The organism is Streptomyces sp. NPDC039609, from assembly GCF_055596705.1.
On record NZ_JBVIUJ010000021.1, the window covers coordinates 56685 to 106739 of the forward strand.

General features: G+C 69.6%; 41 protein-coding genes and 1 pseudogene. 23 read left to right on the forward strand and 19 right to left on the reverse strand.

Annotation, left to right across the window (positions count from 1 at the left end):
* Positions 1–557: 557 nt before the first annotated feature.
* Both ACZ561_RS38310 and ACZ561_RS38315 read right to left on the reverse strand, forming a co-directional pair.
* Entirely contained in the window at positions 558–1265 is a 708-nt protein-coding gene (locus ACZ561_RS38310; RefSeq protein WP_471004487.1) for a hypothetical protein, read from the reverse strand.
* A 118-nt stretch (positions 1266–1383) separates the two neighbouring features.
* Positions 1384–2307: a sigma-70 family RNA polymerase sigma factor gene (locus tag ACZ561_RS38315; protein ID WP_471004489.1), complete on the reverse strand. Its 924-nt coding sequence runs from the start codon at positions 2305–2307 to the stop codon at positions 1384–1386.
* 507 nt (positions 2308–2814) lie between these two features.
* Here ACZ561_RS38315 and ACZ561_RS38320 point away from each other — a divergent pair.
* The 14 genes from ACZ561_RS38320 (at position 2815) to ACZ561_RS38385 (ending at position 16544) form a co-directional block, all read left to right on the forward strand.
* Positions 2815–3234 (forward strand): hypothetical protein, encoded by a 420-nt coding sequence (locus ACZ561_RS38320; RefSeq protein WP_471004491.1) that lies wholly within the window; start codon positions 2815–2817, stop codon positions 3232–3234.
* Between the two features lie 100 nt (positions 3235–3334).
* Complete coding sequence (locus ACZ561_RS38325) at positions 3335–3631, forward strand: hypothetical protein (protein WP_471004493.1); 297 nt, start codon at positions 3335–3337, stop codon at positions 3629–3631.
* Complete coding sequence (locus tag ACZ561_RS38330; protein WP_471004495.1) at positions 3628–3945, forward strand: hypothetical protein; 318 nt, start codon at positions 3628–3630, stop codon at positions 3943–3945. The genes ACZ561_RS38325 and ACZ561_RS38330 overlap by 4 nt, the downstream gene beginning before the upstream one ends.
* Before the next feature lie 31 nt (positions 3946–3976).
* On the forward strand, positions 3977–5827 hold the full coding sequence (locus tag ACZ561_RS38335; RefSeq protein WP_471004497.1) for a hypothetical protein: 1851 nt from the start codon (positions 3977–3979) through the stop codon (positions 5825–5827).
* Positions 5828–5894: 67 nt separating this feature from the next.
* The gene (locus ACZ561_RS38340) at positions 5895–6341 is read left to right on the forward strand and encodes a hypothetical protein (protein ID WP_471004499.1); all 447 of its coding nucleotides are present in this window, start codon (positions 5895–5897) and stop codon (positions 6339–6341) included.
* A gap of 4 nt (positions 6342–6345) precedes the next feature.
* On the forward strand, positions 6346–6567 hold the full coding sequence (locus ACZ561_RS38345) for a hypothetical protein (protein WP_471004501.1): 222 nt from the start codon (positions 6346–6348) through the stop codon (positions 6565–6567).
* A gap of 489 nt (positions 6568–7056) precedes the next feature.
* Positions 7057–9123, forward strand: coding sequence for a hypothetical protein (locus ACZ561_RS38350; RefSeq protein ID WP_471004503.1), 2067 nt, complete (start codon positions 7057–7059; stop codon positions 9121–9123).
* Between the two features lie 3 nt (positions 9124–9126).
* Complete coding sequence (locus ACZ561_RS38355) at positions 9127–9540, forward strand: hypothetical protein (protein ID WP_471004505.1); 414 nt, start codon at positions 9127–9129, stop codon at positions 9538–9540.
* Between the two features lie 60 nt (positions 9541–9600).
* Complete coding sequence (locus ACZ561_RS38360; RefSeq protein WP_471004507.1) at positions 9601–10443, forward strand: hypothetical protein; 843 nt, start codon at positions 9601–9603, stop codon at positions 10441–10443.
* Entirely contained in the window at positions 10440–11816 is a 1377-nt protein-coding gene (locus ACZ561_RS38365) for an ATP-binding protein (RefSeq protein ID WP_471004508.1), read from the forward strand. The genes ACZ561_RS38360 and ACZ561_RS38365 overlap by 4 nt, the downstream gene beginning before the upstream one ends.
* Before the next feature lie 117 nt (positions 11817–11933).
* A complete protein-coding gene (locus ACZ561_RS38370) occupies positions 11934–12446 on the forward strand; it encodes a hypothetical protein (RefSeq protein WP_471004510.1) in 513 nt (170 codons plus the stop codon).
* Positions 12443–12772, forward strand: a complete 330-nt coding sequence (locus ACZ561_RS38375; RefSeq protein WP_471004512.1) for a hypothetical protein — start codon at positions 12443–12445, stop codon at positions 12770–12772. The genes ACZ561_RS38370 and ACZ561_RS38375 overlap by 4 nt, the downstream gene beginning before the upstream one ends.
* Positions 12773–14493: 1721 nt before the next feature.
* A complete protein-coding gene (locus ACZ561_RS38380; RefSeq protein WP_471004514.1) occupies positions 14494–15639 on the forward strand; it encodes a ParA family protein in 1146 nt (381 codons plus the stop codon).
* On the forward strand, positions 15636–16544 hold the full coding sequence (locus ACZ561_RS38385) for a hypothetical protein (protein ID WP_471004516.1): 909 nt from the start codon (positions 15636–15638) through the stop codon (positions 16542–16544). The genes ACZ561_RS38380 and ACZ561_RS38385 overlap by 4 nt, the downstream gene beginning before the upstream one ends.
* A gap of 122 nt (positions 16545–16666) precedes the next feature.
* Here the strand turns inward: ACZ561_RS38385 and ACZ561_RS38390 are convergent, their stop codons facing one another.
* Entirely contained in the window at positions 16667–17374 is a 708-nt protein-coding gene (locus ACZ561_RS38390) for a hypothetical protein (protein ID WP_471004518.1), read from the reverse strand.
* A gap of 172 nt (positions 17375–17546) precedes the next feature.
* Here ACZ561_RS38390 and ACZ561_RS38395 point away from each other — a divergent pair, with 172 nt between their 5' ends.
* The gene (locus ACZ561_RS38395; RefSeq protein ID WP_471004520.1) at positions 17547–32681 is read left to right on the forward strand and encodes a hypothetical protein; all 15135 of its coding nucleotides are present in this window, start codon (positions 17547–17549) and stop codon (positions 32679–32681) included.
* Positions 32682–32723: 42 nt separating this feature from the next.
* On the opposite strand, the gene ACZ561_RS38400 is transcribed toward ACZ561_RS38395, so the two are convergent.
* Entirely contained in the window at positions 32724–33218 is a 495-nt protein-coding gene (locus ACZ561_RS38400; RefSeq protein WP_471004521.1) for a hypothetical protein, read from the reverse strand.
* A 95-nt stretch (positions 33219–33313) separates the two neighbouring features.
* Here ACZ561_RS38400 and ACZ561_RS38405 point away from each other — a divergent pair, with 95 nt between their 5' ends.
* The gene (locus ACZ561_RS38405) at positions 33314–33487 is read left to right on the forward strand and encodes a hypothetical protein (protein WP_471004523.1); all 174 of its coding nucleotides are present in this window, start codon (positions 33314–33316) and stop codon (positions 33485–33487) included.
* Between the two features lie 29 nt (positions 33488–33516).
* Here the strand turns inward: ACZ561_RS38405 and ACZ561_RS38410 are convergent, their stop codons facing one another.
* Positions 33517–33705 (reverse strand): hypothetical protein, encoded by a 189-nt coding sequence (locus ACZ561_RS38410; protein ID WP_471004525.1) that lies wholly within the window; start codon positions 33703–33705, stop codon positions 33517–33519.
* A 468-nt stretch (positions 33706–34173) separates the two neighbouring features.
* Here ACZ561_RS38410 and ACZ561_RS38415 point away from each other — a divergent pair.
* Positions 34174–34245: pseudogene (locus tag ACZ561_RS38415) on the forward strand (DUF6104 family protein); the annotation flags it as partial.
* 123 nt (positions 34246–34368) lie between these two features.
* Here ACZ561_RS38415 and ACZ561_RS38420 read toward each other — a convergent pair.
* The 4 genes from ACZ561_RS38420 to ACZ561_RS38435 form a co-directional block, all read right to left on the reverse strand.
* Positions 34369–35448, reverse strand: a complete 1080-nt coding sequence (locus ACZ561_RS38420; protein WP_471004527.1) for a sigma-70 family RNA polymerase sigma factor — start codon at positions 35446–35448, stop codon at positions 34369–34371.
* On the reverse strand, positions 35441–35671 hold the full coding sequence (locus ACZ561_RS38425; RefSeq protein WP_471004528.1) for a hypothetical protein: 231 nt from the start codon (positions 35669–35671) through the stop codon (positions 35441–35443). Before ACZ561_RS38425 ends, ACZ561_RS38420 begins: the two co-directional genes overlap by 8 nt.
* Positions 35672–37189: 1518 nt before the next feature.
* A complete protein-coding gene (locus ACZ561_RS38430) occupies positions 37190–37324 on the reverse strand; it encodes a hypothetical protein (protein WP_471004530.1) in 135 nt (44 codons plus the stop codon).
* A 102-nt stretch (positions 37325–37426) separates the two neighbouring features.
* On the reverse strand, positions 37427–37918 hold the full coding sequence (locus ACZ561_RS38435; protein ID WP_471004532.1) for a hypothetical protein: 492 nt from the start codon (positions 37916–37918) through the stop codon (positions 37427–37429).
* A 220-nt stretch (positions 37919–38138) separates the two neighbouring features.
* Between ACZ561_RS38435 and ACZ561_RS38440 the strand changes: the two genes are divergently transcribed.
* The 3 genes from ACZ561_RS38440 to ACZ561_RS38450 all read left to right on the forward strand — a co-directional run bounded on the left by ACZ561_RS38440 (position 38139) and on the right by ACZ561_RS38450 (position 39544).
* Positions 38139–38498, forward strand: a complete 360-nt coding sequence (locus ACZ561_RS38440; RefSeq protein ID WP_471004534.1) for a hypothetical protein — start codon at positions 38139–38141, stop codon at positions 38496–38498.
* A gap of 11 nt (positions 38499–38509) precedes the next feature.
* Complete coding sequence (locus tag ACZ561_RS38445) at positions 38510–38890, forward strand: DUF6233 domain-containing protein (protein WP_471004535.1); 381 nt, start codon at positions 38510–38512, stop codon at positions 38888–38890.
* 168 nt (positions 38891–39058) lie between these two features.
* Positions 39059–39544, forward strand: coding sequence for a hypothetical protein (locus tag ACZ561_RS38450; RefSeq protein WP_471004537.1), 486 nt, complete (start codon positions 39059–39061; stop codon positions 39542–39544).
* Positions 39545–39574: 30 nt separating this feature from the next.
* Here the strand turns inward: ACZ561_RS38450 and ku are convergent, their stop codons facing one another.
* The 5 genes from ku to ACZ561_RS38475 form a co-directional block, all read right to left on the reverse strand.
* Positions 39575–40525, reverse strand: a complete 951-nt coding sequence (gene ku, locus ACZ561_RS38455) for a non-homologous end joining protein Ku (RefSeq protein ID WP_471004539.1) — start codon at positions 40523–40525, stop codon at positions 39575–39577.
* Between the two features lie 118 nt (positions 40526–40643).
* A complete protein-coding gene (lexA, locus tag ACZ561_RS38460; protein ID WP_471004541.1) occupies positions 40644–41330 on the reverse strand; it encodes a transcriptional repressor LexA in 687 nt (228 codons plus the stop codon).
* 410 nt (positions 41331–41740) lie between these two features.
* Positions 41741–41893, reverse strand: coding sequence for a hypothetical protein (locus ACZ561_RS38465; protein ID WP_471004543.1), 153 nt, complete (start codon positions 41891–41893; stop codon positions 41741–41743).
* A gap of 577 nt (positions 41894–42470) precedes the next feature.
* Complete coding sequence (locus ACZ561_RS38470; protein WP_471004545.1) at positions 42471–42617, reverse strand: hypothetical protein; 147 nt, start codon at positions 42615–42617, stop codon at positions 42471–42473.
* Positions 42618–43175: 558 nt separating this feature from the next.
* On the reverse strand, positions 43176–43616 hold the full coding sequence (locus ACZ561_RS38475; RefSeq protein ID WP_471004547.1) for a hypothetical protein: 441 nt from the start codon (positions 43614–43616) through the stop codon (positions 43176–43178).
* Positions 43617–43800: 184 nt separating this feature from the next.
* Here ACZ561_RS38475 and ACZ561_RS38480 point away from each other — a divergent pair, with 184 nt between their 5' ends.
* Positions 43801–44043: a hypothetical protein gene (locus tag ACZ561_RS38480; protein WP_471004549.1), complete on the forward strand. Its 243-nt coding sequence runs from the start codon at positions 43801–43803 to the stop codon at positions 44041–44043.
* A gap of 13 nt (positions 44044–44056) precedes the next feature.
* On the opposite strand, the gene ACZ561_RS38485 is transcribed toward ACZ561_RS38480, so the two are convergent.
* The 4 genes from ACZ561_RS38485 to ACZ561_RS38500 form a co-directional block, all read right to left on the reverse strand.
* Positions 44057–45487, reverse strand: a complete 1431-nt coding sequence (locus ACZ561_RS38485; protein ID WP_471004551.1) for a 3'-5' exonuclease — start codon at positions 45485–45487, stop codon at positions 44057–44059.
* Positions 45484–45612, reverse strand: a complete 129-nt coding sequence (locus ACZ561_RS38490) for a hypothetical protein (RefSeq protein ID WP_471004553.1) — start codon at positions 45610–45612, stop codon at positions 45484–45486. The genes ACZ561_RS38485 and ACZ561_RS38490 overlap by 4 nt, the downstream gene beginning before the upstream one ends.
* Complete coding sequence (locus tag ACZ561_RS38495) at positions 45609–46010, reverse strand: hypothetical protein (RefSeq protein ID WP_471004555.1); 402 nt, start codon at positions 46008–46010, stop codon at positions 45609–45611. The genes ACZ561_RS38490 and ACZ561_RS38495 overlap by 4 nt, the downstream gene beginning before the upstream one ends.
* A 216-nt stretch (positions 46011–46226) precedes the next feature.
* Positions 46227–47300: a hypothetical protein gene (locus tag ACZ561_RS38500; RefSeq protein WP_471004557.1), complete on the reverse strand. Its 1074-nt coding sequence runs from the start codon at positions 47298–47300 to the stop codon at positions 46227–46229.
* Positions 47301–47679: 379 nt separating this feature from the next.
* Here ACZ561_RS38500 and ACZ561_RS38505 point away from each other — a divergent pair, with 379 nt between their 5' ends.
* Both ACZ561_RS38505 and ACZ561_RS38510 read left to right on the forward strand, forming a co-directional pair.
* On the forward strand, positions 47680–47853 hold the full coding sequence (locus tag ACZ561_RS38505) for a hypothetical protein (protein ID WP_471004559.1): 174 nt from the start codon (positions 47680–47682) through the stop codon (positions 47851–47853).
* Between the two features lie 2 nt (positions 47854–47855).
* Complete coding sequence (locus tag ACZ561_RS38510) at positions 47856–48920, forward strand: hypothetical protein (protein ID WP_471004561.1); 1065 nt, start codon at positions 47856–47858, stop codon at positions 48918–48920.
* Positions 48921–49676: 756 nt separating this feature from the next.
* Here ACZ561_RS38510 and ACZ561_RS38515 read toward each other — a convergent pair.
* Positions 49677–50055, reverse strand: a 379-nt coding sequence (locus ACZ561_RS38515) for a tetratricopeptide repeat protein (protein ID WP_471004563.1), incomplete at its 5' end; no start/stop codon positions are given.

Genomic DNA, 50055 nt, shown 5'->3' on the forward strand with positions numbered 1-50055 from the left:
GTGCTTGCTGCCCGGCGTTACCGCCGACGTGCGACTCAGGATCAGTGGCTTTCTCAGGGCCTGTACAGAGTCGCGAGCATGTGAGCCGTCACCTGTTCCCGCAGGTGGCGGCTCAGCTCGTTTATGGAGCTCGTGAGGTCATGACGACCATCCTGGCGCTCAGTCCCCGGTTTCGGAAACTGAGGCTCTGCTGGCAGCGGCTGGCGCCCATGACGAGCGCGCCTTGACTGATCGAACGCAGCTGCTGACTCGCCAGCCTTGGGACCACGTTCCCTCGGAAGTACGAGTTGGGGGCGCCAGTGATCGGCGTGTCGGCGTGACCCGAAAGTGTCTCGCGGTTGGATGCGCGTAGCCTGCTGTCCAGCACAGGCACCTCCAGTTCAGGTGCTTGATCGCGGCTCGGGCTTCCACACACCGATGCTGCGACCGGCAGGCCTCCATACGGGGGCCTGCTCGCGTTCTGCGGAGACATCTTCCTCCCTCCCTTGCTCGTTGAGGCGCGCTCGTGAATTTTGGGTGTGTCGGCGAGCGCACGGTGTCCACGAGGTGTGCTTGCGTCAGAACTGGTTGAGGCTCACATACGCGGCGGTTGCATCGTCCGACCGCTTGAACCTAGGCCACCGTTCGCCGGCCGGGTCGCCGAGTTCGGCTTCGCGGGTGTGGGCGATCAGGGAGGCAGGCCCCTCAGTTCGCAGGAGGTCGAGCAGCTCGCTCCAGGTGAGGGTGCCGAACGAATCGACCAGGCGGCTCGCGCCGTCTGTCAGCAGCGCGGCCTGCTGCACCTTGACGAGGTCAACTGTGCCGGTGATGGCCTCGTCTGCAGCGTCTGGGTTAGTGGCCGCGACCCAGTACCCGCCAGGTGTGTTGCGGAGGCGCCGCTGGACGGACACCAGTTCCGACACACGTGCCGCGTGCTCTGGCGTTCCGGTCGGCCCTTGTAGGGCTGCCTGCATCTCCTCGGCTGCCACTTCCTCTACTCGTTTGTCGGTGACGGTCTCGATGCCGTCGGTGCCGAGATCGAGCACAAGCACGTTGTCGGAGAGCACCAAGTAGTCGAGTACGTTGCCGCGTTCCCGGATCATCACGACGGTGGAGGCCGGGACGGCCTCCTGGTCGAGTGCGCAGGAGCCACGGTGGAGTTCGTTCACTTCACCGATGGAGATCCGTAGGGCATCACGCAGAGAAACTTCGACATCGCCGATGAGGCTGATCAGGCGAGAGCCGAGCTGACGTACGAACCATGGGGTGCCGTGAACGCACCCCATGGGGAGGTCCTTCGGTGCAGATAGGCCGTCCAGCACGACGACCCCAGTGGGGCTGACGTGGACCGAGTCCTCGTTTGCTGGGCCCACACCTTGGGTCGATGCCAAAGATACCTGCACGTCAGGACCCTTCCGGGCGATAGAACGGTGTGATGCGCTTGCTTTCGGTGATCTCCAGCGTCTCGGGGTCGAAGCGGCTGGAGATCAAAGTTGAGAATCGCTTTGCCTTGAGCTCGCGGTGCACGCCGGCCAGCTCCTGGTTGAGCCAGTGGACAACGCCGCCGGAACCGCGGGCATGGATGCCAGCGATGTAGAGGAAGGTCCCCTGGCCGTCGGGGCGCGGGAGACGACCGAAGTACGCGACGTCCTCTGTCTCGCCGCGGTCCATCGGTGAGCGGTAGATCTCGCCAGTGCTGCGGTCGGCCAGGTACCAGCCCTTGTCATCCTTGTCGAACCGGAGGTGGGGGTCACTCTCGAGGATCTGCTCGATGAGGGGAGAGAGTCGAGGACCGCAGATGACTACCAGGTTGTTGCGGTTGAGCCGGACGTTTCCGCCCAGCGGGATCCGCTCGAAGGTGATCTCCAGTCCGACCTCTTCGGCGAGTTCCCGCAGGTGCTCGTAGGTCTGGACGTCTTCGGTGGCAATCACGGGGCCTTGAACGGGCTTCTCGCGCCCGTCCTTGAGTCGGCCATCCTCCAGCTTCTCGGCCAGTGCCACGATGACCTTGCCGGAGCCGAGGAAGAGGCGTTCGGGCGGAGCCCCCTTCGTGAGCTGACTGACCCGTCCCTTGCTGATGCCAAGTTCTGCCGCGAGCTGGGTGCTGTTGAGCTCGCCTACCCGCAGGGTCTCGTTCATCGCTGAGTTCCGTACGGCCTGGAACTCGTTCCCGTAGTCCTGCACTCGGCTGACGAGGCCGTGGGCCGCTTTGGCCCGCTCCAGAGGGTCGGACAACTCCTTCAGCCGGGACAACGTGCTGTCGAAAGCTGCGTCGAGCTGACCTTGCAACGGCGGCAGTTCGGCCATGTCGAGCCGTTCCTGTTCCATGCGTGCCTCCTTTCCTGGGTCATGTTTACCGCACTAAACGCCACTTGTTCAAGGTGGTTGACCCGGTACGGAGCGTCGTTCTATGGTTTCACTGCACGGTCGGTTTAGCTCGCTAAAACGATCTGTTGCGTCAGCTATACCTGCACCTCAGGTGCCTACTGCGGCGACGTTGGACTGCCTCGGAGCTGTACCGAGCCCGGCGTACCGAAGCGAAGAACTCAACAGTGGACTTGAATTTCGGGCCGCGGCGCCCCTGCCGTCACAACGACGAGATGACCCCCTCACCTGCGGATTTCTGCGGTGAGGTCTTGAGCGGGGGGCTGGCCGCACGGCAGCCCGAGAGCGGATCTGATCAGGGCCCCAGGGGTGGGGCAGGGGGTCGTTCCCCATCCGCTTACTGCGTCGACCCTCCGGGGTACGGCGCGACCCCCGACACAGGCGGTGCAACGCCTGTACGTGCCGGGGGCCTGCACGGACCAACCACCAACTCGAAGGAGCTTGATCCGCATGACCAGTATGACGACCAACGCCGCCCCGCTCCGCCCCGAGGCCGTCATCGACGGCGTCGACGAGCTGACTGCGGTGGCGTGGCACGCCTACTCCGAGACCCAGGGCCTCGCCCGCATGGGCGTCGCGACGGCCTTGACGGTGTCCGCGCATGACAAGGTCACCGTCACGCTGACCTTCGGCGCCGAGTCCGCCCATCTGCTGCCCGGTCTCGTCGCGAAGATGACGAACACCGCCATCACCCGCACCGCCACCGGCTTCACGGTCGCGGGGAGCGTCTTCCACAGCAACGTGCACGTCCGCGCCACCGTCGGCTACGCCGTTATCAGCGTCGCCGATGCCGAGGCCCTGGTCGCGAGCGTCGACACCGACCTTGACGACCAGGTCGCCACCGGCGAGTGCCCGGAGCGTGCCGCATGAGCGAGCAGAGCGAGGAGCTCTCGCGCAAGGTCGCCGAGGTGAACAAGCAGTCCCGCACCCAGTCCGGCAAGAACGGCTTCGTCCCGACGGAGGTCACGCTGTGATCCGCAAGATTCTGCGCAGGATCCCGTTCCGCTTTGTCCTCACGTCTACCCGGGACGAGTGGTGGGACGAGCTGGAAGAGCAGGAGCACAAGCTGTTCGGGCAGAGCAGGCACATCGAGCAACTTGAGGCCGCGCTCATGGCCGTCACCGCCGAGCGGGACGACGCGAGGGCCGACCTTGTCACCCTCGACAAGGCGGCGGCCGACGGAACCCTCCGTATCGTCCCGCAGTCAACGGGCGGATCGGGGGACACGGCGCCGGCGGAGACCGTCTCCCACTCGAGGCAGGGATGAGCCGCAGCACTCTGGACCGCCGCCGCCCTCGGGCGGCGGCGGTCCTGCGCACCCCGGTCCTTCGGGCGCGGGTCCTGCTTGCCGTCGCCTACATCGCGCCGCTCTACGCCCTCTCCGAGATCACCGGGGCCGTGGGCGACGGCTGGCGGCAGATGGACATCCATCTTCAACGGATGGATCGCAAACTCACCCGCGCCGAGCTCGCTTGCGACGAAGCCGGGGACTACCAGTTCACCCGGCTCGTCGCCCGACTCATCGCCGCCATCACGATCGCGGTCGACCACATGACGGACCGTCTCACTGCCCGGATCTGACGGGGCAGCACCAATCAGGAAGGAGGGCACTGTGGCGGCCCGAACGCCTACTCGCAAGACGCCCACCCGCAAGACGCCCGCGCGGAAGCCTCCCGCGCAGCGCCGCGCCCCCACCGCCCTGGAGCAGAAGGCGCCCGTACCTCCGGTCCCGGACATGCGAGACGAGGCGAACGCGATCCTCGCGGACAGCCGAGACCGGGCCGCCGACATCGAAGCCCTGGCCCTGGAGCTCCTGGACGACGCCCGTCGCACGGCGGCCGCTGAGTCCGCCGAGTTCCGTCAGGGGGCGGAGGCCCGGGCCGAGCAGATCCGTCGGGCGGCCGCCGAGTCTGCCCGACAGGTCCTGGCCGAGGCGATCGAAGAGACCGGGGACCGGCTTCGGCGGGCCCAGGCGGACGCGGACACGATCCGAACCGCCGCTGGAACCGAGGCGGAGACGAACCTCGAGGATGCACGAGCCGCCGCCGAAGCCGAGTCCGCCGAGATTCTGCGGCAGGCCGAGGAACAGGTGCAGGAAGTCCTCAGCGAGGTTGAGGACCGCGCCGCCGAACTGGCCGCGATCCGCAAGGTCGCAGTGGAGGCTGCCTACCGCAGCTCTCTGGACGACGCGGCGAAGATCAGGGGCGCCGCCCAGGAACAGGCGAACCAGGCGGAGGCAGCCCTCGCGGCCGCCGAGGCAGAGGTCGACCTCATCCGCCGGCGCGCTCGCCTCGAACTCGACGAAGAGCTGGCAGCACGTCGGGCCAAGCTCGACGGCGAGTTCGACGCGTACCGCGAGGGGATCGAGGCGAAGTTCGCCGCGCTGGGCCAGGAGCACGCCCTCTTCCGACAGGCCCGGATCGAGGAACTGAACCGGGAGCTGGAGGCGCTGAGGGCCAAGGCCGCCAGCGATGCCCGGAGCATCACGAGCCGGGCGGCCACCGAAGCCCAGGCCGTGAAGACCGCGGCCGAGCGTCAGGCGGCCGGGATCACCAGCCGGGCGGATGAGGTCAAGGCCCGGGCCGATGAACTCCTGGCCGATGCTGCGGCCGCCACTCAGCGGACGGAGAGGCGGCGGGACTGGAGCCAGAAGATCTGGAAGTCGGCCCCGTGGGTCGCGCTCGCCGCCGGCGTCGGACTCGCCGCCAGCGGCGAGTTCGCCCTCGCCAAACTCGTCGGCTTCCACGAACTCGTGGCACCGCTCTTCCCGCTCAGCGTCGACATCTACGCCGTCGTCGCCTTCAAGAGGAAGAAGGACGTCGGGCCCGCGCTGTCGATCATGGCGGCGTCGAACCTGGCGTACCACCTCGCCGACCGGGCGGGTGTCCACGACCCGTCCAACGAGCACGGCGACCTGATCGTGCTCGGACTGACCGCTCTGGTCGTCCTCACCTTCGTGGCCATCATCTGGCGGGTTCACCACCTGCTGGACGAGAAGCACAAGGAGACGGGTGGCACCGCCGACCGTATGGCGGACGAGCACACGGGCCGTACGGGGCAGAACGGCGGCGCCCGTACGGCCGACCCTACGGAGCCGGACGGTACGGCCCGTACGGCGACCCGTACGGAGCCGGGCCGTACGGACTGTACGGAATCCCGTACGGCGTCGGACCGTCCGGGCCGTACGGAACCCCGTACGGGGCTTGTCCGTACGGGCCGTACGGACAAGCCCCGTACGGCCCGTACGGCGAAGGCCCGTACGGGCAGCCCGAATCCCGCCCGTACGGACGACGAGTGCGTGACCGAGCTGAGCGGCCTGCCCCGTACGGCCGACGGGTTCGTCACTGTCAACTCCGCCCGTACGGCACTCGGCTGCAACCGCGACCGGGCTGTACGGCTGCTCGACAAGGCGGAGCTGCTGAGCCCGGCCGACCGAGCCAAGCACCTGACGCCGACGCGCTGATGCGTACGGCACGGCGGGCCCCGTCCGGGGCCCGCCCTCTCCCCCGCGTACCCCCTGAGAGGACGTCATGACCGACCCGAACCGTTGGACCCCCGAACACCTGAGGTCGGCCGCCAACCGGAAGATCCACCTGCAACAGCGTCAGGCGCAGATCCAGCCGCTCGTCGACTCCCTGCGTCAGCTGGCCCGGGAGTTGGAGGCCGAGCTCAAGGAGGAGCGGATCGAGGGCGACTTTCCCGGGCAGCACCTGATCCGGGCCTCGCGGACGGTCCGCCCGCTGCACAGGGCGGCCGACGACCTGGAGAAGTCCCTGACCGACCTGGTGGCGTTCAACAGGCGCTTCATGCTCTACGAGGAGCTTCCGGACAGGCGGGAGGCCAAGCGCGAGCGAAAGGCCCTGGCCAAGAGGCGGGCGCAGGCGATCGAGCCCCCTTCCGCGAGCGAGGGCAAGCCCGCCGGCCGCGGGACGTCCGAGTACGGCGACGTTTTCGACGGCCTGCGGAAGGGCGCCTGACCTCGTGCCCGCACAGACCAAGGAGGAGCGCCGGGCGATCAACCGCCTGGACCACTTCGAGCGGCGGCAGGCGGCGCGGGCCGAACGTGGCCCGCGCGGCCTGGCCGAGTCGTGGATCGAGCGGGCCCGGTCGATCGCTGCGGACCGCGAGAGGGAGGGCGACGCGGAGGCGTGGAACGACCTCTCTCGCACCATCGCCCAATGGGTCTCGCGCTACAGCGAGTGATGACCCGCGTCAATCAATCCACCGTTCAAGCCAGGCCGTGACCGCCCCGCGCGCGCATTATGCGGACGCGCGGGCGCGCTCGCGCGCGGACACGCGCGCGCGTACGCGAGGCGGTCACGTTCTGTCAACCCTGTGAGAGGGATCATGAGTGACGAGTCGGGCCGACTGCTTCCGTTCCGGCCCAAGAAGGGGGCATCACCGCCCTCGCCGCCGCCCCCGCCGGGGCCGCCTCCCCTGCCACCTCCTCCGTCCCTGCCGGGGCCGCCCCCGGCCCCCGCTGTACCGCCCCCGGCACCAGCTGCTCCCTCGGCGCCGAAGGTCCCACCCGCAACCCCGCCGACGGCTCCGGCCGTTCCGGCACTCGTCCTTCCTCCTCCGGCCGTTCCGCCTCCCCCAGTAGTCGCCCTGCCCACCGTGCCCGCGAGGGCTGTGCCGGCCGCGCTGCGGTCCGAAGGCGCGGCGCCCGCAGGCAGCGAAGGGGCCCGGAGCATGATGGCGGTCGCCCTCGGTACCGCCGTCGCCGCTGTGCGCGGCATGCACCACTGGCTCGACGACCGACGGCAGAAGTTCCAAGAGTTGGCGCCCGTACGGCACGCCGCAGCGAAAGCGAAGGCCGAGAAGATCAAGGCGAGTGCCGAGCAGAAAGCGGCGCTCCAGAAGATCTACGCCGACATCGCCCAGGTCCGCGCCAAGGGGCGCGACGGATCACCGGGCTCCACCTCCAGCGGCAAGGGGAGTGGGAAGTCCGGGGCCGGGACCTTAGGCGGGGCCTCCGGCTCGAAGAGCGGTGGCGGCCAGAACGGCGGGGGCCCCAAGAGCTCGACCGGCGCCCAGTCCGGTGGCCCAACTCCGAAGAAGCCCGGCGGGAAGAAGCCGGATGGCGCCCAGGCGTCAGGGAAGTCGCCGGCGGGCGCGTCGGGGCCGAAGCCGGGCAAGGGCCAGAGTCCGAAGGGCTCGGATGGGAAGTCGCAGGGCAAGGACAAGCCCTCCAGCGGGGGCAAGTCACCCAAGGACGGCCGATCTTCGAGCGCCAGCGGCTCCACCCCCGCCCTGGAACGGGCTCGCGGCCGCCAGGAGCGGGCTGCGGCCCGGCAGGGCGCCGCGAACCAGCGACGCGGTGACCGGCAGGCCGCCCGGCTGGAGAACAAGGCCAAAGACAATGACGCGGCGCGTGAGCGGGCGAACGGGGCCAAGGATGCCCGGCAGGCAGCGAAGGACCGCGTCCGCGTCGCCCGCATCGAGGCTCAGGGGGCGAGGAAGGCGGCGGCACACGAGGCCAAGGCCGAGGCCCGGCAGAAGCGCCGGGCGGACCGCGCGGAGGGCAAACGGCGGAAGAAGGAAGCCGCGGCCGCTGCACCGGATCGCGTCACTCTCCCGAAGGCTGCGGCTGAGACCGCCGAGCGACGGCTCACCGAGCGTCGCAAAAGCATCAAGCCGATCGTGAGCAAGACCGACTCCGCTGCAGCGACCGGCGGCACCTCGGGCCCCGAGGCCGACCCCGTCAAGAGGCCGAAGACTCCAGGGGCAGGCGGCAGCCCGCCGACCGGCACGGCCGGTCCCAACCCCGATACCTCGCGGCCGAAGGTCAGCCTGACGAAGCCACCGAAGCCACCGAATCCACCGAAGCCACCGAATCCACCGAAGAAGGCTGCGGATGCGGCGTCCGCGGGGGCTTCGCGGCCGAAGGCCAACCTGACCAAGCCGCCTAAGGCTCCCAAGGCCTCCCCCGGGGCGTCGCGGCCGAAGGTCGACCTGACCAGGCCGCCGAAGCCGCCGAAGACCTCCCCCGGGACCTCCGGATGGCGGCCCTGGCGGAAGAAGCCGAAACAGGGGGCCCGGACCACCGGCTCGACGGGAGCGGCAGGGCAGCGGCCCGGCTCGAAATCCCGCCGCAACCGCGCCAGTCAGCCCCCTCCCCCGCCACCCATGCCGGGCACGGACGGCACCTGGCTGCGGCCGCCGCCGGGGATGACCGCGACCTACACCGTCGAGCTCACCCGGTACCCGGCCAAGCCCAGGACACCCCCGCGTACCCGGCTTGCGCTCCCGGCAGCCCCGCCGGCCGCGAGCACCACCAAGACCGCCGGGACGAGCAGCCCGGTACCCCCATCAAGGAAGGAGGCACGCCCGATGGGCGGAGCCACCGTTGCGCAGAGGGTCGAGAGCGTGCAGCACGCCGCAGACGACGCCGAACTCACGATCTACGACGTCATCGAGGCCGATGAGGCCATGGCCGAGGAGATCCTCGCCGGAGCCGAGCACGCCCGCATCGTCGCCGAGCGCTGCGAGAAGTTGGTGAGCAGCCTCGAAGGCCTCTACGCCGAGCTGGACGGCAGGAAGGTCCCCGGCCTGCTCATGGGCTGGTGCGCCCGACTGATCGAGCAGGCGCAGGTCGTGGAGACGAAGGCTGAAGCCCTCGCCGAGGGCCTGCCCCGGGCCTCGGAGACCATCGCCAACGCCGGGCAGACGGCCGCCGACTACGACAAGAACGCCGCGGACACCACCGCCGACATGGGCCACGCCGCCCCGGCCGAAGCGCCCTACCACCAGGAGTAGCCCATGGACCTCGAACACATCGGTGACAGGGTCGCCGACGTCATCTCCGACGGCGTCACCTACACGATCATCACGACCCGGCTCGGTCTCGCCTCGGCCGCGATGCTCTCCCTCAACCAGGCCGTGAAGGGCGCCTTCGACTACATCGAAAAGGGCGCCAAGGCAGTCGACGCGCTCGCCGAGACGGCCGCCAGCCTCGACGTCGACACCACCGTCACCTCCGCGCACCACGACGCGGCCGCCATCATGCGCGGCCTCCTCGACGACGCCGAATCGTTGGCCGCGGAGGCCGCAGAGATGGCTTCCGCCTTCCAGAACGCCGCCGACGACCACCAGGCCGACTACGGCCCGGTGAACGAGTCGATGGCGGCCAAGCAGGGCTCGATCGCGGACCGCACGTACTACGCCAACCGATAGCCCTTCGCGGGGCGGCCCGGCACCGGCCGCCCCGCCCTTCTCCGACAGGAGGTATCCCCCATGCTCGCTCGTGTGCGAGCCTCCGCCGGCCGCATCGCCACCGTCGCCGGAGCAGCCGTCCTCACTGGCGGCCTGGCCACCGACACCGTCATCCTCCCCGGCATCGTGACCACCGTCGCCGCCCTCGGCCTGGGCCTTGCCACCAACTTCACAATCCGGCGGGCTCCGGAGGGCATGAGGGCCGTCTGCACCTCGCTCTACGGCGCCCCGCACACCGGTTGCGCCGCCCTGCTCATCGCCGAGGGCGGCGCGCCGGACACTCCACTGTCGATCACGGTGCAGGCGGGGTGTGTGGTGCTCTGGACTGCCGCCACCTGGTGGCTCCGGCCCGGACAGCTCGCCCGTGCCTTCGCCGACGTGGCCCAGGCCCAGGCACTCGCCGAAACGGGCGAAGCGACGGCCGAGGAGTCCGACGTTGTTGCCGTCGTCGAAGACGTGCACGCCACCCCGGAAGCCCGCTGGTGGGCCCAGCAGTTCGCCGTCGACGGCGGCATCGCTCCCGGCACCGTCCTGCTGCAACACAACCAGCTCAGCGACCACTGCGTCGCCGCCATCATCGGCTCCGCCAAGCGCGGCAGGCCCGTCCCCGAAATCGACAAGGCCCGCCTGTCGGCCCACCTCGACCTTCCCCAGGAACTGATCGCGGTCGAACCCGTCCCCGGCCGCGGCGCCGGCGTATGCCTCCTCATCGTTGGGCAGCGCCCCAAGCCGCCCGAGGCGCCGGAGGAATCGACGGAAAGCGACAAGGCGATCTGGGCCGAGATCGCAAAGTCCGCGATGCCAGGCGTCGAGCTCCTCGAAGCCAACACCTACGAAATCCGGAAGGAACTGACCGAGCCGTGAAGGACGTACGGGAATTCGTCCTCAAGACGCCCCCAGGTGGTGTGAAGGGCTACGACCACGATGCCCTGTGCGACCTCCTGGAGGTCGACGACCGGTCCCGAGTCATCTTCGAGCAGGGCGTCGGCCGAAGAGGCATCGTCCGGATCTACCCCGAGAACCCCCTGCTGGCCATGAGGGAAATCGCGGTGGACGACCTCCTGATGGACGACGGGGGTCGCATCACCCTCGGCACCTACTTCGACGGGGTGCCGCTGAAGTTCCGCCTCTTCGACCCGAAGACCGGCAACGCGCAGCGCGGCGCCATCTTCGGCACCACCGGCGCCGGGAAGTCCCGCCTCGTCCAGGCCATCCTCGTGGCCTGCAAGCGGTCAGGGATCGTCGTCCACCTGGCCGACCTAAAGTCCGGCCAGTCCGTCCCCGAGGCCGCCGGCCACGTCGCCACCCGCGTCACCACGCAGTACGAGACGATCCTCATGCTCCGAGGCCTCGTCGCAGAAGCCGAACGGCGCATGAAGGCGTACGCCGAACTCGGCCGCTCAGGCTTCGTGATGGACGCCCCCGACCCGCTCGTGTACGGGATCGTCGACGAGGCCAACCGCCTGCTCGAGAAGACGGCGCCCTTCCGTAAGGAGGCCGCCTACCTCATCAAAGAGCTCGGCCGGACAGGCCGGTCCGTGGGCGTCGGCATCATCATCGCCGCCCAGGCCAGTCACCTTGACGAGCTCGGCGGGTCCGACACCCTGCGCGGCATGCTCAAGGAGGGTGAAGTCATCCTGCTGCGCTGGTCGTCCAGCATGATGCAGCAGCTCGTTGGCGACGGCCTGGTCCCCCGTGGGGAAGCCCTCCAGCCCATCCCGAAGATCATCGGCCGCATCCAGAGGATCCGCCGCTACAACGAGCAGGCCACCGAGGACAACGACGACGTCAACAGCCAGGGCATGCTCTACCACCTGACCGGCCCCCGGCCGACGAGCATGGGCCGCACCTTCATGGTCGGGTCCATCGCCCCGTGCACCGGCTACGACCCTCTGATCCTCGACCTCTACGGCGACAGCCTGCCGCCCGGCACCGCGATCGACCTGGAGGCCTACGTCACGCAGAAGGAAGCGGAAGCCGCCGGCATGGGCGGCGGGGCACCAGGAGTTCCGGTTCCGGAAGTCCCACCCACAGAACCCAAGCTGATGACGACGGCCGACCGGATCCTTGCCCTCCTGCCGCCCGAAGGCCTGGGGGAGGTCGACCTCCTGACCGCCCTCAACCAGGACGGCGGCCGCGAGGTCAAGCGCGGCACCCTGCGCACGACGATCAGTGTCCTTCGGAACGACGGCAAGATCGCCCGCCCCGACGGCAGCGGCCTCCTCGTCCGCGCCTGACCCACACATCCCACTGCCAGGGCCCCGGAAGCACGCTCCGGGGCCCTGGCAGTGATGCCCGAAGCCCGCCCTCCCTCAGGGCCCTCGCACCTGCCTTCCAGCCCAAGGAGAACGACCGTGACCTTCAGCGACCCCAGCTGGCCCCTGCACCCCCTCACCGAGGCCGAGGCCGAGGCCCACGCCAAGGAGATCTTTCGCGCCGCCCTCGGAGTGCCTGTGCTGCCGACGTCGCACCGCGATGACACCCCGCTCCCCGCGTTCGGCCCCACCCCGCCCGTCGCCCAGCCCGGGCGGCCGCCCATGTCCCAGAAAGCCACCGACGCCAGCGCCCTCATGCTCACCGGCAGCGTCGCCGTCCTCTCCACCTGCGGCGGTACTTCGCTCGTTCTCTACATGCTCGGGCAGGTCGACCCGATCACGCTTGCCGTCGGGGCCGCCGGCCCCGTCGCCCTCGTTCTCGCCGTCGGTTCGCTGCTGCGCTCCGTCGGCCGAGCGAAGCAGGACATGCACACCGAGCACCATCACCACTACAGCGGTGCCGCCGTCGTCCAGGACCACAGCACGACCCGCACTACCACCAAGGGGCTCGTCGCCCGCACCACCAACATCCGCAAGGGGGATCAGCGATGACCGAGCGCCAGACTGTCTTATCCCTCGTCCTCAAGGCCCACGGCGCCAACTGCGGCTGCCTGGGGGTCTGTGGCATCAAGCACGGCGGCCGATGCGGCAAGGCCGACCACCCGGGCAGGGGCAGGCTGACCGCAGCCCCGTACCCCCTGCGCTCGACCGACAGCGAGAACACCAGCGCCCCCCTTGACCAGCTGGTTCCCTGGTGCGGCTCCTGCTGGAACAGGGCCAAGGCCATTGAGGTCCAGCGCGCAGCCGAGCAGCGGCGCGAGGAGCTTGAGGCGAATCAGATCGGTCTCTTCGACCTCAATGACGGAGTCGTTGCGTGAGTGTGGACCCCGGGCTCCTCGCCGCAGTCGGCGGCTAACCACCGGTCCCGCCGGGCCTGCCAGCCGCTGACAGGCACGGGACCCATCCGCTCGCGTAGAGCGCTGAAAACACGAAGGCGGGCTCCCATCTGCGGATGGGGCCCGCCTTTTTGCGTTGGTTCAGGTGCTCCCGTGGCAGCGGCCGCACCAGCGGTCAGGGGGATGTGTAAGACCTTGCGTGGCCGGGCCGTGACTACAACCCTCGGCTCGCACGTACTAGAGCACGAAAGCGTTCCGTCTCGTACGGGCTCCCGTCCGGGCCGCCGAGCCTAAAGGCAGCGACTTCTGCGTAGCCGTCCTCAGGGCGCACGCAGAGTCGCCCGTCATAGCGGACGCTGTTTTCCGCTAGGTGAGTGAGATCCAGCGTTGCCGTAGTTTGGCCAGCCTTCAGTACCTGGCTGCTCACCTCGAGGTCTTGCTGTGTGCGGTAGGCGAGGGTCAGGTCGCGAGGCAGGCTGCGCTCCAGCTTGATTTCGGCAGAGTCGATCCACCAGCGGTCTCGGGGCTCAAAGGCCGTCGGACCATGTGCGACCTCAAGGGTGACGGACATGGGACCGACACGGCATGGGACTCCAGATCGAGGGGAGAAGGTCCATACGTCATAGCAATCGCTCTGCTCGTCAGCCTTCTTCCCCACGAGGGACCACAGCCCAGTTGGGGGGCTCAGGAACCGCCAGAAGTATGAGGTCAGGGCCTCGTACGGTCGGCGCCGAGGCCGCAGGCCTAGGCCCTCCGCCAGTACCGCTGCCTCGGACAGTATTTGAGTTGCCATCACATAGGCGTCCTCGGATGCACTGCGGGTGCCCTTCATCTGCAGGCGTGCGTCCTGATCCTCCGGGGTCCTTCCGCTCCGCGCGTCCAGTGCTGCTGTCAGAGCCAGCGCTTCGAGCAATGGGAGCGAGAGCTTGGCCGATTGCTCGCGTCCAAGGGCGAGCGCTACGAGAAGGAGGTGCCGCTCCGCTACAGCCTCCTGTAGTGCGCTACGGGAGGCGGCCGACGCTTCGGTGAACGCCGCACGGGCTCGTTCGAGGTCTCCAGTTCGGCGATCATGGACGCTGTCGCATCCGGCCTGGATGAGGAACTTGCTGCCGATTCCCAACGCGACTCTGTACGGCTGTTCCCTCAAATCTGACAGGCCGCTCTCGATCGCAGCCAGGCGTGCCTCCAGATTCGCTTCGTTCTTCGCAAGAGCATCAAAGAGCTCGAGCGCCAGCTCTCCGCTTCCCGGACCAGCCAGGGCGGAGACAAGCGCCTTCGCTCCGTGACGCAGTGCGAAGGTCGCTACTACGTTGACCGGATCCGGGCCATCCGAATGAGTAGGTTGCACACAGCAAGCGTGCGAGTGTGCTCAATCAGCGGCAACCGCTGCGGCGTGCCGCCGTAAGTGCCTTCGAGGTGGGGCGAGCCCAGTCGCCTGCCCAGCGCAGGCCGCCTGCGAGACCGGCGAATCCGTCACGTTCATCTGGCCCGGGGAGCGACGGCCGCCTCTCGCCGTGCCTACGTGATCCACCACGAAGCCTCCACGGGCCCAACTGCGGCCTGTGGGGGCTTCGTTGCGTTTCGGTACCTGCCGCCGGTGGCTCGCCGCCCTTCCGGGCCCGTGTGCATCCGCCCGAATGGAACGACTTTTCGTTCGCAGGCAATCGACTGAGCGGCGCTGATCACCTGGTAATTTGCTCGCCATGACCAGCCCCAGCGCCAACGAAGCGCGCGAGAAACTGCTCGTGAACCTGACGCCCGAGCTACGCCGTGACCTCCGTATTCGCGCCGCCGAGCACGGCCTGAACATGCAGGACGCCGCAGCCTCGGCATTGAACCTCTGGTACGACTCTCCGGTCAGCCCCGATGTCGAGACCCGCGGAGCCAGGTCCTGGGGCGTGTTCATCCCCGCCGGCGGCCCCGAACGCTTCGCCAGAGAATGCGACTCCCGCAGCGTCACCAAGGTCCAGGGCATGGCGCAAGCCATCACGAACTGGATCGCAGCCCACCCCTCCCCTCAGGAGCGCCGGGTATCCCAGCCCGTCAAGCGGATCCTCGTCGGCAATCAGAAGGGCGGGGTTGGTAAGACATTCGTGGCCTCCGGGCTCGCCCAGGCATTTGCTGAGATGGGCCTGAGGTGTCTCCTGGTCGACTACGACCCCCAGGCCCACCTGACAACCCGCCTGCAGATTCCTGGCCTGCCCGATGGGGCTGACAGCCTCCTCACCCATATGCTCGGTGAAGGACAGAAGCACCTGGCCCGCTCACTGGTGGCTCTCCCGCACGAGCGATTCGGCGGTCGACTCCACGTCCTGCCTGCAAGCCGTGACGCGTTCCTGATGGACGCCAAACTCGCGCTTCTCCAGGTCGGCCGTGACACCTGCCTGCAACGCGCACTGGCTCCGCTTGAGGACAACTACGACGTCATCGTCCTTGACGGCCCCCCGAACCTCGGCCTGGCCATAGACCTCGCCATCAACTACGTCCAGCGCCGACCGGGCGAGCTGATGGACCACTCGGGCATCCTCATGCCGGTCTGGTCCGACCGGTCGTCCTTCGACGCCTACGACATGCTGAACTCGCAGATCGAGACCCACAGCAAGATGACCGGCGCAGTGGTCGACCAGCTTGGCTTCGTCGTGAACGCTTACGACTCCCGCAAGGGCGTCGTCACTCGCGGCTTCTATGACGGGTGGAACGAACTCTCCACCCCCGGCGTGCTAGCCACTCTCAAGGACGCAATCGAGGGCCGCGAAGCATCGGACTACCAGATCCCGCTTCTGGAGCACGCGCCAGACTCAGGCCAGGCCGCCGTGATGCGGGCGCTTGCGAAGGAGCTCGCAGCGTGAGCAAGAAGGTCCCGGCACCCATCCCCGTTATCGGTGGCGCACAAGACTCCTCCCGCGAGGATGCGCTGCGGAAGTGGGAGGAAGATCAGGCGAAACTGCGGCAGGCAGCGGCGGTACCCGCCCCGGCCGCCGCCCCCAGTGTTCTCGCTGCGCCGACAGCGACAGCTTCGGCAGAGGTGGTCCCAGCCGATCAGTCGGGCCTGGTGTCGCTCGACATCCGCCGTCGCGAGACGCCGGGCTACTTGCCGATGCCCGAGTTCGAGGAACCTGACACCCAGGAACCATCGGAACGGTTGGAGTACTACAGCCGCGGGATCATCGCCGCCCAGTACGCAGCTCGCGCCAACCATGAGCGTGCCGAGCAGCAGAAACTGATCGCGCTCGGTCTGCGCCTCCAGGCCATCAAGCAAGAGGAACTCCATAAGATCGCCGGCTTCGAGACCTTCGGTCACCTCGTCGACTCGCGCTTTGGTTTCAAGAAGCACTACGCGAACAACATCCTGCGCGTGCTTGGTGTGGCTCAAGCGCTGGAGGATCTCACCACGCAGGAGCTGAAGGAGCGGCCGCTCCGGATTCTGGTCCCGGTCCTCGACGACCATGGTGCCGAAGCCGTGCGCAAGACATGGGTGGAGGCAAGTCGCCACGGCAACATCACGGAGAACTCGCTGAGGGACGCGGCGAACTTTCTCGGATTCGCGCCGCCGAAGGACATCACCGAGCAGAACGCGCCGCTTAAGGTCGCGGCCTCCCGGAACGATGCGGGGCAGATGGTGCGGGAGTCGCAAGCGGCCGTTCAGCGTTTGCGCAGCATGGCGGAGAAGGATCGCGATCGGGCACGCAAGGAGGCCGAGGGCCTGATGCAGGCGATGGCCGACCTCGTGAAAGAGCTCTCAGAGGGGGAGTAGGGCTTGAAGGTGGTGACCATTGGTCACCACCTTGACGTCCCAGTGACGAGAAGGTGGTGACCAATGGTCACCACCTTCTCGTCACTGGGGGCGCGGGGCGGCTGTCGCTGGGGTAGCTGCCGTTAGCTCCTGTCGGGGGGTTCAGGCCGCTCCCCGTCGACGACCCTGTCGACAGCGGCGCGAATCAGGTCGCCCGTGGTGACTACCTGGACGCGGAGCCTGTTTCGGGTCTCTAGTGCGAACTTGGGTGCGGAGGGCCGCCCGGCGGCCGCGAGGAGCGCGAGCTCGGCCGGGATGTCGTTGCGTTCGGCTTCGCGTAGGGCGACGTCGATGCCGTCACTCCATCGGTCTGCCCAGTCCTGGAGGGCTTCGACCGCGTCCTTGCTGGTCCAGTAGGACGCGCGGCGAACGGTGTCGCCGAGGGTGTGGGGCAGGTTCACCGTGAGGCGGTGGGTGTATCCGCCTCCGCCTATGGGCTGGCTGGGTGGGGTGCCCCAGCGGCGCCCGGGGGCCTCAACCTCGCCCTCGGGTGGCTCCGGCCATTCGCGTTCCAGGCCCCGGGCTCGCAGCTCCTCGCGGACGGCTCGGGTGACGATGTCGTCTCTGGTGCCGCCGAACTCGCCGATCCGCCGCATCCTCGCGGCCTCCACCCGGATCTCGCGCCGGACGGCGGCGGCTGCGCGTCGCGGCATTCCGGGCTCGAGTCGCTCCTGCCGGCGCTCGGCGATCCACGACTCCTCGCGGTCCCGCTCGTCCTTGGCGCGCTTGTTGAGTCGTGCCAGGGAATCCTCGGTCACCGCCACGTGGAACTTCATTCGCACCATCGCCATGGAGGAAATGTAGCCAGATAACGCCAAGCGGTCCGGCAGGGGAGGGCGGCGGCTCGGGTAGGCGGTAATTGATCGTGGTTTGGTGACCTTGATCGGTAGGGTCCGTTGGATACGGGGTGGCGCGCGCCCTCACCGGCGCCGCGCCAAATGCGGTGCAACGGGGAGGTCGCGCATGGGGGAGCGGTTCTCGACGCCGGGGGATGTGCGCGAGCACTGGCTCGACGGAGCCGATGGCTACCGGGTCTCCGAAACGAAAGCCGAGGCCGACCAGCGCCGCGCGTCCGCGCGGTCGCGGGCCAACCGGGCCCTCGACGAAGAACTGGTCGGGGAAGCCCTCGTCATCGCGCGCGTGGAGCGGTCGACCGTGCCCACGCCCGATCAGTACCGATGGGGCGTCTTCCATGCCGGGACCGCGCTGCCTGTCCTGATGATGGAGTCCAGCCAGGGCGCCGACCAGACCCGGACCCTCGCTCAGGCGATCGACGCGTGGCGAGACCCCGAGAGCGGGCAGCCCTTCGACTGGGACAGTGACGGCCTGTCCGACCGGCTCCGGTCGCCCTACGGGCGCGGGATGCTCGACCAGGCCCGCGGCCGCGAGCCGGGGCAGCGCTGGGAGGAGCCGCCGCCGGCCGAGACGGAGGAGTGGGAGACCGACGACGGGCAGACCTACGCCTACGGCAACGTCGACCGGGAGCTCCGCGTCTTCGCACCCAGCGGCCTGCTGATCGCACGCGCGGCCAGCCGCTTCGACGTGAACACCAAGAAGGACGCGTGGATCGGCGAGACCCGCGACGGGCGACGCCTGGCCGGGAAGTGGGAGCGTCACTTCGTCGAGCACGCGGTACAGCAGCACCTGATCGCGCAACGCGAGCCCGCCGACCGTGACGACCTGTGGATCCACTACACCGCCGACCGCGCAATGGTCCACGGCAGCGACCGGAACGACACCGACCTCAAGAAGGTCATGCGGTCGGCCGGGTTCACCTGGTCGGGGAATGCCCGGGCCTACGTCACCGCGGGCACGACCCGGCCGGTGGCCCGGGCCCAGGGCGTCGACCGGCTGGCCCGCGCGCTGTACGAGGAGGGCCGGGCGGTCGAGATCCGGGCGGATGAGGACCGGCTCCGCGGCATCCTCGCCCCCGCCGCCGCCGGCCCTGCCGCCAGCGCGGCCGCGACGGGGCCCGCTTCTGCTCCCGCACCGGCGCCGGAGCCTGTCGTCCCGGTCCTGGAACCAGCGGACCTGACGGACGAACTGCTCGCTGCGGAGCTGACCCGGCTGAACCGCGAGCGGGACGCGGCCGTGCCCGGCGGAACGCGCCGCCGCCGCCTCGACGAGGAACTGGCCCCCCTGGCCGGGGAACACCGCAAGCGGGTCGTCGCCTCGTACCGGGACCGGCCCGACCCCGCAGGGATGACCGAGGAAGAGCTCACCGTCGAGAGGGATCAGCTCACGCAGATCATGCGCATCCCCTCCTACGGGCCCGACCCGGTGCGGGAGGCACAGCAGGAGAGGTCTGATCTGCTGGCGGCCGAGCAGGGCCGCCGTCTCGCGGCCGAGCTCGAATCGCGGCTGCCGGTCCTTCAGATGACGGACGACGACCTCCGTGCCGAGGGCGAGATCCTGGCCAAGGGCCGCTACGACGTCCCCGCGGGTGCTGCGCGCGATGCCTTCGATGTCCGCCGCGAGGCGGTCGGCTGGGAGATCGCCGAGCGGCACCTGCGGATCTGGGAGCCCGCCCAGGTCCCTGTCGGTGAACTCGACGACATCGAGCTGACCGAGGCGATCGAGACCCTGCGCAAGGAGCGGCTGTACGACAGTGGCTTCGCCGGCCACTACGCCTCGAAGCAGCGCATCGAGCACGCCCACGAAGCGCGCCTGCACGTCCTGCGGGCCGAGCAGAAGCAGCGCGACACGACCGCCTTCGAGACGCTGCTCAAGTCCGACGGCCGGATCCGGCTGGAGAGCCGCTCCTACACCGCTGGCGTGCGCGACGACGACGTCCGGGTGTTCATCGACGGCCGTCGGTATGGCGACCTCACCGAGGGTTACCCCGGCTGGAAGGTCTCGGTCCTGCTCGGCCGCGGCGTCAAGAAGGAGACGCTCTGGCGCACGGAGGCGCTGAGCTGGCTGGTCGAGCAGTACGAGGCCTCGCCCGAGACCCGCGACACCCGCACCTGGGGCCCGGTGGTCGATGTCGAGCTGCCGCCCTCCTTCGTCGAGCACCTGATCACCCGCAACAGCGAGTACACCGGCACGGACGCGGCGGAGAAGTACCTGCTGGACCGCATGGTCGACTCCCCGCGCAGCCAGTCGTGGGACGAGACCGGCAAGAAGATGATGGTCCACGCCCTGGACCTGCCGGAGCGCACCCTGCCGGTGCTGGAACGGATGGGCCGCCGCCTGGTGGCCCAGCTCGACGAGGAACTGGACTCCGACGACCGCAAGACCAAGGAGCGGGCCAAGCGGTCGCGCCCCAACGTGCTGCGCGGCCTGGACGACATCCGCGAGACAATGCAGGCACGCGGCCTTGAGCCGCTGACGGACGCGGCCGCGCCGCAGGACGGGGAGACGAACGGTGAGCGAGTACGCGCAGATGGCCCGACGTCACTGGACGACGTACCGGCCCCGGGAACTGGCCCAGATGCCGGACCCGGAGAGGTTCTTCGAGGAGCTGGCGGTGGCGGTGCAGCAGCGGATCGCGGAGCTGATGCAGGAGCGGATGAGCGAGCCGATGGGGGAGACGGATCACGAGCGGCGGGCGGGGAAGCTGAAGGCCGCGCAGCAGATGGCGAAGGAACAGGCCCTGCGGGAGATCGTGCTGGTGGAGCCGGAGGAGGAGAGCCGGGACGCGGAGCTGCCCCGGTAGCGGTCCGTTTCCGTCCCGCCTCGCAGGAGGACCTGGCGCCGGCGGGGGAGCGGGCCAAGGCGCATGCGAACCTGGCCGCCGTCCGTACGCTCAAGGAGGTCCAGGCCGCCGAGCGCCCGGCCACAGCTGAGGAACAGCAGATCCTTGCCCGCTGGTCCGGGTGGGGCTCGGTGCCCGATGTCTTCGCCGCCCGCCCGCAGCAGGACGATCCCGTCTTCGGCCCGGGAGGGGAGCGGGAAGGCGGATACGCAGCGGCCGCCGCCCGCTGGGAGGCGCTCGCCGAGGTCCGCGACCCGCTGCGTGACCTCCTGGACGATGCCGAGTGGCGCGCGGCCGCCGCCTCCACGCTCTCCGCCCACTACACGCCGCCCGAGGTCACCGCTGCCCTGTGGCAGGCCCTGGCCGACCTCGGGTTCGACGGCGGGGAGGTCCTGGAGCCCGGCTCCGGCGCGGGCGTCACCTTTGGCACCGCCCCCGACACGGCCCGGCTGACCGGTGTCGAGATCGACCCCACCAGCGCCGCGATCTCCCGTCTCCTCGCGCCCGGCGTCACGGTGCTGAACGAGTCCTTCGCCGACACCATCGCCCCCGACGGCAGCTTCGACGCGGTGGTCGGCAACGTGCCCTTCGCCCGCCTGACCCTGTTCGACCCCAAGCACAACCGGTCCCGGCACCGGATCCACAACCACTTCCTGGTGAAGTCGGTGGCCCTGACCCGGCCCGGTGGCGTGGTCGCCCTGATCACCTCCCGGCACACGATGGACGCCGAGCGGGACGCGGCCCGGCGCGAGCTCTTCGAGAGCGCCGACCTGCTGGGCGCGGTCCGCCTGCCAAACAAGGCCTTCGCCCGCTCCGCGGGCACGGACGTCGTCACCGACATCCTGATCCTGCGCCGTCGCGCCGAGGGCGAGACGCCCGGCGACGCGGGCTGGGTGACCTCCACCCGCCGCGACCTCGACGGCAACACCCTGCCCGTCTCCGACTACTTCACCGCCCACCCCGAGCACGTGCTCGGCACGCTCACATCCCGCATGGGCGCGCACGGCCCGGAGGTCGCCGTCGACGGCGACCCGGACGTGGCCGTGGCCCTGAACAACGCCCTGCGGCAGATCACCGACAAGGCCGTCCTGGACCGGCGCTGGTACCAGCCGCACCCCGACGGACCGCACCGGCCCCATCTGCGGCTGCGGCCGGCCGCGTCCATCACGGACTTCACCGGCCGCCTGTCGGCCGACGCCGACGGCAAGCTGTGGCAGGCCAACAGCAACGGCGACCCCATCGCCATCGACCTGCCCGACGCCGAGCACGCCCAGCTCACCGCGCTCATCGAGCTCAAGGACCTGGTGCGCGGGCTCAACGACCTCGACCGCCGCGGCACCGACACCGGCCTGGCCGACGCGCAGCGCCGCACGACGAAGGCCGCGTACGAGCGCTACGTCGGCGAGTACGGGGCTCTGACCCGGCCCCGGCAGCAGCAGAACGCCACGATCAAGGCCGACGACGGCAGCGAGCGCAGTCGGCTGACGGGCTACGGCTACTTCCTCAACGACCCCTCTGCATACGAGGTCCTGGCGCTGGAGTGGTGGGAGGCGGACACCGGCACCGTTCACGTCTCCCAGGTCCTCGACCGCGCCCCGGCCACCCGCCGAAGCGTGCTGGGACAGCACACCGACGACCCGCAGCAGGCCCTGACCGCGGTCGTCGCCGAGCGCGGCTACGTCGACCTCGACCACATCGCCTGGATGCTCCAGGTCGAACCGGCAGAGGCCCGCCGGCTCCTGGCCCGCTCGGTGTTCACCGACCCGCTGACCGGCGACCTGGTCCACAGCCCCGACTACCTCTCCGGCGACATCCGCACCAAGCTCGCCATCGCCCGGCAGGCCTCCCGCCGCGACCGGGCGTACGAGACCAACGTCGCCGAGCTCGAACGCGTCCAGCCCCGCGACCTTCTGCCCGGCCAGTTCGCCATCCGCCTGGGCGCGGCCTGGATCCCCGACGACATGGTCCAGGACTTCTTCCGGGGCTATCTGGGCGACGCCCACCTGACGATCCAGCACTCCGGCGGCGGGAACTGGCACATCCTCAAGGGCCGCAACCTTGCCGAGGAGGACGAGCTCCGCCACAGCGCGGGCGGCCTGTCCGCCCTCGCGATGGTGGCCAAGGTCCTGGGCGGCGGCGCCATGACCGGGCGGCCGGCGGACGACGAGGAAGCCGCCCGGGCCGTCCGGGTGAAGGCGGACGAGTTCCGCGACGCCTTCGAGGCCTGGGTCCTGGACGACTCGCTGCGCGCCGCGCGGATCGCCGAGGTCTACAACCAGCGGATGAACGCCCGGGCGGTGCGCGACTTCACCGGCTCCGCCCCCTCCCTGGCCGGACTCGATCCCGAGTTCACGCCGTACGACCACCAGCTCGCGGCCGCCGCGCGCATGGCGCACGAGCGCTGCCTGGTCCTCGCGCACGAGGTCGGCGCGGGCAAGACCGCGACCATGACCATCGGCATGATGGCCATGCGCAACACCGGGCAGATCAACAAGCCCATGGTCACGGTGCCGAACTACCTGGTCGAGCAGTGGGAGAGCACCGTCCGCGGCCTCTTCCCGACCGCCCGCATCCTGGCCCTGACCAGTGCCGACCTGGAGGACGGCAAGCGGGACCGGATGCTGGAGTACATCCGCAGCAACGACTTCGACCTGATCATCACCTCCCACAGCCTCTTCGACTCGATCCCGCTCTCCCCGGAGTTCCACGAGCTCTACAACAACGACGAAGCCCGCCTGCTGCGCGAGCAGATCGTCCGTGAGCGTAAGCGGGACGGGAAGTCGGTCAGCCTCAAGCAGCTCGAAGAGCGAGGCAAGCAGTTCGAGGAGGAGCTCAAGGCCCGCGCGGCCGCCGTCCGCACCCCCGGGCAGATCTACCTGGACGACCTGGGGATCGACTTCTTCGCGGTCGACGAGTTCCACGAGTACAAGAACCTGGCCGTCCGCTCGAAGATCCCCGGCGCCCGCGTGAAGGGCTCGGGCAAGGCCCAGCACCTCCACGGGGTCCTGGAGTGGGCCCGGATGAACAAGGCCACCGGCCCCATCGGCGTGCTGGCCACCGGCACCCCGCTGTCCAACGCGATCGGCGAGCTCCACACCGTGGTGCGGATGGCCAACCCCGACCTGCTGCGGGACCTCGACGCCGAGACCTTCGACGCCTGGGCCTCGATGTACGGCAAGCTGGTCGAGCGGATGGAGATGACCACCGACGGCAAGGGCTTCAAGTCCGTCGAGCGGTTCGCGTCCTTCCACAACGTCTCCGGCCTGGTGCGGCAGCTGTGGCACCCGCTCGTCGACTTCAAGAGCGCCGAAGAGCTCGGCCTGGACCTGCCCGCCCTCAAGGGCGGCGAGCCGGAACTCATGCTCGTGCCGGCCACCGGCGACCAGCTCCAGCGAATGCAGGAGCTCGGCGAGCGCTACGAGGCCTTCCACAAGGGAGGCGTCGACAAGAGCGTCGACAACCCCCTGGCGATCAACAACGACGCCCGCGTCGTCGCCATGGACTCCCGGCTGATCGAGGGCGACGCCGAGCCCAGCGACAAGCTCGTCGCCCTCGCGGACCGCATCATCGCCAAGTACGAGGAGACCAAGGACAACCGCTACACCTACAGCACCACCGACAAGCGCCCGCACCCGGTCGCGGGCGCGCTCCAGTTCGTCTTCCTCAACAACGGCACCCCCGGCGGCAACAACCGCGGCGACTTCAACGCGTACCAGGAGCTCAAGGACCTCCTCGTCGCGCGCGGTATGCCCGCCGAGAAGGTCGCCTTCATCCACGACGCCGACCGGGCCGACCAGCGCATCAAGCTCCAGCACAACGCCAACCACGGCGGCATCAACGTCCTGGTCGGCTCCACCATGCGCATGGGCAAGGGCCTGAACGCGCAGAACCGCGCCGTCTCGCTGTACCACGTGGACCCGGACTGGCGGCCCTCCGACATGGCCCAGCGCGACGGCCGCATCGTCCGCAACGGCAACCAGAACCCCGAGGTCGAGATCGTCTGGATGGCGACCGAGGGCACCTTCGACTCCCGCATGTACGGGCTGCTGGCCACCAAGGCCAAGGGCTTCAACCAGCTCTACAAGGCCCGCGTGGACGCCACGAACGACGAGATCATGGAGGTCGACGACGCCAACCTTCCCTACGAGGAAGCCATGGCGATCATCTCCGGCAACCCGTACCTGATCGAGCAGGAAGAGCTCCGCAAGCAGCTGCGGACCCTCGAACTCGACCAGCGCAACCGGGCCACCCAGCGCGCCATCCTCGGCAGTCGCCTCCAGGAACTTCGCCGCGACATCGAGACCCTGTCCTACGACATACCGCGGCGGGCCCGTGCGCTGCCGCTACTCGAACCTGTCCTCGGCGACGACTTCCGCATCACCCTCGACGGGGCCGCGTACACCAAGCACAAGGACGCGGCCGTGCCGCTGATGCGGCTGCTGATCGGCGTCGGCCAGAGCCTGCCGGCCAACAGCTACGGGACCACCCGGGACGTGAGGCTGGGACGGCTCGGCGGCCTCGACCTGGTTGCCGTGGGCTACCGCGAGGACGACGGCACCGTCTTCGTTCGTCTCCACCTCGACGGCCTGCCCAGCATCGTCCAGCGCTCCACCCTGGCCGAACTCGCCGACCTCAAGGGCGAGACGGTCCTGCGCCGCCTGGTGAAGACCATCACCGAGGCCCCCGAGCGGCAGACCGAGGACCAAGGAAACCTGGCGGCCAAGCGCACCACCCGCGACCAGCTCCTCATCGACCGCGAGCGGCTGCGCGGCCAGGTCCAGGGCCTCGGCCCTGCGCGCGAACGCAAGAGCCTGGTGGACAGCCTGGTCGCCGCGCAGGCCACCCTCAACAAGATCAGCAAGCCTGCCGATGACGAACCCGCCTCCGTCACGACCAGCCGCCGCGAGGCCACCGAGCACCGAGACGACCTGCAACGGCGCCTCGACCGCCTCGCCGCCGAACCCGCCCCCGAAGCCTCCAGCGAAGCGGGCGCGGTCCTGCGCGACATGGACGACGTCGGCCCCCGACGCGACCCCGCCACCTACAGCCCCGTCCTGGCCGAGGCGGAGGCCGCCCTCCTGCGCGCCCACCTCGCCGTTCACGGCCACGACCCCGAGGTCGCCGCCCGCCTCGCAGCCCTCGGCGCCATCGCGGAACTGCCGCTGCCCGAACCCGCCCCCGGCCCGCCGCCCGCCCCGGAACGCACGCAGACGCCGCAGACGGCCGTGGACACCGGTTCCAGCCGGAAGGAGCCCACGGCCGAGGAGCAGCCCGAGGAGCGGCCCCCGGCCCCCGAAAACCCGGCCGAGGAGACCGCACCGGCTCCGCCGCTGGCCGAGGACTCCGGCACGGCCGAGGACGCGCCCGAGCCGGACGCCGACCCGGTCGGGACGGCCAACCTCTTCGACGAGTTCGGGCTGCCCCGGCCCGAGCGCGTCCCGGCCCCGGCCCCCCAGGACGACCCCGCACCCGAAGAACCGCAAGAGGAAGCCGACGGCGTCCCCGACGGGCAGATGACGGTGGACGATGTGGCACCTGCTGCCGATCCCGCCTCGGACGACCGGCACGAACGGCTCACCAGCGCGGACGGACAGCTCACCTTCACCCTGCTCCGGGCCCCGACCCAGGCCGTGCGGCCCCAGATCGTGGAGGGATACCAGCGGCGCCACGACGAGCTCGCCGCCGCCGTGGAGACCCGTAACACCCAGAGCACCCAGACCCGCGAAGAACGCGACCAGGAGCTGGCGAAGTGGCAGCGCGGCTACAAGGCCGCCAACGGCCTGGAGCTGTGGCGGCCCACCCCGTCCCTGCGCCTGACACCACGCACAGACACCCCGGGCCTGACGCCCGCGGAGTACGGCCTCGGCTCCTGGGTGACCTGGCAGGACACCGGAACCAGCACCCAGGTCACCGGACAGGTCACCTCACCCGGCGCGACCAAGGACACCTGGTTCGTCAGCACCGAACGCACTGCCGTGACCGGCGAGTACCACGTGCTCTCCCGCACGGGGAAGAAGTCGACGGGCTACCGCTACAGCATCAACGGCGCGACGACCGACCTGCGGCCCGCCGCCGGGCCGCCCGAACCAGTGCCGTTCGAGAGCCTGCCGGCCGTCGACTCGATCCCCGCCCGCCCCATCGACTCGTACGCCGACCACGTGCCCAAGAAGGGCATGGCCATGGTGCGCGAGCCGGTGCCCGTCCTCGTCGGCCCCGACGAAGTCCGCGCCGCCGAAGTCGTCTTCCCAGTCACCGCCGACCGCATCCCCTTCGTCGTCAAGGTCGACCAACACGAAGCCTCCGGCACCCTGCTGTACGCGCTGCGCGTGGAGGTCGACGGCCAGACCGTTGCCGAACTGTGGAAGGAGGAGACCCGCGCGGCCGCCGTGGACGCGGCAGTCCGCGCGGCCCGCCGGGCCAGCGAGCTCGGCGACAAACCCCTCCACGCCCGCGGCCGCAACCACCGGCTCGACGTCGCCGAGGACGGCGTCTGCGCCCGCTGCAACCGGCAGTTCGACGGCGACACCGGGGAACAGAAGCTGTACCGGGTCGACGAGGGAGAGGCGACGTGCTCCACGCACATCGCCCTGTCCCTCGACATCTCGGCCCGGGAAGTGGAGAACCTGGGCACCTACCGCCGCGTCTGGGCGGCCCGCACCGCCCCCGAGCCGCAGACCGACACCGTCCCCGCTCCGGCCGAGGAGTCGCCGGCGCCCGACCTCGCCCCGGAAGAGCCCCGCCTCGTCGACCGCGCCACGGTCGGGCCCGGCGACCTGGTCACGCTCACCCTGGACGTGCCCGGCGTCGTCGACACCAACGACCGGGAGGTCCCCGGCGCCGTCCGCGTCACCGGCACCCTCAACCCGGCCTACCGCGACTACCACTCCAGCGCCGTCCTGCTTGACTCCGTCATCCACGACGCCGAGGGCAACGAGGTGGCCACCGGAGCGGACGTCACCGTGCGGCTCCTGCCCTCCCAGATCGAGCTCACCCCGGCCGGACACCGCGCGGACCTGCGACCCGAAACCCGCACCGCCGGTCAGCTCCGCCCCGGCGACCTCATCGCCGAGGGCGGCACCCGCGGGGAGGTCGTCACCGAGATCCGCTACACCAACAACCCCCGCGGGGCCTCCGGCTTCTCCAGTCGCGACGTCGCCACCGGCACGGTCAACCAGTTCTCCCTGGCCAGCAGCTACACGGTCCTGGCCGTGCCGCGCGAGCGCCGCCGGCCGCAGGACGTGGCCGAGGTGTTCGGCAGGCACCAAGGCGCCGCCGACGTGGCCGCGCAGACCCGGCAGACCGACGAGCGGCACACTGCCCTGGAACAGGAAGCCGCCCGGATGTGGCCGGACGGCGACGGGCCACAAGCCGAACTCCGCGCGCTGCGCCGGGCCGTCGCCGCGATCGACCCCGAGGCCTCGGGCAGGGAGGCCTACCGCGCCAACGCCGCGGCGACGGCCGCCGCGGCCGAGGCCGCCACCGTGCTGTTCGACGCGGTCGACGACACCGTCCGCTACCGAGGGCTCGGTGAACCGCTGCACGGCCTGCGCCAGCACCTCGACGTGCAGATGCACCGGCTGAACGCGGACGTGGCCCACCTTGAGCAGCGGGCGCAAGCACGCGCCGCCGCCAACGACGCCGCCCCGGGCTCCACGCAAGACGGGTCTTCGCCGTCGACCGCGAGCGACCAGGAAGGGCCCATGTCCACCACTCCCCAGAGCCCGGAGTCAGAGCAGCTCGGCCTCTTCGGGGGCCCGGTGCAGGACGTGGCGGAGCCGGGTGCGGCTCCGGAAGGGACTCCCGTTCCCAGTGACGAGCTGCTCGCGCAGCTGGCGATGACCTGGGTGACCGGCGCAGCGGGCATCCGGTACTCCCTGTCCGGGGGCATCGTCCCGGGTGAGCCGCAGACGGTCGAGTTCTCCATCGTCCGCGCGTTCCGCGGCGTGACGGGCGTAGTTGACTTCAGAGGCACGCGCGACGAGTGCCTGGCGTACATCGAGACGGAGGCGGCCGTACGGTCGGCTGCCCAGGCTGTAGACGAGAATCGTGAGCAGCAGGCGGCGGCGCTGGCCTGGTTGCGCGATGCGGGCCTTGAGGCGCCCGCTGCGGAAGGGCAACGGGGCCTCCCGGCTCCAAACACCACCCCCGGCCCGCAGGAAGGCCCCACCCCTGGTGCACCGCTGGCTGCCCTGGAAGTAACGCCGCCGGACCTCGACGTCCCGGTTCTCGGCCCCGCCGAGCCCTTCGCCGACGACACCGACGTCCTGGCAGGCATCGCCCAGCTGCACGAGGCCTACGAGCGGTGGGCGCGGCTTCCGGGCGTGCAGCGCTACCTCGACGACGACCGGCAACGCCGGGGTGAAGCCCTGGTACCCCCGACGAACCCCGTCGGCGAGCTCCACGAGGCCTACGCCCGCGCCCGGGGCGCGCTGGAGGCAGGCAACGACATCACCAGCCCTGAGATGGTCCTGGACCGCCTCTACGCCGTCGCCGCGTGGGGTCGAGCCCTGGAGCCCGCCGTCGGCGAGGAACTGGCCGCCCCGCTCAGCGAGCTGAGTTCGGTGGCGCACGGACTTGCCGCGCGCTCGCAGGCGACGATCCAGGCCTTCGCCGAAGCCGCGAACGAGCTGACCGAGGCCGAGACCACCACCACTGCGCAGATCGCGCCGGAGACAGCACCCGCTCCCGCGCCGGAAGGGTCGGCCCCGGCCGAGGACACCGAGGCCTCGCCGGCCGAGCGTGAGGCAGATCCGGACACTGCTCGCGGCGCCGATCCTGCACCACAGGACACCACCACGGACGGAGACGCGGAGGAGGAGGGGCAGCTCGGCCTCTTCGGCGCTGAGGACGGACCCGCCGCTCCCGCACCGACCCTGCGGCCCACCGCGGGCTCAGCGAAACCAGCCGCGCCGCCCGGAGACGGCGTGTACCCGTCCGACGCCCCCATCGGCGTGTACGGCCATGCCGACCGTGGCGACTGCGACCGCTGCGGCACCACCGACACGGGCCGCTACACCGTGGTGTGGAGCTGGAACGGCTCCGGGGAGGAGTACGGCGATATGGCCGCCGAGTGCGGCCCCTGCGTTGAGGAGACCCTCGGCCTGAGCGCCACCCAGGCCACGCACCTGGCCGACACCGCGGAGTCCCGGCGGGATGGCCGCCGCGTCCAGCCGCGCCCGCACCGAGCAGACCCCCGCCATGACGTCGTCTACCGGCACACCGGACGCAACGAGTGGACGTCCGTCCACCTGCCCACCGGCAAGCGGTACCGAACGGCGAAGGAATCCGAGAGCGGCTACCGCGGCTATGTGCTCCGCGACCTCGACGGCGTCTCCTACGGTGTGGGGCCGGGCATCGACGTGGCGACCGATGTGGCGGAGCGGGCCGCGCTGGGCCGTACGGCGGAAACCCATCCCACCAGCGGTGACGACTGGGTGTACTTCGCCTACCGCCAGGAGGCCGGGGAGGTCGGGCGGAACGAGGGCGAGACCATCGTTGCCCGCTCGTCCGGACCGCGCATGAACGGCCCGTACGAGAACGGGCCGCGCTGGGACCTGACGGTCGGCGGGACCGCGTACGTCGTGGAGATGGTCTACCAGCCGGGAAAACTCGGCGACGACGGCCACCGCCTAAAGGTGACGGCCCCGGATCAGAGCACCGCCCGCCACGTGCACTGGGACAGCGCACTGGAGTGGGCCCGCGAGCAGGCCCGGACCACCGACGCGGACCGGGCCCGGGCCGTAGAACAGACCGTCGTACGGGAGGAAGCGCCCGCACCAGAGCCCATGCCGGAGCCCGCCCCCGAAGCCGAGGACCCCCTGTCGCAGGAGCCGGGTGTCGATGACCAGACGCCGACCACGGAAGCGGAGGAGACGCCCACGCCGGCGGCCGCCCCGGACACCGGCGACGCTGTACCGGTCGAAGACCCGCCCGAGCCCCAGCCGTTCACCGAGGTCACGTCACTGGCCACCGATCAGCGGGAATCCGGCGGACCCAAGGCTGGCATCGCTGCGTCTCATCAGGCGGCGAGCGATGAACTGGCGGACAGGTGGGGCAAGAACGGCACCGAAGGCTCGAGTCTCAACAACGATGGGGAGTCCACGGGCGCGGGCAGCCGGGAAGCCGCCGGGATGGACACGGCAATGCAGGGCGAGATCCCCGCACCAGAGGCGGGCGAGGACTCAGACCAGGAGGAAGCAGTGGCAGACGAGCCGGAATCCACATCCGTCACGACGGACGTCCCGGACGTGGCCCCGGCTCCTCAGGCGCCGCTCGTCCTCGAGCCGGTGCCTGAGGCAGCAGCACAGAGCCAGACGGACGGAGGCGCCGACGCTGACGTCCAGGACCCGCCCGAGCCGCAGCCCTTCACCTCGGCCGTCCCGCTGGCCGACTACGACCAGCACATGGTGCACCTGTCGGGCATGGACGGCGGAGGCTACGACAGGGGCGAGCTGCTCCGCGAAGGCGGCCTCATCGCAACCCTCCATCTGACGGCCGACGGACAGTGGTTCGCCCGGATGCAGCTGGACCCGCCCGACATCACGAACCTCGTCGACACTCCGGAAGAGGCCGCCGCGAACGGGGCGGTGATGTACGCCGCGTTCACCGGCGCACCACTAGGCGATCCAGTGGTCGCCGCTCCGGGAAGCGGCACCCAGACCCGGGCCGATCAGGTGCGCAGCGAACTGCGCGGCTTCGCCGTCCAACACACGCAGAGCATCGAGTCCGCGGCGCGACAGGTGTCGCCGGGCTACGCCCAGAACCCCCACTACGCAGAACTCGCCGCCCGGCTCGGCGACGTGGCCGACGCAGACGGTCGCGGGCCCCGGCAGATGGCCGCCGATCTCGACGCCGTCGAGCGGGCCGTGAACACGTGGGGCGGAACGCTGCCCCCAACACCGAACAGCGAAGTGCGCGCGACCCTGGCCTTCCCCCTCGCGCACATGCTGTATGACGTCCGGCGCCTCCAGTCCCGACTCCAGGCCACCGTGGACGCGGTACAGGCGGAGCAAGCCGCCCGGCAGCAGGTAGTGCCCGCTCCCGCCGAGACTGCTGCAGCAGCGGCCCCGGAACCTGCTCCGGGCGTCGACACGGTGGAGACCCCGGGCGCCGTGGAGCCTCCCGTGCCGGCGGCCGCCGAAGCGGCGACGTCTGCTGCTGCCGACAGCGCCCCGTCCATGGACGCGGCGGAAGGTCCTGCCGAGCCCGAGGCGGGCACGCCGCCTACCGGCGACGGAGAGCAGCCGGACGCGGCCCCGGCGGACGAGCCCGAGAAGGGGCCCGTCCCGGACTGGTCGCTCGACGACGATGACGATCTGGACGACGACTACCTGGTGGGCGATCAGGGCCGCTCGGCGCCCGAGCCCTTCCCGGACGTCGCCATGTCCGCACAAGACCTGCCGCTGGCCGCTGGCGTCGCCGGTAGCCCGGAACCGGTCCTCGACGTATCGGAGGGCGAGGAGCAGGCCGGACCTGCGCCCCTGTGGGGTACGGACGAGCTGCCGGTGTCGGCGTTCGAGGAGCCCGACAGGCCCGCCACTGCGGTCCCTGAGGGCGAGCCTGACCTCCTGGCCTCCTTCCAGGAGTTCCGGCAGGCGTGGGACGGCATCGTGACGGACGGGGGCACGTCCGCCGAGCTGTTCGACTACGTCCGCGACGAACTGGTCACCCTCCAGAGCGCTCTAGCCGAAGCCGTCCGCGACGTGTCCACGGCTCCCAGCCTCGAGCCGGAAGTACTGCCGGCCGAACCGGCGACGAAACCGGTGCAACGTGACCGTGCCCAGCAAGCGGCAGCGGTGACCACAGCCCTGCGGCAGGCGGACTCCCACGCGGACTCGCTACACGACCTGCCGGAGTGGCAGAGGATCCAGACCGTCCGCGGGGCCATGGGGCACCTGCTCACGGTCATCAGGAAGCGGGCCGGGGATCAGTTCGACCGGCTGCTCGGCGACGAGCGCGCCAGCGGCTTTCTGCGGGAGCTGTCCGCCCGCGCCTGCGACAAGATCGCCGGGTGGGCGCACGCGGCCGCCGACAAGCTCCGGCGGAACGACTCCCGGGGCACCGAGCGCGGCGGAGAACTGCCGAGCGCCGAGGCGCTGCTTCGCCTCGGAGACACGGCATCCGCCTACAGCTCTCCGCGTGGCGGCCGTAGCGGGCCGCCCCCGTCCTCGGCGGACGGGACAACGGGGCAGCCGGACATCCCGGCCATGCGGAAGATGGGCGAAGCCCTTGCCAAGCCGATGCCGGGCCGACCGAAGGTGTCGGCCTCGGCCGCCAGGGGCCGGTCGACGACGGCGAAGCGACCGGCGAAGAAACCCGCTCCCGGCAGCACCGAGCAAAATGGGCACCTGCGGCGCGGAGGCCCCGAACAGCCCCCGTCCCGCAAGCCGAACCAGCGATAGGGGCGGACGGGCCTCGGTGACCATCCCGCCCAGGCGACAGCATCAGGGTGAGGGATGGTCACCGAATCGCGAGTGGGCTGACTGCTTCGTGATACCGAAGGCGGCGCCGACAGCAGACCAGGAGTCGCCAGCGGCTCGCGCCGTGGCCGCCGCCTCGTTGGCGGCCGCCTTCGCTCGGCGTTCCACGCGTGCCGCGAGAGCCAGGGCGGCCCGCGGATCGGTGGCCGTCAGCTGATCGAGCACCTCGGCCAGGTCGGCAAGGAGACGGTGGCCAGGCTTGAGCGCGGCGATGGTCGCGTGCAGGTGCCACTCCTGCCGCAGAAGGTCCTCCGTCTCCCCAACCGACCGAGACGGCGAGACCTCGGCCGCAGTGTCGCCGGTCCATCCACAGCTGCACTTGGCGCGTACGGCCGCCGCGCTGAGCGCTGTCCAGGGCAATGCGGTGCGGCCGGGGAAGGGCGCAAAGCCGTCACCGGACCGCATCATCGGCTCGATGGAACCGACGTGCAGGGCGGTCTTTTCGCTGGTCCAGGCCATGTCGGGAATCCTTACAGTGTCGTCAGGATTTCCGACCCTACTCGGTCAGGGATCACTGACGCACTGGTCGGCATTCCTGATACCACCGTCCGGCCTTGCTGGGTTCCCAGCGCCGCACGGTCACGCTCTGGTCGAGTGTGGCCCGCTCGGCGGACCGCGAGGTACGCGGCGGCCGCCCGGGCGAGCGCGGCAGGGAGCCGCTGGGTGAGCACGGTGCGGCCGTCGGCCAGGTGGACGGTGAGCGCCCGGGGCTGGGCCGGGTGCTCTGAGGGCGTATGGCGATGGCCGGTCTTGGACGTCACCGCCGGGTCCGCCGACGAAACCGCAGGAGCGTCGCGGCGAGCTCGGGCAGGGCCTTGATGACGGCAACGGTGTCGGCGCGGTCGGCGCGGAGCAAGGCGACGATGCACACGATGGCCACGAGGGCGATGCAGAAGATGCCGACCAGCAGTGGCAGCACGAACAGCGGGTCGATTGAGATGGGCACGGCGGTCCTCCAGTGAGTCGAGAAGGGGTTCTCCCGTCCCTGCATCGGGACGCTGGTCACACGGTGGGGGGCTTAGTGGGTTAGCCCCGCAAGAGCTCAATCCTGAGGGTGAGTTGTACACCCTGCCGATTGCCGGAGATGGGTGGGTTGCGGGCGAACGCGGCAGCCGTGGGGCGCCCTGACATCGGCATGGGGCGGCCCTGATTGCGGTCTATTTGTGGCGGTCGATCTGGCGGATCGAACAGGACGGCAGTGCACCGGCATTGAGATCAGTAGAGGGGCAATCGTCATTCAGTAGCTGGAGCTCTCTGCCTGTCATGGGCGCAGGTCAGTACCCAGCCGGGGGCGATGAAGAAGCCAGTGCCCCCGGTTGGTCGGCGGTTGGGGCGGTCGGATCGGAGATTCCAGGCCGGCCCCGCCTCTTCGTCGAGCGCCTCAAGGCCGCCTCACCTCACCAGTTGGCTCACCATGTACTTCACCGACCGTGGCATCGAGGAGCTGGAAAGGCGGCGAGGTGAGGAGGAGGTCACCTCGTGGATTGTCATTCTGGCCAGATAACCCGCGGCTCTCGCCGGGCGTTGGTCCTTCCCTCCGTAGGGGGTGGCCGCCAGTCCGTCGCATGACAGCTGGCGGCACTTCTTTACCCGTTCTTTGCGCGTCGGGTTACGGGGCTCCCTCGCCCCCTTCTCCGCCGCTGTAGTAGCCGGTGTCTGGCGGGCTGTACGAGCTGGCGCTGCCGGTAGAGGACTCGCGGACGAGCGTGTTGAGCGGGTGCCGGAGGGTGACCCCGGTGATCCTGTCCTGGCCGAACTGGCCGAACTGGCAGAACAGGGGGACAGTTTTTCCGATGTCCAGGAGCGGCGACTGTGCGCGCCCGCGCGTGAGCGTGCGCATCGTGATCCAGCTCTTGGGGATCTGGAGCCTGGACGCATAGGCGGCTGGCGTGGGCAGCCGGTATCCCCGCTGCTGCTTCTTGAGCTCCTCCGTCACCTGGAACATCGCCGTGAGGACATCGGAGTCGCGGCGCGCCCGCCTGTCTCTCCTTGCTCTCCACCATCCGGTGCCCCCGGAGGTCAGGACCAGGAGCATCGAGGCGAGCACGGGCATTCCGACAAGGAAGAGCAGGAAGTCGCCGGCGGGCGGGCGGGAGCCGTCGCTCTGCGGCTCCACCAGGATTCTGCCGACCGTGTGCGGGAGCCATGTTGCCGCAAAGAGGATCGCGCTGAAGGTGAGCGCCGCCAGGACGACGTTCGCGCGTCTGATGTGCTCGGAAACCGTCCCCTTGTGGACGCCGGCGATCTCCGAGATCTCGGCATGGGTATAGCCCATGCCCTTCGACAGCAGGATGAGCCGTCGCTGCTGCGGCGACATCGTGCCAAGGGCCTGCTCCATGTCGAGCCTGCCGTCCACGTCCTCGACGTCCGAGACCCACAGGACCTTGTAGCGTTCCGCAGCCCAACCCGTCGCGTCGACGGGATCGCTGACTCCCTTCCGGCGACTCTCGTCGCGCACTCGGTTCTTAATAACTCGGCACAAATAGGCGTAAACATTCTCAATGTTCTTCGTCTTGGCATTGGTCAAGGTGGTCACCAAGGCGTCCTGCACGATGTCCTCGGCGTCCACCCGGGAAGCGAGCCCCTCGGCTTTGAGCTCGCGCTGGGCAAGGCGCACCAGCGCCCTGCCCTTGTCGTTGTGGACCTTCACCACCTGGTCGGCGAAAGAGCGCCCCTCGGCCTCAGTCATGCGCCCGCCCCCTCTTGCCGGCCGCACGGCCGCTGGTGTGACCGGCCTTCAGCTCCGCCCTGGCCCTGATGACTTCGGCCTGGCCCCGGGCGCGCGCCAACTCGGCCGTCCCCTTCGCCTCGATCAACTCGGCCTCCCCCTTGGCCTTGCTGCGGTCGGCCGCAATCTTGATGACCCGCTCCACCAGCAGCATCACCAGCGCTGCCACGATCGCGATCTCCATCGTCTTCCCTTCAGTCTGGCCCCGCGGCCGTTCCGCGTGGGCCGTTCAACAGGGAAGGGGCGGCGCGACACCATTTGCATGACACCGTCGTGCTCAGACCACTGAGGCCCGAGGGGGGCTGTGGCATGAGGGGTGGATTCCCGGGCGCCACTGGTGAGTCTGGCCAGATGACCCGCGCGCTGAGTCTCTGCCCAGGGGGCATTCGGGCCGGGATGCCTCCTCCGGCTGCCTGAAGCGTCTGGCTGGCGAGCAGTCGGCGAAGTCACCTCTTAAGAGGTGACTTGGGCTCGGGGGAGGGTCGATGTCGGTGGCTCGGTGGATGTCGACCGCTTCCCGAGTTGCTGGGTGCCTGCGATCAACCCGGCAGCCCCGCCGGGGTGATCCGTGTTGGGGGTCGCTCGATGGAGTCGCATCGCCCAGGCTTCGGCATCCGAGCCGTGCCCATTCGCCAGTCGGCCCGTTGGATGAGCGGGCGACAACCACTCCTTGGTCGCCCGCCGGGCCTGCCTCTTGCGTAGCAGGCTCGCCCAGGGCCCCGCCGTAAGCCCGCACGCTTCCCGGCGGGGCCTTGACCGCTTTGTGGCCCTGGCGAAGATGACGGTTACGGCCGGCTCAAGGCCGTCGGCTGGCACATACGGCACGACCTGGCGCTGCCGGGCTCGCGCGAGAACCTGGATCACGTGCTGGTATCGCCGTGTGGGACGGCGGTGGTGGTGCTGGACGCGAAGCGGTGGGGCCGCGGTTGGCCCACTCAGCTCGTACGCGGGCGGGTGCGCTGCGGGGCGCAGGACCGGCACGGCAGGTCGAGGCGGTCGCCTCGTGCGCCCAGCGGACGGCGGCCGCGCTCGGGATGCCAGCGGGGTCGGTGTGGCCGCTCCTTGTCGTCCGCGGCTCCCCGATCGCCGGTGGCCGGCTCGAGGCCTGTGCTCCCGGCTGGGACGGGGTGGTGCATGTGCTTGGCCCGGAGACGCTTGCGGCCGCTTCCCGGTAGCGGGGCCCGCGGCGAGCAGGCTTGCTGGCTTCTCATGTGGACCTGGTGTTGCGGCCGTACGGCGGCTGAGACCCCTGCCGCCTGGCGTGTACAAGAACAACACCGACTTCTGAAGGGGACACCTTTTCGTAGTGCTTCGGCTGGTCCTCTGCCACGTTTTGCCTGGCCAGAACGCCTGGTCGCGGAGAAGTAGGTCCGCGAATTCAAGAGGTTTCAAGCTGAGCCCTCGGCCGTAATGTCAAGGCGGGAGGGAGCCCAGCGTTCTCGTAGGAGGCCGACATGACAGCCAAATTCCCGACCAGCTGGCCTGTCCCTATCGGAGGAGGAGGGGCCGCCGTTGGGTGCGCCGTGTTCAGCGCACCGGTTGCTGTGACTGCCGCGGTCCTACTTACGACGATGATCGTTTCTCTGGTGCAGATCCTGCTGCCCCAGGAATCGTCGCACCGTCTTCAGTGGTGGCAAGCCGTGCTTGACCACCGTGAAAGAGAGCGGCGGCGCCGAAACGGCGGACCGTAGTAGCGCCACGCTCAGCCGGTCTTCCCGTATGCCCCCATCAGCCCCGCCACGCGGTGCCCGTACCGGGCACTGAGCTCGCCGATGACGGGTCGGCGCAGCCGCATCGCGCCCACTTGGGTGATGTGCCGGAGCAGGTTAGTTGCCACCGGGACGTCGAACGGCCTGGGCAGAGCTGCGAGGCGAAGCACGATGGTTGTCACCGTCTCCGCGAGATACCTGTCACCCGCGGTCCGTGTTCAGACTTTCCGTCACTCGCTGTCGAGCTCAAGCGGGTGCGGAAGCGGCTCCCATTCCGGCAGCCAGTCGGTGGCCGTCCCGCCGGTCAGCGCGAGGTGGAACCAGTCGCTGAAGCCGAGGTCGGTGTCGTGCCAGTCCCCCCAGCCGCGGCGGAACGCCGACACCGTCCAGGTCCCGCGCTCGCGGGGAACGAGGAACAGCTGGTCGCCTTCGATCGTGTTCCCCCAGACCAGAGCCCCACCTGGGGTCGGCAGGACCACGTGGGGAACCGTTCGGGACGCCTCCAGCAGCCGGCCCATTCCGTCGGCGTACTCGCGCAGCGTCCGGGCCCCGCAGAAGTAGATGTAGTCAGAGATGGCCGCGTCACCGTACGCGCCGGCGATCGCGATGAAGTCCTCGGGCAAGGTGACCGACCAGGACGAAGCGATCTCCTTGATCAGATGCCCTTCGTCCTGTCGAACGGGCAATCCGAGCAAGGGGACGAAGTCGTTGACGGTCTTCACCTGGTCTCCTACCGGCGGGAGGCCCCCGCAGCTCTCGTGGCGTCCGCACCCGCGACCGCCGATCGACGAGAAACTAGCCCAGGGGTACGACACCCCTGGGCTTCGGCGGTGACGACAGTCGTGCTCAGGCGACATCTATCGCGCTTCGTCACAGGTGACCCTCCGCGTGTGGCTATGGTGTCGATCGACCCGGTATTCGAACAGGAGTATCATTTCAGCCGTGGTCGATACCTTCCCGCTTGATCTCGCCGACGCCCAGCTCCGCCTGCATCACGCACGCTCCGAGTTCGAGGCGCTTTGCCGAACCCTGCCGTGGTCGGTCAATCCCATGCCTGGTTGGCCCGGCGAGACGCACCCGCATACCGGTGTCGTGACCGGGGGACGGGAGGACAGTCCCGGCTGGACCGACGAGCAGACGGCCGAGCACGCCCGCCTGCACGCACTCCTGCAAGAGCTGACGATCCAGGCCTCCACCCACCCCTACTGGGACACCCTGGGCAAGGACGAGACGGTCGTAGCGGCCCGGATGCGCCTGAAGCGGACCCAGGGCGCCGCGTCCAACAGCATGTCCGCGGCGTAGCGGAGCGCGGCATGTTGTCGATATCGGAGCGACTGGAGAAACAGCGCACCCTCAGGGACTGGCTGCGGTGGCAGGTCGACCTGGCCGACCGCACCATCCGGCAGCTGGAGGCCGAGCAGGCCGAGGAGAAACGCCGGCAGGAGATCGCGCGGGCGGAAATTGCGTGGAAGGTCCTGCCGTCGAGGGCGGCGCAGGGGCAGCCGATGCTGCACCGCGGGGGCTGCCACGTCGACCCGCGGCACACCGGGCTGCTGTCGCGGGAGGAGGCGTTCGTCGCGATGCAGCAGTTCCCGGCGCTGGAGTTCTGCGACATCTGCCAGCCGTGGGGAAGCCTCGAGATCGACAAGCCCCCACCGCCCGGGAAGCGGGTCTACGGGGACGATGCGCCCTAGGCGCAGAGGTGGCTCTACCCTCCAAGCCTGGGGCGGCGTCTAGGGAGGGGAGTGCCCGTGAGGCGAGAGGTCCCTGTTGTGATCCTGGGGGAGGATCGGACGTTCGGAGGGGACGGTCTGTACGTCGATCTTGTTCCGTCTACGTGCTGGGGCTCCGCGGGTCGCTCGATGCTGGCCACGCAGAACGAGTGGGTGCGGGTTCGCAAGATGGTCTACCAGCGGGCAGGGGAAGCCTGTGAGATCTGCGGCAACACCCGGGAGTCTCTGGCAGCGGTCGAGGTTGCGCCGCGTCTCCACGCCCATGAGCGCTACTCCTACAACAAGGTGCGGGGCCGACGGATCCAGCGCCTGGAGAGGCTGGTCTGCCTGTGCGTCCTCTGCGACGAGGTCACGCACATCGGGCGCGCCAGCATGGTAGGTGAGCGGTACTTCCTCCGGGCCAAGGAGCACGCGAAGGCCTTCAACGGCTGGTCCGACAGGAAGTTCGACAAGCACCTCAAGGCGGCGAGAAAGCTGTGGGTGCGGCGGAGCAAGCACGCGTGGGAGCTGGACGTGACCGTGCTGCACAACGCGGGTGCTCGATTCAAGACGCAGTGGACACCCGGGGAACGCGTCCCGAGCTTCCCGGCTGACATCGGCGGCCGCGCCAGCTAGCGCGCCAGGAGCGCGAGCTGGCGCAACGCCTCAGGAGGCGCGCTTCCTCGAGGTGGTCTTCTTCGCCGTGGTCTTCTTGGCGGCCGTCTTCTTCTTGGCAGGCGCCTTCTTGGCCGCGGTCTTCTTCCTCGGCTTCGGCATCTCGTGGACGGTGGCCGGCTCGCTGGTCTCGCCGCGGGACGCCTTCGCCTTCGCCACCGACTCCTCGAGCGCGGCCATCAGGTCGACGAGCTGTCCGGCCGGCGCCGCCTCCTTGCCCTCGGCGGCCTTCGGCTCGCGGTGCTCGGCCTTCGCCTCGATGACCTCAACCAGCGCCTCACGGTACTGGTCGGTGAGCTCGGCCTCGCCGACATCGGCCAGGTGCTCCACGGACATGGCGTCGAGGAGCGTGAGCGCCTCGCTGATCTCCTTCTCGGTGAGGTCGACGTCGTCAGGGGCCAGCTCGGTCGGGTCGCGCACTTCATCGTCCCAGCGCATCGAATGAAGCAGCAGCGCGTCACCGTAGGGGCGCAGGAGACCGAGACGCTCCCGGCCGCGGAGCGCGAACTTGGCGACGGCCACGTTCTCGTTGCGGCCCAGCGCCTCGCGCAAGAGGGTGTACGGCTTCGCCGCCACAGGGCCGTCGGCCGAAATGAAGTACGCGGATTCGCCGATGTGGCGGGGGTCGATGCTGTCCCAGGGCACGAACGCGGCGATCTCAATCGCCTTGGCCGTCGGGAGCGGCATGTTCGCCAGGTCGTCGTCAGTGATCGGGATGACGTTGTCCTTGGAGACCTCGTACCCCTTCCCAATTTCGGCCTCGGTCAGCTCCTGGCCGTCGAGCTCGCACACCTTGCGGTAGCGGATCCGGCCTCCGCAGCCGTCCTTGAGGTGGATCTGCCGGAAGCTGATGCTGTGGCTCTCGGTCGCATTCTCGAGCCGACACGGCACCGTCACCAGGCCGAATGAGATGGCGCCGCTCCAGATCGGACGACCGGGCATCGTTCCTCCAGGTGCCCCCCTGGGGTCTGACGTCAGGCTATGCAGATGCGTCGCGTGATCGCACGCCCTCACGGGCGGGCGGCCCACGCTCCACAGGGGGCGGGGCCGCCGCCGATCGTCAGAGGGTGCGCAGGACCGCGACGACCTTGCCCAGGATGGTGGCCTCGTCGCCCGGGATCGGGTCGTAGGCGGGGTTGTGGGGCATGAGCCAGACCCGGCCGTGCTCGCGGCGCAGGCGCTTCACGGTGGCTTCGCCGTCGAGCATGGCGGCCACGATGTCGCCGTGGTCGGCCGTCTCGGCCTTCCGGACAGTGACGTAGTCGCCGTCGCAGATGGCCGCGTCGATCATGCTGTCTCCGACCACCTTCAGCGCGAACAGCTGGCCTTCGCCGACGAGCTGCCGCGGGAGGGTGAAGACGTCCTCGACGGTTTCCTCGGCGAGGATCGGCGCGCCGGCCGCGATCCGGCCCACGAGCGGCACCTGCGTCACGCTCTGGGCTGGCTGCGGGAGGGGCTCGGCGGTGTCGTGGTCCTGGGTGGGGCGGACGCGGTAGGCGCGGGGGCGGTGGGGGTCGCGGTAGAGGAAGCCCTTGCGCTCCAGGGCCATGAGCTGGTGGGCGACGGACGACGTGCTGGCGAGCTTGACCGCGGCGCCGATCTCGCGCATCGACGGCGGGTATCCCTGACGGGACACTTCACGTTCGATGAACGAGATGATCGCGGCTTGCCTGGCGGTGAGCCCGAACTTGTCGGCGCGGATGCCGGGGGGACGCCCGGGGCGACCTGCGGTTTCGACAGTGTGCATGAGGTGCTCCCCACTCCCGAGGATCTTGCTTGGCGTGGACACTAACCCGCCAACCCCGACAAAGGGAACACTGTTTCGATAACTGGTTGTACGGGACAGTCCGCGGTGCGTGAGGACGCTGCGGCCTGGCCGCGGAACCCGATCGGACCTGAAGGCCGCCGAGTGACGCCGGCGGCGCGCCTTCGGCCTCCCGTGGGGAGCCGGGAGGCGGGCGCGGCCCAGACTGTGCCGGAGCGCAGGCGGGGCCGTTGCGCCGTCCCGCCTCCGGGGATGGTCTGCGAGGACCGCGTACGGGACGCAGTGCCACCGGTGCCCCGGGTGCGACAGGGGTGTGACGCAGGAACCTTCCGCATACGCCAGTGCCCGCCCGTGTGCTGCCCGGGCGGGCACTGATGCGTCTTCAGCCAGGGCTACTTGCCGGGCTGGACCTTCAGGATCTCGATGGCGGTGGCGCCGTCGGCATCAAGCTGGGTCTTGCGGTCGGTGGCGCTCGGCAGGTCGTAGCTGACGACGGACGTCCGCTCCTTGCCGTCCTGTGTCCATGTGACTCGGTAGCAATCCATGCCTGTCCTCCGCTCGAGATGGGTGTGCCCGGCGGCAGCATCGGCTTCAGGATGATGGGCGCCCGCCGGGCCTGCATAGGGTCGCATCCGGCACTGACAGCGGGCCGAGGGCTGTTGATGGTCGCCGTCGCGGCCCGGGTGGGGACAGCGCAATGCCCCCTGCCGGGGGCGGTGGCGTGGGTGCGCTCGAGGACACGCAGCACGCTGACGCTGCCGAGGTTGCCTTCTTCGGCGAGGGTGTCGAAGGAGTGCCGGGCGGCCTGGTCGTTGAGGCCGAGGGCGGCCGCGGTGTCGGTGATGATGCGCCGACACGTCCCACGGCGACAAGCACCTCTTTGCCGATCCCGACCGCCTGGCAGGCACTCGGGGCAGGGTCCTATATTGTGGTGAGGTGTTGCCCCGGGTATCCCTTGACACTCCTCAATCGGAGGGTCGAGAGCCGGGAGACGACGAAGACCTGGCCCCGGCGGCCACCGGAACCAGGCCTCGTCCACACAAGGTGTGATCACTGAGCCCGGCCGACTACTACGCGGCCGGGCTCAGTCATGAGCCGACCTCTGTTCGTCCGGGTCACGTTTCACATCCAGTTCTGCAGGATGCTCACGACCTCACTGATGACCTCTAGGAGCATCCCCGCCGGCGCGATCCAGTCGGCCACTGCCTGCCCGAAGGTCAGGCGCTTCCGCTGTTCGGCCGACGGATCCTCATTCCTGTACGACGTCATCGTTTACCTCCTCGTTCGGTCCTGAAAATCCCCCAGGACCCTGGGGACTGCCTCAAGTTGAGGCAGCGTCAAGGGGGACCGAACGAGCACACATGAGCATAGGCGATGCGGGCACCACCGATAGACCGGGGACCACAACTTGTAGGTGGCTGACGCCATGCAACCACTAGATCTAGGGTTGCATCCCGACGGGGCGCACTTCACGCGTGTCGCGCGTCCCGCGCGCGCGAGACCGGAGATTCCGGGCCAGCGCTGTCCAGAACCACAGACCGATGCCTTCAGCCATCGACGCCGCCTTCCGCTAGCCCGCAGACATCCCTGCCAGGAGAAAGAGATCCGTCCGGGGTTGGGATGTGCTCGCGGACGTTCCGGAACGTCCAGCCGAACCAGGCCCTGCCGCCACGGCCTTGCGAGTGTTTCGCGGCCACCAACGGAAGTGAGCCTTGCCGCGGCGAACGAGAAGCTCGCGGCGATGAACCGCCTCACAGAGCGGCACAGCGTGGTCCACCTCGGCATGCCCGACTTCAGACACGCTGCCGGCAGGCAATGACCCCTGGGTCACATGTCCATGGGATCTCCCGGCCGCCGATTCCATCGGTCCCGCCGATCAGGGATGCCCAGCAGTAGATCTGGATCACTGCGACCTTCCAGCGCCTCATCCCACAGCTGCTGCATCGCCACGGCAAATGTCACCCACCTTGGGGCACCCGCAGAGCATCGCGTCTCATCCGGGTCGATGCCAGACCTGCCGCACAGCACCCTGAACAGGGCATCCACCGTGGTCCATCGAGAGGGGACAGTCTTCCCCTGCAACATGCGACGGATCGTTTCCCGGCTGGCGGTGCCGGCCAGGTCCTCCCGATCGGCGAGTTCCTTTTCCAGTTCGCGGCCGGAGGGACGATTCGCCTCCCGATAGTGAAACCAGAGCTCCTGCACGAACAGCCGAACAGGACCGTTCGGCAGCTCTTCCTCCGACGGCATCCGCAAGGCCTTGCTCATCTCGCCCCCCCTTGGCCACGCTCGCCCAACGATGGCAACAGATGACACATCTTGGCACAGCAGAAGGCGAGTTGAGGCGTGATGAGGACGGCACGTCAAGCGCCCATGAGCACCCCGGAGAGTGGATTTAGCAGGTCAGCCCGCAGGAGGCATGGCCGGTGAACCACTACCCCGAGGGGGAAACGTGAAGAAGCTCGTTACGCGGATTAGGCAGGTCATCGAGCGGCTGGCCGCTTTCGGGCGGCGCCGTCGGCTCGCTATCGCGGTGACCACCATCTGCCTTCTGTTGACCGCTGGTCTCGGGGCTGTGGTCGCTTGGGCCCCGCCCGAGAGGGCAACGCTGCTGCTGACGCTGCTGAGTCCCCTCCTGGGGGTCGCCCTGACCTTTTCGCTGGACGTCTGGTGGAAGCGGCGCCGCCAGGGTTGACGCTCATGTCCCCCTATCGGGTGGGCCTGAAGGTCGTTCCCTTGCCGTTTGCCATCTCCTTAAGTCGTTCAAGTGCCGCCTCGCAGTCGCCGGCCGCGCGATGCTTGCCGCCGAGCCCCAGCCACCGGTTGGAGCCGAGCCACCTGGCGTAGGCGTCCATGAGGCAGTACCAATTGCCCTCGGGCTCCAGGTGCATCGGCTTCCTTCCGGCCCGCGCGATGTCGCCGAGCACGACGGAACGATCGAACTCGGACTTGTACGCACACACGATCCGATCCTTGGTGACCTGGCGGAGCCTCGGGAGGATCTTCTCGAAGGGCCGAGCCGAGGCCACTTCCTCGTCGGAGATGCGATGAACTCGACGTGCGCCGTCAGTGATCTGCTCCGTGGGCTTCACCAGCGTGTCCTGGAGCACCTTGCCCGTGGCGGCGTCGATGACGGCTAGCTCGACGGTCTGCCCGTAGAGGTCCGTGGTCTCGGTGTCCAGGATGACCGCGGCGCCCGGCTCCAGGAGTTGCCGGGCCCGGCGGGTGATTCGCCCCCACGTCGGGCACAGGGTGATCTCGTCGGCGTACGAGGCGACGCCAGGATCGGCGGCGAGCTCCTTGCGGACGGTCTCCTTCGTCGGGCCGCCGTCGACCCGTGCCCAGTCCAGCTCCCACCCGCCGGAGTAGGGCGAGTGCCATGACCACACGGTCGTGCCGTGCCGGTCGGCGAGCTGCTGGCAGAAGCCCTTCACCGCGGCGGCGCGTGTGGGAGCGAGGTTGGCGTACTCGCGTAGCGGGGACGGGACGCCCTTCCCGAGTCCGCGGGCGGCCTCCCAGTCGACGCCGGGCATGTCCCGCAGGTCGCGGACGTCGCCAAGCCGGTACAGGACGACGGTGATGGTGCGCCGCCGGCCGACCTCGCGCTCGTAGGTGTCGGCTGGCTCGATCCACCCGGCGGCCTCGACGTACTTCCAGTCGGTGGGCCGGATCTCCAGGACGTCGGCGGCGGCCTGCGCGGTGATGTACTGCTCGCCGTCGGCCTCCTCGGCGAGCTTGTCCAGGTCGGCGATCAGGTACCGGTCGGCGGGGCCGGTGGCGATGAGGCCCTCGCGGCCCATGCGGGCGATGTCCCTCCAATGCCAGCCGATTCGCTCGGCGGCCGCGTCCTGGGGCAGGCTGGCCTCGAACCACGCCACCCGCTCGGCGACGACTCCGCGGACCAGGTCGACGTCGAGTGCGCGCGCGGCCGCCGTCGAGTACATCGGCCACCCCTTGTACCGGTCGACCTCGACCAGGGCCTCTCGCTCGACGAGCGCAGCGACGTCCAGGGCGCGGACCGGCTCGCCGGTGAGCCCGGCAAGCATCTCGGCGATACGAGTGGCGCCCAGCGCCTCCGGCCACGTCTTCTCGCGCGTGGCCGCCTGTTCGGGGACCGTGCCCGTGGTGGTGTCCGTCATCGGTGTACCTCCGTGTTCTGCGAGTCGGTGATCGGGAGGGCCGCGCCAAGGTCGGCACGCCAGATGAGCTTGAGGAAGTCCATGCGCCCGCCGTAGCCGCTGATGTCGACGTGTGCGCCGGTCACCGGGTACGGCTCGCGGGCGGGCATCTCGATCCGGGCGGAGGCGGTCGGCCAGGGGACGCCGGGCCGGTCGTGGTGGATGTAGCCCGTGAATTCCTCGTAGCCCTCGCCGCCGCTCCACAGCAGCGCGGGAGAGTGAAGCTCGGGCCGTACACGGTCACCACCGCCCCGTTGGCGAAGGTCACCGTCTCGGGGGGCTGCGGCGGCTCGGGCGGTGGGGGCATGAGGTCGTGGTCGTGCAGCCACTGCTCGGCAGCCGCACGCGCGAACAGCGGGCTGGTGTCGGTGCCGCCAGCGGCTGCGGGGAAGTCGTCGTGCTTACGGTGCCAGTTGACGACGGCGGCGCGGCCGACGCCGGCCAACCGCGCGATCTGGGTGAGGTTGATGTGGGCGTCGGTCATGAGGCGGCTCTCCGCTCGATGGGGCTGTCCGTGGCTCGGGCCGGTGGTCGCGGGGGCTTTCGCCAGCCCCCGGACCCCCGCTCCCCCCGGCACCGCCCGGCGCGGACAGCGCTCCCGTGGTGCGGGTGCGTGCGCGCCGGACGGCACCGGGGCCGTGGACCCGTTGACCTGGGCAAGTTTCAAAAATCCGACCGGGAATGAGGCGTGGTCAGTCGGTCACGAGAATCTGGCCCGGGCGATGACGGCGACCAGCTCGCCCCGAGTGGCTGCGGCGAGGAGCGCGTCGGGGTCGGGGGAGGAGACCGGCCCGCACAGCAGCGCGTGGGACGCCGTGTCGAGCAGGTCCCACCAGTCGTCAGGCGCCTTTACCTCGCCCCGCCACAGCCTGATGTCGTCGAAGCCCTCGAAGTCGGTGTGCGCGATCTCCCGCATGGCCCGAGAGCCGATGTCCATGCGGATGCGCCAGTTGAAGTCCAGCTCGGGGAATTCGCTGCCGCGCCCGTTCCAGGGCCGCCACCGGCACTCGCCGCGCAGCTGCTCCAGCCGGGCCTGCTCGGTGCGCGGCTCGAAGGCGATCAGGGGTAGCGGGCGCCCATCGGGCATCGCCACGTATCCCAGGTGCAGCCTGTAGGGGCCCCCGGCCGGATCCGCGCCCTCGGTGCCAGCGACCTGGTCGGCGTAGACGGAGACGGTGGTCTGCGGGTCGACCACGTCGGTGACGGTCTCGGGTGGGATGCCGAGGTCCTCCGGAGTGATCACCTTGATCATGTCGGCGATCTCCTCCAGGGAGGCGCCGCCCATCGCCCAGTGGTCGAGCGCGTCCTCCAGGAGGTCCGATGCCTGCGCCGGCGTCATCGCCTCCACGGCTGCCAGTGCTGCCGCCCCGTCGCCGTGCGTGTGCGCGGTCCGGGCCAGCGGCGCCCACTCGCGGGTGGTGTCCGAGGCGAAGGCAACGCCAGTCGGCAGGCTGTAGACGGTTCCGGCGAGCGCGGTGAGCGTCGCCCGGTCCTCGACGACCTTCTTCGCCAGCGACCTCTGGCAGGGCTGGCAGGCGGTCCGGCACGCGGCGACGAGCCGGGCGGCGAGGTCCAGGTTGACCGTCCGCCCCTGCGCGTGGGGAAGGCCGGTCAGGACGCTCATGTCCGGGAGGGGCGTGTGCTGGTGGGTGGTGCCTGCGGCCGCAGAGGCGTGCCCGGCTCCGGTGCGCTGCGCCTTCTTCTTGGCGCGCTGCTTCTTCCCGTGCTTCTTGACCACGAAGATCTCCTGGGTGGCGTGCAGCGGTTTACCCATGACCCGATGCACGCGAGAGAACGTGGTGGTTGCGCGGGCATACCGAGGCGTTCGTCGACGACGAACCCGGTCTCGCTCTCGCACTGATGCGCTGGGACTTCGGTCCTGGCACCTTCGCCTCAGAAGCGCCCCAAGTCATGGGCTAGAGGCTGGCTTGGGCCCGTGCGTGGGCGCCAACACTCACGGTAGTGCCCTCCACTGACACGGCGCCAGAGAACACACGACCGACCGGGCGACGGCGTACCCCGCGAGGTTTTCTTCACTTCGCCCGAGGCTGGATGGCGAGATAGGTGTGCAGAGCCGTTCCGGGTCTCCCGGCCGTCGTATCTGCCCTGCCCGGAACGCCCAGGCAGGAGGACCACGGGAAAGGACCGTGCACGTGAACAGCAACCCGCTCGCACCCGGGGGAGGCGAGGGCAGCCGCCTGGTCGTCCTGCTCCTGGTGGCCGCCGCCGGCGTCGTGGCGGCACAGAGTCAGGCGTGGGCGAGCGCCCTGGGAACGGCGGCCGCCGTCTATGCCGTCCTGTCCACCGAGACCAACAGCAGGAGCTGACCGTGGCCCGTACGAAGCCGTCCCGCCTCGAACTCGCGCTGATCGCCGAGGCCGAGAAAAACGGGCGCACCGTGACCGCGTTCCAGCTGGAGCGATGGCGTCAGCACCTGTGGCTGCCGAGGACGAACGAGTGGCTCGACGCCGAGGGGCCCACGATCCGTCCCGAGATCGTGCAGCGAACGATAGACCTGGCGAAGTTCTCGGCCTCGGGCCGCAGCATCAGCTGGGTCGGCTGGGTCTTCTGGGCGCTCGACGACACACCGGATACCGCCGCACGGCTGCGCGAGGCGCTGCTCGCCACGCTGATGCGTCCGTTCTCGAAGGCGGGAGTCGACGTCGCAAGCATTCCCCGTGGGGACTCCGACGAGGCGCACGAGGCACGGGAGAAGATTGCGGCCCGGCTGCTGCAGAACCGTCGTTCACCACGGCGTGACCTCGACGGGACGCTGCGCTCGTACGCGGCCGACGCGGGAGTCGAACTGCCTCCGTCCCGTTCGGTGCCGAACATGTTCCACCGGGTCCTGACGGAGCGGGGCGCCCTGATGATGGTCGGCGGAACCGGGGATGTCGGCTTCGAGGACCTGCTGAATTCATGGGAACGCATCTGGCCGGAGGGCAAGGCGAGCATCGACCGCATCCGTGCCACCCACCTCAAAGCCGAGCTCGCCGGCGACGATCTGGCGGCGCAGTCCCCGATGGCGTACGGGGTTCTCGGGATGATGCGCGCCTTCGAGCAGGCCGACGACCGGCGGCTGTGCGCAGCAGTCAGGGCCTGCACGACGGCCACCGACACTCTCTTGAAGCTGTGGGCCCGGGCGGCCGTGGAGGGCAGGCCGGAGATCATCATCCAACTGATGAACGATGTGATGTGGGACGTATGGGTCCGAGCCGGTGGCCTCGCCTTACAAGGTGCTGCAGGCGAGGCTGCGGTCGCCATCAGCACCGTCCAATACTTGATCGTTCCTGGGTGGGCAGAGGACCTCCACCGTTTTCAGGCATTCATGGACGCTCTGTTGCTCGACGCACCTGGCCGCGCGTCAACGTGGTTGTCACCTCGGCGGCGTTGAAGGATCAGACATCGGCTGGCCTACATACCGTGCCGTCCGAAGTACTCCCGCGCCTCCGCCTCCACCTGATCCTGATCTGGCGGAGATCCCGCAAAGAACTTACTGCGACGGTTGCCCTCCTCCAGTCACTGAAGGTGCCAACCAGGCCCGGTTCCGATTCCTGGGGGCTGCTGCCACGACCACCGCCGCTGGCGGGGCGTCCCGCGTGTGCGCCCCGGGAACCACGAATGACCGGCAATGGCGCCTTTTCTTCGCAAATACGGTTTATCGCCGCAAACCCATGCGTAGGGTCCAAAGGGAACCCAGCCCCAAGGGAGGCACAGATGAAGCGTCGGAAGAAGGGAACTGCGAAGCCGCTCCGCCGCTTGAGGCGAAGCAGGTGCCACCACGCGGATCAGCCGGCGGATCTGCCCCCGCGGCGAAGCCCGGGCAAGCGGGTGGCTGTCGCCTCCCTGCTCGTGGCAGTGATCGCTCTCGTCCCGCCGTACGCGGAGCTCGCCCGCCCGGATCACGCCGACAGAACGTCATCGACCAGAGCATTGTGAGCTGCACACGATCGAGTCTCACAGGAAGGCACAGAACGGCGCCTCACCGAGGCCCTGATCGAGGTCATCAACGCGAAGGCGGCGCACCGCGCACCGGCGCCGCTCGCGGGCGAGGAGGCCCCGGAGGCGCCGGTCGTCGACCTGGGGTGCCGGTAAAAACCGTGTCACCAGCCGCAAACGACGCAATTTGTCCTGGGGTTGCACGGCGAGGTCACGTCGATTGATTAACGTCCGCATCCCCCGCCTCGCCCCGCAAGTACGCGAGGAAGCCCCGGGCAGCGAGGGTCTCGGGGTGGTCGGGGCCCAGCACCCGCTCGTAGTCCGGAAGGAGCTGCTCGTAGGCCGTGAGGGCGCCGTCCACATCCCCCGCCTCGCCCCGCAAGTACGCGAGGAAGCCCCGGGCAGCGAGGGTCTCGGAGTGGTCGGGGCCCAGCACCCGCTCGTAGTCCGGAAGGAGCTGCTCGTAGGCCGTGAGGGCGCCGTCCACATCCCCCGCCTCGCCCCGCAAGTACGCGAGGAAGCCCCGGGCAGCGAGGGTCTCGGAGTGGTCGGGGCCCAGCACCCGCTCGTAGTCCGGAAGGAGCTGCTCG

Excerpts from the sequence above, each read along its gene's own strand:
- ACZ561_RS38445 (WP_471004535.1), top strand. The coding sequence starts at position 38,510 with ATGTTGTCGATATCGGAGCGACTGGAGAAACAGCGCACCCTCAGGGAC.
- ACZ561_RS38395 (WP_471004520.1), top strand. The coding sequence starts at position 17,547 with ATGGGGGAGCGGTTCTCGACGCCGGGGGATGTGCGCGAGCACTGGCTC.
- ACZ561_RS38400 (WP_471004521.1), bottom strand. The coding sequence starts at position 33,218 with ATGGCCTGGACCAGCGAAAAGACCGCCCTGCACGTCGGTTCCATCGAG.
- lexA (WP_471004541.1), bottom strand. The coding sequence starts at position 41,330 with ATGCACACTGTCGAAACCGCAGGTCGCCCCGGGCGTCCCCCCGGCATC.
- ACZ561_RS38450 (WP_471004537.1), top strand. The coding sequence starts at position 39,059 with ATGCTGGCCACGCAGAACGAGTGGGTGCGGGTTCGCAAGATGGTCTAC.
- ACZ561_RS38330 (WP_471004495.1), top strand. The coding sequence starts at position 3,628 with ATGAGCCGCAGCACTCTGGACCGCCGCCGCCCTCGGGCGGCGGCGGTC.
- ACZ561_RS38320 (WP_471004491.1), top strand. The coding sequence starts at position 2,815 with ATGACCAGTATGACGACCAACGCCGCCCCGCTCCGCCCCGAGGCCGTC.
- ACZ561_RS38500 (WP_471004557.1), bottom strand. The coding sequence starts at position 47,300 with ATGGGTAAACCGCTGCACGCCACCCAGGAGATCTTCGTGGTCAAGAAG.
- ACZ561_RS38485 (WP_471004551.1), bottom strand. The coding sequence starts at position 45,487 with ATGACGGACACCACCACGGGCACGGTCCCCGAACAGGCGGCCACGCGC.
- ACZ561_RS38495 (WP_471004555.1), bottom strand. The coding sequence starts at position 46,010 with ATGACCGACGCCCACATCAACCTCACCCAGATCGCGCGGTTGGCCGGC.
- ACZ561_RS38425 (WP_471004528.1), bottom strand. The coding sequence starts at position 35,671 with ATGGAGATCGCGATCGTGGCAGCGCTGGTGATGCTGCTGGTGGAGCGG.
- ACZ561_RS38350 (WP_471004503.1), top strand. The coding sequence starts at position 7,057 with ATGATGGCGGTCGCCCTCGGTACCGCCGTCGCCGCTGTGCGCGGCATG.
- ACZ561_RS38380 (WP_471004514.1), top strand. The coding sequence starts at position 14,494 with ATGACCAGCCCCAGCGCCAACGAAGCGCGCGAGAAACTGCTCGTGAAC.
- ACZ561_RS38470 (WP_471004545.1), bottom strand. The coding sequence starts at position 42,617 with ATGACGTCGTACAGGAATGAGGATCCGTCGGCCGAACAGCGGAAGCGC.
- ACZ561_RS38340 (WP_471004499.1), top strand. The coding sequence starts at position 5,895 with ATGACCGACCCGAACCGTTGGACCCCCGAACACCTGAGGTCGGCCGCC.
- ACZ561_RS38375 (WP_471004512.1), top strand. The coding sequence starts at position 12,443 with ATGACCGAGCGCCAGACTGTCTTATCCCTCGTCCTCAAGGCCCACGGC.
- ACZ561_RS38475 (WP_471004547.1), bottom strand. The coding sequence starts at position 43,616 with ATGAGCAAGGCCTTGCGGATGCCGTCGGAGGAAGAGCTGCCGAACGGT.
- ACZ561_RS38465 (WP_471004543.1), bottom strand. The coding sequence starts at position 41,893 with ATGGATTGCTACCGAGTCACATGGACACAGGACGGCAAGGAGCGGACG.
- ACZ561_RS38420 (WP_471004527.1), bottom strand. The coding sequence starts at position 35,448 with ATGACTGAGGCCGAGGGGCGCTCTTTCGCCGACCAGGTGGTGAAGGTC.
- ACZ561_RS38310 (WP_471004487.1), bottom strand. The coding sequence starts at position 1,265 with ATGGGGTGCGTTCACGGCACCCCATGGTTCGTACGTCAGCTCGGCTCT.
- ACZ561_RS38355 (WP_471004505.1), top strand. The coding sequence starts at position 9,127 with ATGGACCTCGAACACATCGGTGACAGGGTCGCCGACGTCATCTCCGAC.
- ku (WP_471004539.1), bottom strand. The coding sequence starts at position 40,525 with ATGCCCGGTCGTCCGATCTGGAGCGGCGCCATCTCATTCGGCCTGGTG.
- ACZ561_RS38315 (WP_471004489.1), bottom strand. The coding sequence starts at position 2,307 with ATGGAACAGGAACGGCTCGACATGGCCGAACTGCCGCCGTTGCAAGGT.
- ACZ561_RS38360 (WP_471004507.1), top strand. The coding sequence starts at position 9,601 with ATGCTCGCTCGTGTGCGAGCCTCCGCCGGCCGCATCGCCACCGTCGCC.
- ACZ561_RS38390 (WP_471004518.1), bottom strand. The coding sequence starts at position 17,374 with ATGGCGATGGTGCGAATGAAGTTCCACGTGGCGGTGACCGAGGATTCC.